The organism is Candidatus Oleimmundimicrobium sp., from assembly GCF_030651595.1.
Taxonomy (GTDB): Bacteria; Actinomycetota; Aquicultoria; order UBA3085; family Oleimmundimicrobiaceae; genus JAUSCH01.
Window position 1 is genome coordinate 1 of sequence record NZ_JAUSCH010000084.1, and the last position, 57,671, is coordinate 57,671.

Genomic DNA, 57,671 nt, shown 5'->3' on the forward strand with positions numbered 1-57,671 from the left:
AGAATTCGCCTAATTGATTTCAACGACAAAAAGCATTTTAATCAAAATATTAGAAAAGATATTAAAGATTTTTATAAAACACAAAACTGTGTAATGTTGGGTGTAAATGGTAATTCCGAAAATACAAAAATCGAAATTGATCATAAAGATGGAAGGAAAGAAGATCATAGAATTTCTAATCCTCAAAATCAACAATTGTCAGATTTTCAACCTCTTACAAAAGCAGCAAATGATATTAAAAGACAAATTTGTAAAAGGTGTAAAGAAACAAATAAAAGATGGCGTGCTAAAAATATAAAAGGAAATCCATATGATTTTTATGTTGGAGACGAAAACTATTCCGAAGAATTAGGGTGTAAAGGATGTTATCAATATGATCCTGTTGAATACAGAAAAGTGGTAGTTAAAAAAATTAGCGAATTATCGGCAAAAGAAGCTGTAGATGTTGTCTTTAAAAAATTATATCCTGAAGATTAGTTATCTTTTAAATTTTAATTGAGGTAAATTATGAATTATATTGGATCAAAAAAATCACTCTTACAATTTCTAGAAGAATCAATTTATCAAATAGTTGGTAAAAATAATTTTACTTTTTTAGATTTATTTGCAGGAACTGGTATTGTCGGACAATATTTTAAAAGCAAGGGACACAAAGTTATTGCCAATGATTTACAATATTATAGCTTTGTTCTTAATAAAAACTATATTGAAAATCATCAAGTTTTAAAATTTATAGGACTAGAGAAGAATTTAAAAGATTTGAAAAATATAGACTTTGAGAAAAGAGCTGATTTTGTCTGTAAATTTTTAGATAATTTAGAACTAAAAGAAGGTTTTATTTATAAAAATTATTGTTTAGGTGGAACAAAAGACAAAGAATTTCAAAGACAATACTTTTCTGATGAAAATGGCAAAAAGGTAGATACAATAAGAGAAAAAATAGAAGACTGGAAAAAAGAAAAGCAAATTAATGATAATGAATACTATTTTTTACTTACTACTCTTCTTGAAAATATAGATAAAGTTGCAAATACTGCTTCAGTTTACGGAGCTTTTTTGAAACAATTAAAAAAATCGGCACAGAAAGAATTTTCTATGCAACCAGCACATTTTGTACTCAATGATAATGAGCATGATGTTTATAATGAAGATATTGAGACTTTAGTAGAAACAGTACAAGGAGATGTTTTATATCTTGATCCACCATATAATCATAGACAATATGCTCCAAATTATCATTTATTAGAGACCATTGCTAAGTACGACAATCCGAAGATAAAAGGAAAAACTGGGCTTAGAGATTATTCAAATCAAAAGTCAAAATTTTCACAAAAAAAAGAAGTACTTAAATCTTTTGAAAATATAATTCAAAAAGCAAATGTAAAATATATTTTTTTAAGCTATAACAATGAAGGTTTAATGACAGAAGAAGAAGTAAAAACAATTATGTCTAAAAGAGGTAAATATGGGATATTCAAAAAGGAATATAGCAGGTTTAAGGCAGATAAAACAGAAAATAGAAACCATACAGCAAATTCAGTAGTTGAGTATTTACATTATGTTGAATGCAAATAAGGAGTTTTGAAAAATGGAATTCACCCCCAGCCCCTCTTCCATTTTTCAAAACAAAAAAATCAAATACAATAATAAAAAGCCCACCAAAAACGGAATAATATGGATAAATTTTTCAAAAATACGCAAGGCACGTTGCACTCTCACTCCGCTATCGCTCCGTTCGGCTCGCCTAACACAGTATATGCGGTTCCGCTACGCTTCACCCAAATTGCTCCGCAACTTAAGATATGCCGATACGTTATCTGAAATTGCGTTTTTTAACAGAAGGGCAAAAATACTTAAATTCAAGACAGTTTTCCTAAATAAAACAAAAGCATCAAGTTCTTAATCTCGATATTTCAAAAGAACGTCAAAAACAAGCCCCGATCCTTTATTCTTTTTCGTATTTTAATAGCTATCGACCGATGTTCGTTTCTTTTTCTTTAACTAGACGGGAGAGTTCTTCGGCCTCGAGTTCTTCCAGCTTTATGTATTCGCCACCACAGGCGTTCGCTAAATCTTTGGCAAGCCCGAGGTTTAGGAAATCGTTTTCAGTGTCGATAACCAAGCTTTTTATTTTTGCTTCGGCGATCCTTTCCGCGATTTCCCTGGCTTCCTCAACGGCATTTTTTTCGTTTATGGAGACGTTTGCTTTCCCGTCGGTTATTAACACCATAAGAGGAAGGGTTTTCTTGTTCTTGGCCAGTTCCTTCTCAAAGGTTTCAAGAGCCAGGGTCAATCCGTGGGCTAAAGGGGTCTTTCCTCCCGTGGGAAGCTTTTTGAGATAATTTTGAGCGTTCTCAACGTTATCCGTTAACGGAAGCAGAAGCTCCGCGCCCTTTCCCCTGAAAGTTATAAGTCCAACCTTATCTCGTCTTTGGTAGGCATCAACGAGGAGCGAAAGGACGGCTCCTTTCGCAGCCACCATTCTCTCTTTTGCGCCCATGGAGCCGCTGGCATCGGTCACAAAGAGCATGGCTGAACCAACTTTCTTTTCCCGCACCTTCTGGCGCAAATCCGATTTCTCTATTTTTAAACCGGCTTCCCCGTTTTTCTTTCCACCATTTCTGATGGCGGCAGCTCGTATCGTTGCATCGAAGGCGATGTCGGTTGTTTTGTCTTTTGGGATGACGCTTCGAACATATCTCCCCGATTTTGACTCCGTGACGCTTTTTGCTCTTCTTCCTCCGGTTGCGCGGGGGATCTTATCTTTTGGAATTTTGATTTCCTTCGTTTTAAAAGGGGCGCCAACGTCAAAAGTTTTTGAAGATGAACCATCCGGAACCCCCTCTTGCTTTTCTTGATTTTCCGACGGTTCTTGCGGTTTTTCTTGCTCTTGCTCGGGCTTGCTTTGGTTTTCCTTATGCTTTTCGATGGTTTGCTCCAGCTTTTCCTGGTCCAACTTCTGCTCCTCAAAAGGCTTTCTCTTCATCCTGTGAGGCAGGGCGAGCTCAGCGGCTTCTTTCACATCTTTCTCGGTTACTTCCCTTCTTTGATGAAAGGCGGCGATAGTTTTAGCCGTCTTCATCATCACGATGTCGGCTCTGTGTCCGTGCACGCCCATCTCCACGCAGATTTCGGCTATTAAGTGCAGCATATCGTCGGATATCTCTGTCTTAGGCAGGAGTGCTTCGGCGGCCAGGACTTGACGGCGCAAATTTTCTTGAGTGTCTTCCCAGCGATGGCCGAAGGAATGGGGGTCGTTTTCATAGCTCATTCGCCTCTTAATTATCTCCACCCTTTCTTTTGTATCGTTTATGCCCTCGACTTCGACACAGAGGGCGAACCTGTCCAAAAGTTGTGGCCTTAAGTCTCCTTCTTCGGGGTTCATCGTTCCCACCAGTATAAAGTGGGCAGGGTGGGAGAATGAGACACTTTCCCTCTCGACGGTGTTGACTCCCATTGCGGCGGAGTCCAGCAGGATGTCAACTATGTGGTCATCGAGCAGGTTCACCTCGTCAACATAAAGGAAGCCGCGGTGGGAGTCCGCCAGAATCCCCGGCTCAAAACGTTTTTCGCCATGTTTTATCGCATGCTCTATATCAAGAGTTCCTACTACTCTATCCTCCGTGGCATTGATGGGGAGGGTAACCACCTTCATTTTCCGGTTGGAGAGGGGCAGTTTGTCTTCAATTAGCTTTTTTTCAAGACAGTGGGGGCACATTTCTGCTTCAGTGTGAGGGTTACAGCCAAAGGGGCAGCCCTCGACCACTTCTATTTCGGGCAAAAGGTCGGCAAGAGCGCGAACGGCGGTTGATTTGGCAGTTCCTTTTTGGCCCTTGATGAGTACCCCGCCGAGCTTGGGGTTAATGACATTTAAAATCAGGGCCTTTTTCATCTTATCCTGTCCCACAATTGCGGTGAAGGAATATACTTTACCAGCTAAACAACTCATTTATTGTCCTCCTCGTTTATTTACTCAAAACCTTTTTCAAAGGTGCGCATACATAAGATTATCATACTCAAGGCAAATGATATCAGAATCAATAAGATCAAACCGCAGCCCGATATGTTCCCGGTGAGCATTATTTTTCTTGAGATGTCGATGATGTAAGTGACCGGATTTATTGATGCCACACATCGCAACCATGCCGGCATCTTGTCCAAAGGCATCAGGGCCGAACTGGCCAAGAAAAGCGGCAAGCTAACTAAGCTTATAATTGCACCGAAACCGTGCAAATCGGCCACCTTGAAGGCGATAAATATTGAAAGGGCCGAGAGGCCCATGGCAAAGAAGAGGGCGCATCCAAATACCAGTAGAAGACCGGCAAGACCACCTTCCATTCTCGCGCCGAGAATCCACGCGGTGGCAAGGACGGCCGAGAGATGAATCATTCCCTTGCTCATGGCCGCCGTAATTTTGCCCATGGCTATCACCGGCCGCGGAGTGGGGGTTGCGAATATCTTCTTTAAGTAACCGTAGATTTTGTCGGCCGAGGTGAGCAAGCCGCTTTGAAGTGAGGGCATCATGACGGACATCACCATTATGCCGGGAGTTACATAATCCAAATACCTTCCTGAATTTGTTGACATGGGCAAAGAGCCGAGCACCGCCAACCAGGCGACGGGGCCGACTATTGAGGCAATTAAGTTTATTTTGAGTCTAAATAATATCTTGATATCGCGTTTACAGATTTTTATGAAGGCATTAAACAACAACATCACCCTCTCATTAGCTTTCTTATAATTTTTTTGTGTTTTCTGGCCTCTTTGGGGCTTGGGCTCTCTTCGGTATCACCCGTGTATTTGATGAACACCTCGTCCAAGCCGGCTTGCTTCATCAAAACCGAGTTGATGGTGATTTCCTTTGAAGTCAAAACTTGCATGACCTCAGGCAAGAACTTGTCGCCCTCTTCCACTATTAGCTCCATTTCCGTTTCAACGCATTTTTTGCTTTTAATTTTTTCCATTCCTTCCAGCGCTTCAGAAGCTTTCTCCACGTCCTCTTTCTCTATACGTATTCTAATTACATCTCCTCCAATTTGATTGGACAACGTGCTTGGGGAGCCCGAGCAAACGATTTTTCCCTTGGTGATTATGGCTACCCTGTCGCAAAGCGCCGCTGCTTCGTCCATGTAATGGGTGGTGATAAAGAAGGTAACCTTTTTTTCTTCTTTCAACCTGAGGATGAATTCCCATATCTTATGGCGGGCGGTGACGTCCAGGCCGATGGTGGGCTCATCCAGGAAGACGACTTCCGGTTGATGGATGAGAGCTTGAGCTAACTCCAGCTTTCTCTTCATTCCGCCGGAGTAAGTGGCTGCGGGATTATCCGCGACCTTAGAAAGTTCGAAGAATTTGAGGAAGTAATCCATCCTCTGCTTTCGTTTGGCGGGAGGTATGCCGTAAAGGGAGCCGAAGAGATCCAAGCTTTCCCGCGCCGTGAGAGCATCATCCACAGCCAATCCTTGAGGCACGTAACTTATGTGTTTTCTTACCTTGCGAGCCTCTTTTGCTATATCGAATCCACAAACCGATGCCTTTCCCCCGCTTTGTTTGAGCAGGGTGGTGAGCATGAGCACCGTGGTGGTCTTTCCCGCGCCATTGGGTCCGAGCAAACCAAAAGCTTCACCTCTTGGGATTTCGAGGTCGACATCATCTACCGCCAGGTTGCCGTCATAGTATTTGGTTAGTTCCCTTGCTTCAATTATTTTATCCAATTGAGCTTATCCTCCACCATGCAATTTTTTCTTTAACCTCTTCATTTTTTCTCCCCAGTCTTCGACCTCATCCATCGTAATTACGTCCACCGCTCCTCCTTGAAATTCGCCCTGGACGTCGCCGATTTTATCCTCCATCCAGCCCTCAATTTCCAGGTAAGTCTGTTTAAGTTGTTGCAGGACTTCGGGGTCGGCTTCCCATAGGTCCCTTTGTTCGGCCTCCAGAAGTCTTCGACCCACCTCCTCCAGGGCCCAGGGATTGTTTTCTTCAAAAAATTTCCGGTTTTCTTCATTCAATACGAATGTCTTGGCGATGTCATCGAATATCCAATCGTCGACCTGTTCGGTGGTCGCTTCCCATCCGTAGACCCTACCTATTCTTTTGGAGATATCACCGGCTCCTTTGTAGCCATGACGCTTCATTCCCTCGATCCATTTTGGGTTGAGAAGCTTTGTCCGCACTACGCGCCTAATTTCATCGGCCAAATCCCTTACTTCGATCTTGGCAGGGTTTCTTGTGTCGCCATAGTAGGTTTTTACCTCTTTCCCCGAGGCATTTTTAGCCGCTGCCGTCAGTCCTCCTTGATAAGAGAAATAGCAACAGCAGCCAAACAAGTCATATTCGTCGGTGACCGTCTTATTATAGGTCAAATCAACCGACTTGAGCTGTTTGAAGAAGGTTTCATGGGATTCTTTTCCAAACATCTCCTTGCCGTAGGCGTAGCCGCTCCAATAGGTAAAGATATCTGCCAGGTCCTCTTCCTCTTTCCACGCGCTGGCGTAGACGGCAAGATTTACGCCGGAGCCGTAGGTTCCCGGTCGGCTGCCGAAGATGCGGGAGGTAGCCTCCCTCCATGCCTGGGGGTCGGAGGGAGGAGAGCCGTCGAGTTGCTCGAGGGCGTGTTTGCGGACGAAGTTGAGCTCCAATGGTTCATCCAGCGAGGCAACCGCCGTTATTGCCTCGTCCAGATACTCCATGATATTGGGAAAGCAATCCCGGGTTATGCCTCCGATGCGGATGGTCACGTCTATTCTGGGTCGGCCGAGCTCTTCCAAGGGAATTATCCGAAAACCCTTCACCCGGCCGTTGCTCAGCCACTTCGGCTCCACGCCCAAAAGATAGAGAATCTGTGATACTTCTTCGCCGTCTGACCACATAATGTCGGTGCAGAAGAGTATCATGCCGCAGTTTTCGGGCATATTCCCCGTGTCCGCCACGTATTTTTCGATTAAACTGTTTGCAAGGCTTCTGCCCACTTTCCAGGCGGCCTTGGTAGGTATCTTGTATGGGTCGAGGGAGTAAAAGTTTCTTCCGGTGGGAAGAATGTCTGCTCTCCCTCGGGTGATAAGTCCCGAGGGCCCGCTTTCAATGTAGCCGCCGGAAAATCCGTGAAGAAGACTTTCAATTTCTTTTGAGGCGTCTATTCTGGCTGAGATGTCCAAAACTTTCGACTTTAGAACCGAGAGTTTTTCGAGTGCTTCGGGATTGACAAACCTGTCGCCCAGGATGCACCCGGCAAGGTTTTTTAATTCCCTTAACTCTTGCGGGCTTAATTTTGTTTCCATTTAGCTCACCTTTCCTTCGTGTGCAAGAAACTCCCCAATGAACTTCTTTGAGTGTCCCTGAGTCTCTTCGAGTATTTCACCATAAGTTTTGCCGAAACCTTCGTGGTATTCAGCCGGATTATTTATTGCAAAGCTATAGTCTAAACCCATGAGCTCGAAGATTGTCTTTCGCATGGAGAATTCCTCATCTGAGTCATAACGGAGGATGGAATTTATGAATTCCACTCGGGCGTTGCTTTGAGGGAATTCTCCGAAGACGTGCATGCCGTCTTGAATTTGGGTCTCTCTTAAGCGAGTTAAAACTTCGTGAGCCTGTTTGACGATTTCATCGAAGGACCCTTCTCCATGAATACCTTTTTCCTCGATCCCTATCTCTTTCTCCAATTTGGACGCCTTTATTTTGTCCACGATGAGGTGCTCCAGGGCATGAGCGCGAGCCGGATCGGTGATTTTAGCCTGGTTGTATTCGGCCAAATATCCTTCCAACTCCTTTAAGCTTTCGTAGAGACCGCTTTCGGTCATCACCGTCTGCATGTGGTCGATCAGCGTGGCGTAACTTCTTCGCTTGGCGATGGTCCCCTCCGGCGGATTGTCGGCATTGTATATGTAGAGATGGGGAAGAGTACCGATTCCTATATCGGGATAACAGGAATCGGAAAGCCCTACCGCCTTTCCGGGCAAAAACTCCAAATTACCGTGGGTTCCCACGTGCACCACCACATCCGCTTCCCAGATCTCTTCCAGGTATCTGTAGGTGGCCAGATATTGATGGGTGGGAGGGCATTCGGGGTCGTGAAGTATCTTGCAGACCTGTCCGTCGCAGCGCGCCCCATAACACCCTCGTTTGGGTTGGACACAGACCATAACATTTCCGTATTCTACCCCCGTGAGCACGATTTTTCCTTCATAAACCATGCCTTCACCGGGCGGCTCTCCCCAGGTGGAGGTCATTTTCTCTCTCACTTCTTCCGGCAACTTGTTCCACCACACCAGATATTTATCCAAGGAGAGGAGGGTGTGCGCCCCGCCCTTTGCAACTATCTCCTCTATGGGAGTCCATCTGAATTCGGAGATGGCTTTTCTCTCCATGATGGTCTCGATTAACTCTTTCCCGTTAGGGGGGTTTTTTTCGACCTTGTATCCTTGCTCTTTCATCTTTTGCATGATTTTAGCCACGCTTTCCAGAGTGTCCAAGTGTGCCCCACTGCCCACTGTGGCCTCCACGCTGGCGCAAGGGTTATTGTGCAGAACGAAGACCACCTTCCGTTCTTGAGGCGGTTTTCTTCGGAGGCGCATCCATTTCTTGGCCCGCTCGACAATGTGATTGACCCGCTCCGGGATGGGCATATATTGTTCGAGAGTAACCCCGGTTTCCTCGTCGCTTGCTCTTGTTTGAACCCCGATTACCAGCGGCTCAATTATTCCATCAAATTCGGGCATGGCCACCGACCAGACTATGTTTTCGGCAAGACCTTGAGCATCGGCTCTCCACTCCTCTTCGGTTTTGCGGTAAGAAACCAGGGGGTCAATGACCGGGACATCCAGTTTTTTAAGCAGTTCTACGCCTGCCTCCGCGCGGCCGATATCGGAACCTTCCGGCAGGGTTACCAGAAAGAAAGATTGCAAGTTGAGCAAGATATCGACGACCGATTTATCATCTTTTGTCAGAAAAGCGGGAATTACCACATCATTTCCTTTGGCTCCCAGCTCATTTTCCTTAAAACCGTGAGAAAAGACAGGTATGATGTTGACATTCCTGTTTTCAAATTCACGAATAAGGGCATTCTCCACTTCGAGGTTTCCGTTTATCCAGTAAGAGCGATAAAAGAGGATACCCGCGGTGGGGTAGGAGGGGTCGAATTTCTTGTACCACTTAAGATAACTCTCAAGGTTGTCAAAGTGCGATGAGGCGTCGGGATGATAAATTCCCTGCCATGGCGTTTCTTGGAGCGGCTTAACCTCCACCTCGATATCGAGAACCTCGCGGGCGATATAGGATAACAGGCTTTTCATGTTTTCCAGACCGTCGGTTACCAGATATTTATAGGCCGTGGCCACTATCTCGGTGTTCACGGTGGAAAGACCCCAAAGAGACGGGTCGTGACCGAAAGAGACGGTGGGGGCGACCTTTCTAATTTTTTCGATTTCGGGGAGCATCTCGCTCCAGACTTCGTTTGTGGTTGGATAAAGGAGGAGAACATCCGCCTCTTGTCGCAAATACTCCAGAAACTCTTCTCTTACCGGTTCATCCTCCAAGTCGCGCATGGAGCGGAGCTCAAGCTGTACGAAATCGAGCTCCTTGCTTGCTTGAACGAGTGTGGAAACGTGGCTTCCCCACATGATGGAGCCCACTTTTATCATTTTCTCATTCTCCTTTCAAATTATTTTTTACAGGACCTTTCCTGCCAGCTGATATATCTGTCTTAAAGAAGACGAATAAAATATCTCGTTTATATAAAGCAAATACATTATTTTAACCGCGGCTACCGCCAAACTTCCCGAGATTGCTCCTCCCGTAATTAGAAAATCGCTGAATTTATATCGGAGGTCTCTTAAGTGGCTTCGGGGAGCCGTTGGGTTAAACGCTCTACTCTCTATGGATAGTGCCAGGGTGCTTGCCCGGCGGACGGAGTTTGCCAAGATGGGGCGCAAGGTGGAGATGGCCGTTTTAAGTGAAGAGAATATTCCCACCTTGGTGGGTTTAAAACCTTTCAGTCTTTCCACAGCAATCACCGTCTTGGTCTCGGTAAGCACCGTAGGTATGAACCTTAAAGCGGTTATCGTCATGAAAGCGAAATTGTAAGGGATTTTTAACTTCACCAACCCCGTGAGCAAATCACGGGGCTCGGTGGTCCAGCATGTGAGCAACCCCAGGCAAATCATCGAAGAGAAGCGCAGCGCTTGAACGGCGCCATGGATGAAACCCTCCCGGTAGATGTAAAGCCCATCGGTTATGGCTCCCAAAATGGGCGTCTTTGAGGAGATGAGGACGAAAATTATTGTTCTGGGATGCCCCGCGTAGAACAGGGCCTGGCTGAACATCGCTCCCCACATTCCCAAAATCACGAAGATGGCCAACAGCCTTACCTTGTCCCAGGGCAGTTTGGCGAATATGCAAGATGAAATGGCGACCACAAATAGGATAAAGAGCGATTTCGGTTTGTCGAGACTAACCGCAAGAATCGACGCGCAGAGCAAGAAAATTATCTTTGCCCGGGGGTCGATTCGATGGATGAACGTTTTTTTTATGGATGGTTGGATCAGTGAGGCGGTATTAAACATTTGAGCGCATCCTCCAGTTCTTCTACCATAAAGATTGACTCAAGGCCCAGTTTTTTGGCGATGTGGTAAGAGTCGGGGGCGCTTAAGTTTGCTCGGCGCAAGATGTCTTCCTGTTCAAAAACACTTTCCGGCGAACCTTGAGCTATAATTTCTCCCTTATCCATAACCAAGATGGTATCGGCGTATCGTATCGCTGTTTGGACATCGTGGGTGCAAAAGACGACGGTCTTTCCCCCGTCCTTTGGGATCAAGTAGGCCATCATCTCTTCAATGTGGATTCTATCTTGTCCTGTGGTGGGTTCGTCTAAGAGAATTAACTTCGGTTGCATCGAAATGATGGAAGCCACGGCAGTCCGAAGCCTTTGGCCTCGGCTTAAAGCAAGGGGACAGTCGGCCATTAATTTCCCGATGGACATTGCCTCCAAAGATTGCCTGGCTAGCTCATCTGCCTTTTCCAAATGGAGATTCTGGGGACCAAACATCGCTTCACCCCAAACGGTATCAGAAAGAAGCATAAGGTCTGGATTTTGGAATACCACTCCCACCTGGTTTGCTAAAGAGTAGGGGTTAATTTTGCAAGTGTCCGCGTTAAACACCCCAATCCTTCCCGAAGACGGCTTAAGTATGGCTGCCAAGTGAAGAAGAAGGGTGGTTTTGCCGGAGCCGTTGCTTCCCATGAGGGCTACTACTTCACCTTCCCTGATGCTTAGGTCGATATTTTTGAGAACACACTCTCCCTTCTTCGAATAAGAGAAAGAAACATCTTTTGCTGAGACGACCTCATTCCCCAGCCTCCGGGGAGGCCGATCGCGGCTAACGCTCGTTACTTTTTTAAGGAAGTCGTTTTCGATTCTACCTCGCACCGTCTCTATCGCTTGTTTGCTTGTCAACGGTCTTTCCGGGAAACCGAGAGCGAAGAAGAGTTTAATGGGCTCAGGGACCCTCAGGCCCAGATTTTCGAATATCTCGAGCTTGGCAAAAGCTTTCCCGGTGGGCTCATCGAGAACCAATTCCCCTTCATCCATCACGAGGATGCGGGAGGCCATATGCGCTATCTCGTGAATTCTGTGCTCGACCAAAATCACCGTGATGTTTTGCTCCACGTTGAGCCGCTTTATGATGTCTAAAACTTCTTTGGCTCCCACGGGGTCCAATTGGCTTAGAGGTTCATCCAAAGCGAGGATGCGGGGCTCCATGGCCAGAACCGATGCTATGGCCACCCTTTGCTTTTGTCCTCCCGAAAGAGTGCCTATCTGAGCTTGACGCAGGTTTTTCATACCCACTTTCCGAAGAGCCAAGTCGATGCCTCTATCTATTTCGTTTTTACCAAGGCACAGATTTTCCAGGCCGAAGGCCACTTCGTCCTCGATGACGGTTGAAAAGAGCTGGTCGTCTGGACTTTGGAAAACCATGCCTACTTGTTTGCAAATGTCTTGCATCTCGGCGGTATTGGTATCCAAGCCGTTTACTTTAACGGTTCCCTCCATCTTCCCTCCCGATTGATGAGGGATGATGCCGTTTAAGGTTTTAAGCAAAGTGCTCTTGCCACAACCCGTGGGGCCCGTAAGCAGCACAAACTCCCCTGGCTGAACGCTCAAGTTAATTCCTTTAATAGTCAGTTTTTCTCTGCCCGCGTATGTGAATTTTAAATTGTCAATGGATAAAGAACCTCTCATTTAAAACACCTATTCCATAATTTTTCTTAAACTGAATCCCAATCTTGTTCCCACCAAGGCACCCACCAAAGTGTATAAGAAGCCATCGATTACCGCGTAGGCATGAACGTACCAGGTCGTATAGTAAAGTCTGTATAAAAATATCGTGGTGCCGAAATTTATGTAAACGGAAAGGGTATCGGCCAACGCACAGGCAATTCCCACCGTGGCGAGAACACGCCATCTCTTTTCCGCGCCGATATCCGTCAGAATGCCGTTTTTCCTGGTCACGCCAAAGAGATATAGGGTGGTCTCGAGCAAAAAAATCAGAGATGCTTTCCACATGAGGGTGACGGGGCTAAAATTGCCGAGCACCACTCCCCCTAAAAGAAAACTTACACCCAAAGCGAGGGTCACCACTCCCGGCCTGGGAATGAGGACCACAAGAGACATGATGAGAGCGTAAAGAATAATTTCATAAAAGATTCCTGTGATTAAGAAGCTAAAGGGGCCCAGGATGGCATGGAGGAAGTCCCAAAGGAGGGTGCCGGGCACATTGACCGTAATGAAAGTGGCCGTGCCAAAAAGAGCTATTATTACCAGCCATTTGGTCTTAAATCTTTTAAAAAATGCCTTTTGACAAATCATAAGATACCCAAGTCCCATCACTGTGATTAAAAAAGCTGCGAGAGTGATGAGCCCTGGGACCGGGTTTCTGGTGATGACATCGATCTCTTTTTGTTTTTTAGAGATGGCCTTGTCTGTCCCGAATATTTTAATTTCGCTCTCCAAAATATATTTACCCCCTAAGACCTCGGCCACATCGACATAGATGGGAAAGGTTACTTTTTCTTCCGATTTCCCGGTCACCGAAACCACGGCGTAACTTACTCCCGTGCCGCCGCTTTTGGTGGAGGGAACCCGAAAAGCCCGGGCTATCTTTTTTGTCTTGGGGTCCAGTACTTTGGATGTTACAAGAAAGACCACGTTATCTTGATTTTCATTTCTGACCGTGGTGGTGGCAAAAGCAAGAGGATGCTCGAGATAATCAATCTCTTTATCATCAGTTTTAAGTATTCTTTTTAAGAAATTGTTACCATCCACGCTTAAGGCCAGAGTATTTTCCTTCTTACGAGAATCAAAATCTCCCTCGTCATCGGTGGGTACTTTGATTCCAGCTATATGAGCCAGGCCTTCAGCCTCTTTTAAAGAGATTACGCGCAGTTCTTTTTCTTTTTGGAACCGCGTGATTTTGTACTCGCCGTTTATCGTTTCCGCGACGGTGGCTTCTCCCCCGATTTTGTAAATGCCTGCAGCGAGAGTGGACGGCACTTCAAATTCCAGCAATTCGTTGAAGTTATCAAATTCTGTTACCAGCTTGCACTCGGCCGTGAGGATGTGACCTTCTTTTGTCTCTTTTGTCTCAAAAATTGAGGGTGTTCGAATCGGCTTGAACTCTTTAGGTAGAGTCAATTTAACGCTTGCTTGCAGGGGGTTGCCGGAGTAACTTTCTAAAAAAACGGTGGCCGTGACCATGCTTCCTTTGACAACAAGGCTTCTCTCGTCGCTTTCCCCCGTCCCATAGGGGGCCTGAATAGAGAATTTAGCAACGGAGGTCGGCTTGGCTGGAGATTTTAACTCCTTTTCTATCATATCTCCGTTCTTGAGATTGATTTGGAATAAGTAAGACCGAGCCTCCTCCCAATCAAGAAAGAGGATGACTTGTTTTGAGACTTCCGAATCGATGGTGGCCATGGTTATGAGCGAGCCATCCTGGTCAAAGACGCTCACCGAGGATATTGGGGTTTCCCTCGAAAGCTCAATTACGGCCCTATGGTGTCCAAACTCAATGGTTTTTATTTTTAAATCTTTCTCCTCTTTACCCCGGCAACCCGAAACCAAAAAGACAACCAGAGCTAAAATGAGGATTGTTTTGAGTTTTCTCACAAGCCTCCAACCTCTTCATGTTAAAAGAAATTGAGAGAAGAGGAAATGGATATGATGGTTCCTCTTCTCTCAAAATGGGTCGCGCTACCTAACGAAATGGATTTTGTGATTTCCGCTTATGCTCTTATCTTCCATTTGAATCGGTGCCTCAATTGCGGCAATACTCTCTCCGTTGTTTGAAATTGTGGCAATGGCGCAGATGCCCTCCATGGGATAGAACCAGCACAATTTGTTGCTAGCGTTGCCTTCCTTTGTTAAGTCGAAGCACTGCACGCCGGCCATGTCTTTGTTTTGACTTACCCAGTCATGAGCTACCCCAACCACCATGTATCGATTATCTTGAGAGAATAGCGGACAACCGATTTTTCCCTCGGCCTTCCATTTCCACTGAAGTTTCCCTTCGTTGGAATAGGCAAATATGGTTGTGGCGTCCGGATGAACCGCGGGCGGTGTACCGGAACATTTTGTCTTATCCGCGGAGTAAGTGACGCTGGTGGCAAAGATGGCGTTGCCCTCATTGTCCACGTGAGTGCCGTTGCCATAGGCATAAATGGGAACCCCGCTTACCTCCTGAATCTTGGAAATTTCCTTCATCCACACGAGCTTGAGCTCGCCGGTCTCTTTTGCTTTAGTTAAGTCGAAGAGAAATCCTCTTCCATCTCCTGCCATGGCCGTGAAATGATTGCCGTCTGGAGAGATGCAGATACCATCCCAAATTCCCACGAATTTAAAGTACGGCTCCAGGGCATCGACCTTGTAGACGGCCATTTCCTTTCCGGTTTCTCCATTTAAGAGACGGACTGTGCCATCGGGATATTTTTCCTGAACCATGCCGTAGTTCCAGCTCTGATTGACGAACATCACCTTGTTTCCATCCGGGGTGGCTACCACCTTCGGTACGCCTGTATCCATGGGTTCGTCTTCTGGGAACCGCCACTTTGTTTTGCCGGACTCCACATCAAACGCGTAGATGAAGCACTTGGTTTTGTAAACGGTTACCTCTTTGTCTTCCACCATCTTATTTTCTTTTTGTTTCAGTTGTCCCGCGGCGAAAGCCGTATCTCCTGAAACGGTCAGACTATAAATCATGGGGCGGTAGTACCAGTAGCTGTCGGTGCTCGTTCCCACGTCCTCTGATACTTTATATTTCCAAAGCTCTTCACCGGTTTTGGTGTTGAAAGCATAAAGATAACCATCGGCGCTTGCTTCGCCAGCGAGAAGTATCTCGCCGTTGCTAGAGAAAGCAACCTTTTTGCCGACTCCGTCGGGAACCTGGTAGTCCCAGAGCTTCTTTCCGGCGTTGTCGAAGACGTAGAACTTCCCGTCGAAACCCGCTATCGCGATATATTTTCCATCCGGCGAGACAATTGTTTCCTCAGAAGGGACGCCTTGCCAATCTCCTATCTGAGGAAGTTCTTCCAGGGAACCAAGTTTTGCTTCCCCGAGTTTATAGGCGGAAGGTTTCTTTGGAGACTCGGTTTCTTGGGTTATCACGCCTTCCTCTGATTTTATTGTGATGGCGCATTTCTCATTTGGTTCCCATTCGAAGGAGGCCAGTATGGTCTTTGTGTTTGGCTGAGTGAAATCAACCTTTTTGTCGGCTACTTTAACTTCTGAGACATCGCGCGCTTCGCTTAAAACAAGAACTGCTCCCATTCTGGTAAACAGGGCCGACTCTAATTTTGCGACATCCTTCTTTCCCGAACAGCCGCTTAGAAGGGGCATGATGAAGGCCACAGAAAGTATAATGCCGATTATTTTTGCCAATCTTTTTTTATATTTCACGCAGATTGCGCTCCTTTCAAGTTTTTATTTACATTAACAACATTGCAAGCTTAAGTCCGAATTTAGCTTTTTGATTTTCACCTCCTTGGTAAACAAAACAGTTTTCGATAATTGTTGCCAAATAAAAAGACCACAAAAATCTCATCCAGCTTTTGAGCCGGGTAAGACCTTCGTGGCCTAATTTCGGAAAAAGTTCTAATTTACAAAGCTGCAACCTTCGGGTTGCTCTATAATAAGTTAGACAAATTAATAGCATAATTTTAAAAAGATTACAATGTTTTATTCAACGATACTGCTTCGTCAGAATTTTTTAAATGCGTGATTGGGGAGTTGAAGTGGAGAACAAAGGAAGAGATTTTTTGATTCCCGGGATAAAAAAGAACGTCTTCGTTTTAGGGTTAGTGAGCTTATTTACCGATATAAGCAGCGAGATGATATATCCTCTCGTGCCAATTTTTCTAACCAGTGTTTTGGGAGCGCCGGTTGCTGTCGTTGGTTTAATTGAGGGCGTTGCGGAGAGCACCGCGAGCATTTTGAAGACCTTCTCCGGCTGGCTTTCGGATAAATACGAGAAAAGAAAACCGTTTGTTCTGGGAGGGTATTCTCTTTCCGCTCTTGGAAAACTTCTTTTAAGCGTGGCTTTCGTCTGGCCCACGGTTTTAACGGCTCGCTTTGTGGACCGCTTGGGCAAAGGAGTTAGAACCTCAGCGAGGGATGCTCTTATTGCTGATGAAACTGATTCTATTAATCGGGGCAGAGCCTTTGGTTTTCATCGGGCGATGGATACAACCGGCGCGGTTATCGGGCCACTAATTGTCTTAATCTTAATGGCTGTTTTAAAAGAACAATATCGATTGATTTTTTTGCTTTCTTTCTTTCCGGCTGTCTTAGGTGTTGCTCTTCTCTTTTTCTTTGTGAAAGAGAAAAAAAGACAAACTTTTAGCTCAAAAGAAGCTCCTCGTTTAAGCTTGGCCGGCTTTGACAAGAATTTTAAAATGCTTCTTTTAATCGTGGTTGTTTTTGGGCTTGGCAACTCCAGCGATGTTTTTCTGATTTTAAGAGCAAAAAATCTAGGCCTTTCGGCTACCTTGGTTGTTTTAGCCTACGTTCTTTACAATGTAGTTTACGCATCTTTTTCGATGCCGGCCGGCATTCTTTCTGATAGGGTGGGAAGAAAAAAGCTAATGGTTGGCGGTTTTCTAATATTTTCCGGAGTTTATTTTGTCCTCGCGTTTATATCTAAATCCGTTTATATTTGGCCGCTTTTTGCCATATATGGTTTGTATATTGCAGCCACAGAGGGTGTGAGCAGGGCTTTGGTAACTGACATGGCAGGGCCGGAGAATAAGGGTACGGCACTAGGGCTTTATCATACAGCGGTGGGGTTGGTAACATTTGCGGCCAGCTTGATTGCCGGCTTGCTCTGGACATACATTAATCCGTCGGCGCCTTTTATCTACGGCGGTTTAACATCATTATTAGCCGCAATTTTATTTATTCTTTTTATGCCACTTGAGTAATTTTTTCATGTCGGGGCAGGTGAATTTTTGTTTTGTTTGTGCTATCTTTTTGTTAAAGTATCCTCTTTTGGGTGGTGTAAAAATCTAGGTGGCTTATATTTCTCTTTATAGAAAATATCGACCTCAAACACTTGAAGAAGTGGTTGGCCAAAAACATATAACCCACACGCTTTCCAATGCGGTTAAGCATAATAAAATATCTCATGCTTATTTATTTTGCGGTCCAAGGGGAACGGGGAAAACGAGTGTAGCTAAAATCTTGGCTAAGATGCTCAATTGTAAAAATGGTCCCACCCCCACCCCTTGCAATAAATGCGAAGCTTGTAATCAGATTAACAATGGGAGCTTCCTTGATGTTTTTGAAATAGATGCTGCTTCAAATCGGGGAATTGATGAGATCCGCGATCTTAAAGGAAAGATTAACTTTTCACCCACCGAAGGCTATATGAAGGTCTACATAATTGATGAAGTGCACATGCTCACCCCTGAAGCGTTCAACGCGCTTCTTAAAACATTAGAAGAACCTCCTTCTCATGTAATTTTTGTTCTAGCCACAACGGAGCCACACAAAGTTTTATCTACAATTTTATCTCGCTGTCAGCGTTTTGATTTTAGGCGAATTCTTACATCTGATATGGTGGCAAGATTGTTATTTGTGGCTGAAGCTGAAGGGATTAACGCGGAAGAAACCGCGCTAACCTTAATCGCGAAACATGCTCAGGGTAGTTTACGAGATGCTCTGGGTACGTTAGACCAGCTATCTTCCTTTATTGGGAAAAATATAAAAACTTGTGATGTAACTACTTTATTGGGGATGTTTGATACGGAACTCCTTTTTGATGTTGTAGAAACATTGTATAAAAGAGATACGGCCTCTACTTTTGAATATGTTGAAAAACTGATTGCAAGCGGCAGGGACCCTAAGCAGTTTACTAAGGATTTAATTGAATATATTCGGGCACTTTTTATAATTAAAAACACCGAAACAGCAAACGAAATAATCAATGTAACGCCCGAAGTTTTTGCTAAGATGGAAAACCAGGCTGTTCGTTTTCAGAACACTGAGCTTATGCGATTTTTAGATGTTTTAAGCACATCTCACAGTCAAATGCGTTGGAATCCCGATGTGAAGCTGGTTTTGGAGATGACCTTGGTGAAACTTACAAGGCCGGAAACAAATTCATCTATTGATGGGTTGCTTTGCCGGGTTGAGAAGCTTGAAAGATTAATTGAAGGGCAAAAGATTGGAGTTGCCAAAGAGAAAAAAGAGAGCTTGAATATAGAAAAAGGTGTGGAATCTGCTTCAACTGAAGAAAAGAAAAAAATTGAGCATGTATGCGTTAAAAGTCAAAATGAACACGAGAAATTGGAGAAGGCGGAGGAGAAAAGGAGTAAAAAACCGGATGATACCGGTTTAAAGTCAGAAAGTGTAAAAGAGAAGAAAGAAGATAAAGAAGCCAAGTGCCAGAAATCTAATGTGGCCGGTAGTTCTAGAGATACTGATAAAGCAAAACGTGCCTGGCCGGTTGTTTTAGATAAAGTTAAAAAGAAAAAGATATCTACCTATGCCTTATTGCTTGAATGTCAGCCGGCTGAACTTGAGAATTCAAAATTAACTCTTAAATTTAATCGAAACGCGGGTTTTCATAAGAGCGAAATTGAAAGGCCTCAAAACTTTAGACTGGTGCGAGAATCTTTGGAAGAAGTTTTGGGTTTTAAGATTAAGATGAATTGTGTTTTGGATGTGGGCGGAGAATCAATTAAAGCAGAAGCAAAAAAGGAAGATGAGATGTTGGATAGAGAAAATATCGTTGATTTGTTGCAGCGAGATTTTGACGCGGAGATAACCGAGGAAAATGTTGTTGATGAAAAAGGGGATATTAAATAAAATTAGCAGTTAAAACATTATTCTTAAAGGAGAGATAACATTTATGGACATTGGTAAATTAATGAAGCAAGCTAAAAAAATGCAGCAGGAAATGGTCAAAATTCAAGAAAAATTGGCTGACGAACGGATTGAGGCGAGCGCCGGAGGTGGAGCTGTTAAGGTTGTTGTAAACGGGAAGCAGGAATTGCTTGATATAAAAATTGACCCCAGCGTTGTGGACCCTGATGATATAGAGATGCTTCAAGATTTAGTGCTTGCCGCTGCCAACGAAGCTCTTCAGCAAAGCAGGGATTTGGCCGCGCAAAGAGTTAATAGTGTTACGGGTGGCATGGGCATACCGGGCTTGACATAATATGGCAAATGCCTGCCCGCCTCCCCGCCTGCCTACGCCTATGATGCCGTTAGGCATTGGCGGGCAGGTGGCGGGGCAGATGGCTGATGGCAGATGGCATATAGAAAAAGAAGGGTAAAGGAAAAGTCAAAAGTCAACAAAGCTGGTGGCTTATGGCTGATAGCAGATGGCAAACAGGGTATGGAGTGTTGTAATAAGACCAGCAATCTGGCCGACAAACTACTGACTTCCCACCAAGAGACTACCGACTGATTAGTAGAGGATAAAGGGTAAAGGATTAAGCGGTAAGGATTAAGAAGCAAGTTGGAAATGTACAGGAGATTAAGTTGTGATTAGGTAGTAATTAAGTAGAGATTAAGAATAAGACCATTAATTTCAATGAATTACAATAAATTTCAATTAATTTCAAAGCAACTGAAGCCTAGTGTTTGAAGTCTGATTTATGCAAATTGTTAATGGTTAAAGGAGTGATTTTGTGTATTATGCGGCCCCGGTTGCAGTTTTAATTGAAGAGTTAACAAAACTACCGAGCATTGGGCCAAAGTCTGCTCAAAGGCTGGCCTTTTATCTTTTGAAAGTTTCTCCTGAGAGTGCTAAAAATTTGGCTGATGCCATCATAAACGTTAAAGATAAAGTTGGGTTCTGCAAGATTTGTTTCAATATAACCGAAGAGGATACATGCGAAATGTGTCTTGATTTTGAAAGAGATGATTCATTGCTCTGCATAGTTGAAGAACCGCAAGATATCGTTGCTTTGGAAAAAACGTGCAGTTTTAAGGGGCGCTATCATGTTTTAGGAGGAGCCATTTCTCCTATAGATGGGATAGGTCCTGAGGATTTAAAGATACACGAATTACTGAATCGCTTGAAAGACGGAAAGGTTCAAGAGATAGTCGTTGCTACAAATCCTAATATTGAGGGAGAGGCTACAGCGATGTATATCGCCAAACTAGTTAAGCCTTTTGGAATTAGAGTTACTAGAATAGCTAGTGGGTTACCTGTTGGAGGAGATTTGGAATATGCGGACGAGGTTACTTTAAGTAAGGCGTTAGAAGGAAGAAGAGAGATGTGAACCAAAAAAACTAAAAACTAACCGTTGACCGCAACAAATCGACCGCTTATTGAAAATTAGCGGTTTTTATATTTTATTTGAAGTATATTTTTTGGGTATTTTAAAAAACAAAACATGGAAAAGTAAAGAGGTGAAGTAGTGGAAAAATGTACTGAGATTAGATGGCATGCTCGAGGTGGCCAAGGGGCAGTTACGGCTGCTAAGTTTTTAGCAGAAGTGGCACTTGCCAGCGGAAAAAATATCCAGGCTTTTCCAGAATACGGCCCGGAAAGAATGGGGGCTCCTATTCAGGCATTTACTAGAATAGCATCTTCCCCGATTACCCTTTATTGTTCTGTAGAAAATCCTGGCATAGTGGTAGTTTTAGATGAAACTTTATTGGATGTTGTTAAGGTTACCAAGGGTTTATTGGATGATGGCATAATTTTGGTAAATACCAACAATAATCCAGCAGAAGTAAGAAAAAAATTAGGCATAAAAAGTGGGAAAATTTATACAGTTAACGCAACCGCGATAGCAGTAGATACATTAGGCAAACCAATTCCCAATACTCCAATGATTGGCGCGCTCATAAAAGTTACAGATATGGTCCCTCTTGAAGTTATAACTCGTCATTTTGCCGAGTCTTTTAGCAAAAAGTTTAATCAAAAAATTCTCGAAGGGAATATAGAAGCAATTAAGCAAGCTTATGAGAAGGTGAGGGGCGAATGAAAGATTGGCAAGCAAATAAACTTTTACCTGGCGGAATTATTCCTAAAAGCGGTACAGCAAAAGAGTATAAAACTGGGGGTTGGCGCTCGAAAGCTCCTAAATGGAATGAAGAAAAATGCAAGCAGTGTTTAATTTGTTGGATATCGTGTCCTGAGGGTGCAGTATTGGTAAAAGATGGTAAAGTCAGGGGCATAGATATGGATTATTGCAAAGGGTGTGGAATTTGTGCCACGGAGTGTTCTTTTGATGTGATTAAAATGGTGGAGGGGTAGGTGAAGATTATGAGCAAAAAGAGAATTGTGGCTACAACAGGCAACGGGGCTGTAGCTGAAGCGATGAGGCAGATAAATCCAGATGTTCTTAGTATTTATCCCATAACTCCCCAAACTGCCATTGTTGAGGGTTTTTCAAAGTTTGCCGCCAATGGTTTGGTTGATACGGAGTGTGTGACTGTGGAAAGCGAACATTCATCCATGAGCAACTGCATAGGCGCTTCCGCCGCGGGGGCTCGTGTTATGACGGCAACCTCTTCTCAGGGGTTAGCTTTGATGCATGAGATGCTCTATATTGCATCCGGGATGCGGCTTCCAATTGCGATGTTTAATGTCAACAGGGCTTTGAGTGCCCCAATTAACATTCACTGTGACCACAGTGATAGCATGGGGGCAAGAGATACGAGCTGGATACAAATTTATTCCGAGGATGCTCAGGAAGCGTATGATAATACTATTCAAGCAATACGTATTGCTGAAGACAGAAGAGTTTTACTCCCTATAATGGTGAATATGGATGGTTTTATCATAAGCCATGGGATTCAGAAGGCGGAGTTTATTGAAGATAAAGAAGTTAAAAATTTTGTTGGAGAGTATAAACCACTTATGCCTCTTTTAGATATTGATAATCCTGTAACCTACGGGCCATTTGATGGTCTTGGCGGTTTTTTTATGGAACACAAGAAAAATCAAGCCGATGCAATGGAAAGAGCAAAGAGCGTTATTTTAGAAGTGGCTGATGAGTTTGCCAAAGTTTCTGGCAAAAAATACGGTTTTTTTGAAGAATATATGCTTGACGATGCGGAAGTTGCTATTATTACTTTAAATTCTTCGGCTGGGACTACGAAGCACATGGTAAATGAACTTCGAGCTAAAGGGCTTCCGGTGGGATTGCTTAAGCTTAGAGTTTTTAGACCCTTTCCTACAGAAGAGCTTGCCAACGCTTTAAAACATTTAAAAGCGGTGGCTGTTCTGGACAGAGCACTATCTTTTGGGTCAGTCGGTCCACTCTTTAGTGAAGTTAAGGCCACTCTTTTTGATTTAGAGGTTAGACCAAAGGTGATTAACTTTATATACGGTCTGGGAGGAAGAGAGTACACGTTGCATGATGCAAAGAGAGTATTTGATGTACTAATGGATATTGCAAAGACCGGAAAAGTTGAAAAGAATTTTGATTACCTTGGGCTTAAAGAAGTGGAGGTATTAACATGGAGATAAAAGATTTGACGGAAAAGAAAGAAAGACTCACCTCCGGGCATAGGCTCTGTGCCGGTTGCGGGGCACCAATTGTGGTTAGACAAATTCTTATGGGAACAGACGAACCAGTAGTCGTTGCTTGCGCCACCGGGTGTCTTGAGGTGTCAACCACAATATATCCCTCAACTGCATGGGATGTACCATACATTCACTCCGCTTTTGAGAATGCGGGGGCAACAATTGGCGGCGTAGAGGCTGCTTATCGGTCTCTAAAGCGTCAAGGAAAATTGGATAAAGAGATAAAGTTTATCGCCTTTGGCGGCGACGGCGGGACTTACGATATCGGTTTTCAATCCCTTTCAGGGGTGCTGGAGCGTGGTCACAATATAGTTTATGTATGCTATGATAACGGCGCTTACATGAACACAGGCATTCAACGTTCAAGCGCAACCCCAAGAGGGGCCTGGACCACTACTTCTGAGGTAGGAAAGGTTCAACCGGGCAAGAAGCAAAATCGCAAAAATTTGACCGCTTGTGTTGCTGCGCACGATGTTCCTTACGTAGCTCAGGCATCTCCCGCTTTTTGGAAGGATTTAGTAAGAAAATCAACAAAGGCTTTTGAAGCTGATGGTCCCGCATTCTTAAATGTGATTGCCCCTTGTCCGCGCGGATGGCGACATCCTTCCGACCAAACTCTTAGAATAGCAAAACTTGCCGTGGAAACTTGTTTTTGGCCCTTATATGAAGTTGAAAATGGCGAGTGGAAGTTAACCTATAAACCCAAAGAGAAAAAGCCCTTAGTTGAATGGTTTAAAACCCAAGGAAGATTCAAGCATCTCTTTAAACCTGAAAATGAGCACCTTCTTGAGGAACTTCAGGAAAAAGTAGACAAAGATTGGGAGAAACTCCTTAAGCTTTGCGGAGAAGCATAAGATATTGTTACATAAAAATGTTAAACAAAACCCCCGTACTAAATGCCGGGGGTTTTGTTTATTTAAAAGACAAATTTTGTTGGATAATTAAATTATGCTTAAATTGTAAGAGACTTAAGCTCGTTGCCGATTACCACGCTTTTTTCAAACATCCAATTAAGTAATTAAGTAAAGTTGTTTTACCTCTTGCAAGTTGTTAGAATAGGATAAATCTTTAAGTAAGGTAGGTTATCTTTTGGGTATAATTGTTCAGAAATATGGTGGAAGCTCAGTTGCCAATGCCGAGCGAATAAAAAACGTAGCTAAGCGCGTAATTAAAACCAAGAAACAAGGAAACGCCGTAGTAGTAGTAGTCTCTGCTTTGGGAGATACGACTGATACTCTTTTAAAGATGGCTTACGAGATAACTCCCGCGCCGCCTGAGAGGGAACTCGATATGCTTTTGGCCACAGGAGAGCAGGTATCGGTAGCGCTTCTCAGTATGGCGATTTACTCTTTAGGATATCAAACCATCTCTCTTACCGGCCAACAAGTTGGTATTGTTACAGATGCGGTTCACACTAAAGCAAAAATTTTAGATATCCGCTCCGAGCGCATTTTAAAAGCAATTAAAGAGGATAAAATAGTTATTGTTGCTGGTTTTCAAGGGGTTACCGTAGATAATAACATAACTACTTTGGGCCGGGGTGGTTCGGACACCACAGCGGTTGCTCTTGCCGCAAAACTTAAGGCGGATATCTGTGAGATATATACTGATGTTGATGGAGTTTATACTGCTGATCCGCGCATAGTCCCAAACGCTTTTAAAATTTTCAAGTTATCTTTTGATGAGATGTTGGAAATGGCAGCAACTGGAGCGAAGGTTTTGCAGGCGAGATCCGTGGAGTTTGGCCGAAACCACAATGTTAATATTCACGTTCGCTCAAGTTTTTCAGAGGAGCCGGGCACGTTGATTAAGGAGGCAGATGAAACTATGGAAAAAGCCATAATAAGTGGGATTACGCACGACATTGATGAAGCTAAAATTACAATTTTGGGTGTTCCCGATAGACCAGGTATTGCCGCAAAAGTTTTTAGAGTTTTAGCCGATGCTAACGTGAATGTCGATATGATTATTCAAAATGTTAGTGAAAAAGGTTGTACGGATATATCCTTTACTGTCGTAAAAAACGATTTGGCCAAAGCGAAAGATGTAGTTGATAAAGTAGCTGTTGAGCTTAAAGCAAGAGGCACAGCTTGCGATGAGGGAATAGCGAAAATCTCCTTAATTGGAGCCGGCATGAGAACTCATCCGGGGGTTGCCGCCGATATGTTCTCGGTTTTGGCTGAGAACAATGTAAACATTGAGATGATAAGCACGTCTTCAATTAAGATATCATGTGTTATTAATGAGAAAGATATGAATTTGGCTGTGAAGGCTCTACATGACAAGTTTTGTTCGGGTAAATAATAGATAGCCGATAGCGTATGGCTGATGGCTAAAAACCAGTTAGAAGTCAAAAAAACAGATGGCTATTTTTTAGTTTTTTTATTTACTATTAACTGTGGACTAACAACTAAGAACTAAACCGGAGGGAAGAAAGAGTGAAGGAATACAATGTAGCGATAGTTGGAGCCACTGGCGTGGTGGGCGAGGAAATGCGCAAAGTGCTTGAGCAAAGGGAGTTTCCTGTAAAAGAACTCAAGCTGCTTGCCTCTGCCAGATCGGCGGGACATCGTTTAACTTTTAAGAGAGCAGGCATAATTGTTGAGGAGCTGACTAAGGATTCCTTCAAAGGGATTGATATCGCTCTGTTTTCAGCAGGAGGCTCTGTGAGCAAGGAATTTGCTTCTTACGCTGTAAAAGCGGGGGCAGTTGTCATTGATAACAGCAGCGCATTTCGAATGGATAAAGATGTTCCTTTGATAGTTCCGGAAGTAAATCCGGATGATGTGAAAACCCACAAAGGAATTATCGCCAATCCAAATTGTTCCACGATACAGATGGTTGTCGCGCTTAAGCCGCTTTACGATAAATCCAAGATTAAACGAATAGTTGTCTCAACATATCAGGCTGTCTCCGGTACGGGCAAAGAGGCCATCGAGGAACTTTTGAGTCAGTCAAAAAAGATAATTTTGGGAGAAAACGAGATAGAGGCAGATGTCTATCCTCATCAAATAGCTTTTAATCTTCTTCCTCAAATTGATGTCTTTTTGAAAAATGATTACACTAAGGAAGAAATGAAAATGGTCAATGAGACCCAAAAAATTATGGGCGATCCAAACATTGGGATATCGGCAACGTGTGTCAGAGTTCCCATCCTTATATCTCACTCTGAAGCGGTAAATATTGAAACCGAGAAAAAGATTTCTTCTTCGGAAGCTAAGGAAATTTTAAAGAATGCTCCCGGGGTTGAAGTTATTGATGAACCCAAAAATTGTGTTTATCCCATGCCCATTTTTGCTGTGGGCAAGGATGCTTGTTATGTTGGGCGCATTCGTGAGGATGAATCAATTAAAAATGGCCTCAACCTTTGGATTGTATCCGACAATTTGCGTAAGGGAGCTGCTTTAAATGCTGTCCAGATTGCGGAAATTTTGGTAAAGCGCAAACTTCTTTAATCTCTCTTTAAGGCTTGGTTGATATGCAACATGAAGATAGGTTTATTTTAGCTGGAAGAGCTGCTCGCTTAGGCATTTATGGCAACTTGGGGCTGGCCTTTATAAAGTTGTTTGCCGGTATTGTTGGTAGAAGCCAGGCCGTTATAGCGGATGCGGTTAATACGCTTTCAGATATTATTACGGATGTTGTGACCATTTTGAGTTTGAAGATTGCGAAGAAGCCAATTGACACCAAACACCCATATGGCCACGGTAAAGTGGAAGCAATTTCCGCGTTTCTCGTTGGGTTATTTATTATAGTAACTGGTGTTTTTATTCTTTTCTCCGCAGCTCGTTCAGTCTTCACCCACTCATATGTAAAACCTGAATTGATAGCGTTACTTGCTGCTTTTTTGACTGTTTTAGCCAAAGAGAGAATGTTCCGTTATGTTTACAAGATAGGCAGAGAGATAAACAGTCCCGCGGTGATGGCTAAAGCGCGAGACCATCGCTCAGATGTTTTAGCCTCTTTTTCGGTTATAGTTGGTGTAACTGCCGCAAGGTTGGGTTATCCTATTTTTGATCCCATTGCTGCTGGTCTTGTCTCCTTTTTTATAATTAGAATTGGTTATTTTGCATTATTAAATGCTTCTCGTCAGCTCATGGATACCTTACCCGAGGAATCAACTTTAAGAGAGATTACTTTAATTTCTGAGGAAATCAAAGGGGTTGAGCATGTGCATGAGGTTAAAGCGCGTTATGCCGGCCAATTTTTACTTGTGGACATAAAAGTTGAAGCTGACCCAAAAATTACTGTGGCCAAAGGGCATGATATCGCGGTCGAAGTAAGACGAAGAATAATGAAAAAAATGGACAATGTTGATGATGTGTTGGTACACATTAATCCATACAGAAAACATTTACCGCACAATCACCCGGGGACCACTGATTAGTTATTTATTAAACGTTAAAGAAGACAAGAGAGGGTTTTTAAAATGTACATTGGGGTTATTGGCTCAGGCCAATGTGATAATAAAACGGCCAAGATTGCTTATGAGATTGGGAGAAATATAGCCAAAAAAGGCGGCATTTTAATTTGTGGAGGGCTGGGTGGCGTAATGGAAGCTGCTTGTAAAGGAGCTAAAGATGCGAGAGGTTTATCGGTTGGGATTTTACCTTCTAAAACCAGGAAACACGCAAACCCTTTTATTGACATTGCCATTCCCACCGGTATGTCGGAGGCGCGTAACGCGCTTGTGGTTAGGGCTTCGGACGCGGTTATAGCTGTGGGAGAAGAGTTTGGCACTCTTTCAGAGATAGGGCTTGCCCTAAAAATGAATAAGCCCGTTGTGGGGATAGGTACTTGGGAATTGAGCAAAGAAGGAAAGCCAATTGAGTCAATTATTCTTGTTAAAGGTCCCTTTGAGGCGGTTGAAGAGGTTTTTCGCCTTGTTCGCTAAAGATCGGTTGTTCTTTTTACTTTGGTTTACTGTGAATTATTTTCAGACCATTTCTCCGATGGTATAATAAGGCTGGGTTTTGAAGGGCATCTTTGTGGTTGGAAGGAAATATATGAGAACAAGTGTAGATGTTCACAATGTTCTTAGCGAGAAGAATATTCCTTACGAAATCATTCCTATTTCTTGCTCAATATCATCTGCCGGGAGGATGGCGGAGGTTTTAAACCTTTCTCCCTTCGAAGTTGTTAAGTCCATTCTTTTTATGACCGATGGTGAGCCAATATTGGCAATTTTATCTAGCGAAAAAAAGATTTCTTACAAGAAACTGAAAAAGGCCACTCTTATTTCAAACTTACGGCTTGCTACTCTTCAAGAACTTATAGATATTACAGGTTACATGCCTGGCGCGACTCCACCTGTTGCTCACAAAGTCTCGATACGCACGGTTATAGATGATGATTTAAAAACGCAAAATGTCATTTATACTAGCGCGGGCGAACTGAACGCTGTTCTTAAAATGAAGGTTTTTGATTTAAAAAAAATAACATGTGCCAAGGTTTATGATTTAACAAAAGATTAGGGTTTTGGAAGTTTCAAGGGAACTAATATTTTTTTGAACTCGTCATAGCAATATGATGTTATGGTTTATGTAGAAAGCAAAAACATTGAGGATATATTATGGAACCCATAAAAATTATAGAGAGCTATCCTGACAAATGTAAAGAGTGTTATAGCTGTATTCGCTCATGTCCCGTTAAGAGTATAAAGATAAGCAATGGTTGCGTTGAGGTTCTGGACGAAACATGTATATATTGTGGTGAATGCGTAATAGTTTGTTCTCAAGGAGCGTTGGTATATAAAGACAGTATTCAACGCGCATATCGTATTGCCAACAAAAAAAAGAAAGCTGTTGCAATTTTATCTCCCGAATGCCTGGCCGCTTTCCCCTCAATTGGTTCAACTGAAATTGCTGCCGGGCTCATAAAACTTGGCTTTGATGCCATTGAAGGGACTATCTTGGGGGAAGAACTTGTGGCCGCGGAATATAAGAAGATTTTGAGTCAAGCTGAAGATTTTCCAATGATTCGCTCCACGTGTCCTGTTGTTACAAACTTAATAGAAAAATATTTTCCTAATCTTATCCCATATCTTGCCCCTGTTGTGTCGCCAATGATTGCCCAAGGCCGTCTTTGTAAAGAGTTATATGAAGGGGCTTATACAGTCTATGTAACCTCGTGTGTTGCTCAAAAGGCCGAAGCAATGGATGAACCCATCGCAGACGCTATTGATACAGTGATAACATTCTCCGAGCTCAAGAAGATGTTTGAAGATGCGGAGATTGATCTTAAATTATTATCCGAGGCGAAATTGGAGCCGGTTGAGCGCGTTTTGCGGGTGGATTCCTTGCCAGGGGGATTGCCTCGACAATTTATGGCTAAAATGAGCACAATCAACCGTAACCTTAAGACAGCAAGGGGTGTGCAGGAAACGCATGCTTTAGCGGAGGCTTTAAACGAGGGTGAGATTCGAGCAAATTTTGTGGATGTTTTAAATTGTAAGGGTTGTATTGATGGGCCGGTGATGAGGAATGGTTTAGCTAACGGGAGAAGCTTATATCTTTTAAAGAATCAAATACAGCAAAGTTATAGAAGAGAGAGAAAAAAGATGGGGTGGGTTAACCCATCTGAGATACTCCCTAATTTACCAAAAATAAATTTGAGGAGAACTTTTACCGATAAAACAATTCCCTTGGTTTCTCCCGCAAAAGAAGAACTGAAAAAATTACTGGCGGAGGCGGATATTTTTACTCCTGAAGATGAGCTTAACTGTGGTGCTTGTGGATACAAAACATGTGTTAAAAATGCAAGCGCCATATATCAAGGGGTCACTAACTGGAGCACATGTTTCCCGTATCAAAAAAAACTCATGGTTCAAATAAAAGAAAACGCGGAAAAAATATCCATGGTTGACGCAGTTACCGGGTTGCTCAATCATTATGGATTTACTCGTACTCTTAAAAAAGAAGCAAAAAGAGCTCATCGGTATGGCTCGGCACTTTCAATCATAGTTCTTGACATCGATCGGTTTAAATTAATAAACGATACCTATGGTCATGTAAGAGGAGATGAGGTTCTAAAATCTGTAGCAAAAATATTATGTAGCAATTTGCGTGAAACGGATTTTGTTGCTCGTCAAGGAGGAGATGAATTTACAGTAATTTTGCCACAGATTGAAAAAACGGAAGCTTTCGCGGTTGCGGAAAAGCTACGTTGCAAAACCGAAAATTTTAATTTTATATTTGAGAAAAAACGCATTCCTATAACCTTAAGTCTCGGAGTTGCTTCTCTTCCCCAAGGGGAAAAAGATCCCTTGTTTTTATTTGATATGGCGGATAAAGCCATGTACCAAGCTAAAAAAACCGGACGCAACAAAACATGTATCGCTAAAGATATTTAGTGATAGTGGGTGGCATATGGCTGATAGCAGATGGCGAATAGCATATGGCTGATGCTTGCCCGCCGCTGGTGGGGCTCTAATGGCAGATGGCAAATAGGTAAATGAAACTCTCCACTCCCGACTAACAGAATTAAACTGGAAGGGTGGATTTTTTGAAAACTGAGATTGTTGTATCTTCCGGTGGTGTAATTTTTAGAAAAATTAATAGTAGAGTAGAAATTGCAATTACCTCAAGAAGTGATAAAGAGGGAGATGTTTGGTGTTTGCCCAAGGGTTTGGTTGAAAAAGGCGAAAAGTTTACAGATACTGCTATTCGGGAAATTAAAGAAGAAACGGGCCTAATGGGTAAAGTTATCGCGAAGCTCGGCGAAATAGAGTATTGGTTTTATTGGGGGGCGCCTAAGACGAGGTATCATAAGTTTGTTCATTTTTATCTGATGGAATACGTTAACGGAGATATTTGTGAGCATGATTTTGAGGTTAAAGAAGTTAAATGGGCTTCAATAAAAGATGCAATTTCAATGTTGTCTTACAAGAGCGAAATTGAGATAATCAAAAAGGCCGAGATTATTTTAACTAAAAAAAGGAATGCTAAGAACATTTTTTCTTAGGGGTAGACCACACATTTTTTTAGTACATCAAAAGAGAAATAGCGAGATTATGCAGCTTACAAAAACAACATAGATGGGTTCTACGTCGAAACAAGCCAAAGCTATAAGCGAACCGCCAAAAATGCTCCCCGTTTTAATATCGACCAAGTTTATTTTGCTAAAATTCAGGGCAATTGCAGCCAGCATTCCTATTACCGACGCGACTACTCCTCCAAAGAAGGCCTGCAACGATTTCAAGTTTTTGACCCGCTTGTGTTGTTTGGCGAGGATGATTATTAAAAAAGCGGACGGCAAAAGCATTGAAATAGTTGCAAAAAATGCCCCCGGAATTCCCGCAACCAGAAATCCCACAAAAGTGGCCAAGATTATCACTGGCCCCGGAGTTACCTGTGCGAAAATGATAGCTGCCGCAAATTGTGCCGGGGTGAGCCAGTTGTATCCCTCAACCACTTCTTTTTGTATGAATGGTATGATGGTGTAGCCGTTTCCAAAGGCTATGGTCCCAATTTTTAGGAACGTAAAATTTAATTTAGCTAACAAGGGTGCAGAGAATCCTAAAACGATGAGAACTAAACTGATAGCAGTCGCCATAATTTTTAACTTTTTTCTCAACTTTTGTTTGCCGGTGGGCATGGCTTTTCCTCCAACACGTAAAATATCAAACCCAACATTCCCGCCAGGAATATAAGCAAAAACAAATTGGTTTTTAGAAAATAAAGGGCAAAGAAGGTGAACAAGGCGATAACTGCTTCCCTTTTTCTTTTTATTGTGGATTTTGATAAATTTACCAAGGCATCTATGATTAGGGCTACAACTACAGCGTTCAGCCCCCTTAAAATTGAGCTTATGAAGGAAACTTCTTGGAAGTGAAGGTATCCTATCGCGAGGAATATCATAAGGGTGAAAGCTGGCAAGATGAAAGCCGATATAGCAATAATTGCCCCGGACAATCCCCCTAAATTGTATCCTATGTAGACAACCAAAGATGTACTCGTTGACCCGGGCACAATTTGTGCTAAAGCAAGACCCTCGTTAAATTGATTTCTCGATATCATCTTTTTCTTTTTTACAAGTGTTTCTTCAATGTGCGCGATGGCAACCATTCCGCCAAAAGCACCGAGACCGATTTTGAAGAATGATTTGAAAATATCCTTTAGCTTAATATCCAAGATTTGCCTCCGAGCAAATAGATACGAAATATTGTATAATAATACAACTTATAATTCGAGGATAAAGCATGATTGTTAAACACATAAAACACTTTGAAACAAATAAATTAAAACATCAGGTTGTGGCGATAAGTATATTTGTAGGCTTTGTTGTCATGTCTTTTTGTTGGGGGCTATCTTATTTCGAGGGAGTATTTGAGAAATGGAGCCCGATTATACTAGGGTCTTTTGTGGCATTTATGACATCGGTGATTTTAAAGGTTTGGGCGGTAAAAGGAGAATTTGAGCATTCCAAGGCCGTATATTCACATCAGATTTTTGAGATAGCAAGCGCTACTTTGCCATATCTTCGAACTGGCCTAAATGAAAAATCAGCTGGTGAAGTTGCAAGAATATTGATAAAAAATATCGACGCAATGGCGGTCGCTCTTACAAATTTAACAACAATATTGGCTTTCTCCGGGGCAGGAGAGGATCACCATCAGGCAGGTGGATTAATTTTAACAGAGGCAACTAAAGAGGTTTTGAAATACAACGAAGCGAGGGTGTTAAAGAGCAAAAAAGAAATAGGCTGTCCTGTTTCCAATTGCCCGTTAAGCGCGGCCATAGCTGTCCCTTTGGAATTGAGAAATAAAGTAGCCGGTGCTTTAAAATTCTATTATTCTGATAAAGAAGAATTAACTGAAAGTAGAATAACGTTTACCGAAGGTTTAGCTAAATTGTTGAGCACTCAACTGGAACTCTCAGAAATTGACAGACAAGAAGGGCTTGCTTGTAAAGCTGAACTCAAAGCATTGCAAGCTCAAATAAACCCTCATTTTCTTTTTAATACCTTAAATACTATTGCCAGCTTGTGTAGAACTGACTCAAAAAAGGCCAGAAAGCTCATAATCCAATTTGCTGATTTTTTTAGAAAATCGCTTGAACGAGATTCGGATTTAGTTACTTTGGAGGAGGAAATAGACTATCTCAACACATACTTGCTCTTAGAAGAAGCTCGGTTTGGAAAGAATCTCCAAATATTAGAAGATGTAGATAAAGAAGTTTTAGGAATTAAAATACCATTTCTAATTATTCAACCTCTGGTTGAAAACGCAATTAAGCATGGAGGGACATTATGGGGACATATTAAAGTAAAAATAGCCGCAAAAATTTACAATTCAGAAGTAATAATTCAAGTGTGCGATAATGGAAAAGGTATTAGTGAGAAAAACCTGAGCAAAATTTTATCTCCGGGGTTTGGTAAAGGAACAGGGATAGGTTTAAGTAATGTAAATGAAAGGTTAAAAAGTCTTTATGGCGAAGAATATGCATTGGAAGTAACGAGTACAAAAAACAAAGAGACCAAGGTTGTAATACATATTCCTATAACAGGAGAGAACGATGAAGATTAAAGCATTAATAGTTGACGATGAAGCTCCAGCTCGCTCAGAACTTAGATATATGTTGCAGGAAACAAGCGATGTCGAAGTGGTTGGCGAAGCGGCAAATGCTGATGAGGCAATTAAACTTATAAAAGCCCTAAATTATGACGTAGTTTTTGTGGATATTCAGATGCAGGGATTAACCGGTCTGCAATTGGCTGAAATTACTAAGGAGCTTTCATTACCACCGGCAGTTGTCTTTGTTACCGCTTATGGAGAATATGCGGTAAAAGCATTTGAGCTTAATGCTCTCGATTATTTGGTTAAACCATTTGAGGAAAAACGCCTTGTCCAAACTATAGAGAAAGTCTCTCGATATAAAGCAAGCCTCGAAGGACTCGAGCATAAAAAGAAAATCAAAAGCGGGAAGGCAGAATTAGATCTCTTGCCTGTGCAAGAGAATGATAAAACAATTTTGATTTCGATTGATAATATAGTTTATATCCATGCCCAAAACGAGCGAATCTTTGTTCATGCGACAGGCGGTGTTTATTCTACTTCTTTTAATTTAAAAGAGTTGGAATCTCGTTTTTCAAACAGAGGATTTTTTAGAACTCATCGAAGTTACCTTGTTAACATCTATAAAGCTAAAGAAATTATACCGATGTTTCATGGAAGTTTTATCTTGCGCCTTTCGGGAGAAATTAAAGTTCCGGTTAGTCGAAGAAAAGCTTCGGAGTTAAAATCAATTTTAGGTATGTAAGCTTAAAATCCATACCGGTAAATGCATTATTTTGGCCACTTACCTTCAAATTTGTATCGTTGAGGGCAAAGTGGTTGTTATTTTTAAGAGGTCAAACTAAAATAATCTAATCTATAGTTGCTTTTGTTTACTAATTAAAGGGGGACATTATTGTGAAGACCGATTTGGAAATTGCACAAGAAGCAAAGCTTAGGCCAATCGAGGAAATTGCTAGAAGCCTTGGTTTAACAGAAGACGAAATTGAACTATATGGTAAATACAAAGCTAAAACAGATCTGGGTGTTTTAAGCAGATTAAAAGATAAGCCCAACGGCAAATATATTGATGTTACCGCTATTACGCCAACTCCACTGGGAGAAGGCAAGACAGTAACAACAATCGGGCTCTCCCTTGGATTAAATGCAATCGGCAAGAAAGTAATGACATGTATAAGGCAACCCTCTCTGGGCCCTGTCTTTGGCATCAAAGGCGGAGCAGCCGGTGGTGGCTATTCTCAAGTTTTGCCTATGGAAGATTTCAATTTGCATTTCACGGGCGATGTTCATGCTGTAAGTCTTGCGACAAATTTGCTAGCAGCCTTTATCGATAATCATATTCTTAAAGGGAACAAGCTAAATATCGATCCGCACACCATTAGTTGGAACAGAGTCGTTGATATAAGCGACAGAGCTTTACGCAATATAGTTATTGGATTGGGCGGTAAAGTTAACGGTATTCCAAGAGAGGCCGGTTTCGATATATCCGTTGCCTCAGAAGCTATGGCAATCCTTGCTCTGGCTAGTGATTTAAAAGATTTGCGCGAGCGTCTTGGTCGAATAGTTTTTGCTTTTACTTATGATGGAAAACCAGTGACGGCTGAGGAGTTAAAGTGTGCCGGTGCAATGGCTGTTCTAATGAAAGATGCAATAAAACCAACCCTTATTCAAACGACAGAAAATACTCCATGTCTTGTGCATGCCGGGCCTTTTGCCAACATTGCGCATGGCAATAACTCAATAATTGCTGATAAAATTGCTTTAAAACTGGCAGATTACGTGGTCACGGAAAGCGGTTTCGGGGCTGATTGCGGAGCCGAAAAATTTATGGATATTAAGTGTCGGGTAAGTGGCTTAAAGCCAGACTGCGTGGTCGTTGTTGCCACAGTTCGGGCACTGAAGATGCACAGTGGTAAATTTGAAGTTGTTGCCGGAAGGCCGCTTGATCCGGCTCTAACCAGAGAAGATTTGGATTCTCTCTCCAAGGGTATTGAGAATTTAGAAGCGCACATCGAGAGTTTGAAGAATTTTGGGGTGCCAATAGTCGTTGCTGTCAACAAATTTGCAACTGATACCGAGAAAGAAATAAATTTTATACGCGAGCGAGCAATAGCTGCCGGAGCCGAGGACGCTATTAAAAGTGAAGTTTGGGCTAAAGGTGGAGAAGGTGGAAAAGAGCTTGCGGAAGCGGTTGCAAAAGCTTGTGAAAAGCCATCGAATTTTAAATTTCTTTATCCTGACGATGTCTCAATTAAAGAGAAAATTGAAACTATTGCAACTAAAATATATGGTGCGGCCGGAGTCGACTTTTCACCTATCGCAGAAAAGAAAATCAAATTATATGCTGAATATGGATGGGACAAGTTCCCAATTTGTATGGCTAAAACACACCTTTCGCTATCTCATGATCCCATGTTAAAAGGAAGACCGCGCAACTTCCGGTTGCCAATTAGAGATATTCGCCCATCAGTTGGTGCCGGTTTCTTGTATCCGTTGTGTGGTGATATGAGGACAATGCCGGGACTTCCCTCTGTCCCTGCGGGAACAAAAATTGATATTGACGAAAATGGCAAGATAGTTGGTTTATTTTAAAAAGAAAAGAGTATTTAAATGAAATATAAGGTGATCTTCTATCCGGATAATATCCAGATTAAGGTGGAAGAAGGAGAAAACCTTCTCCGCGCCGCTATGATTGCTGGAGTTTGTCTAAATGCTTCCTGTGGGGGAGACGGAACTTGTGGAAAATGTCGGGTGATTATCGAAAAAGGTATTGTTGAACAACAATCAACCGGCAGATTAACAACAAAAGAAATTGAACAGGGTTATGTGCTGGCCTGTCTTTCTAAGGTTGGAAGTGATTTAGAGGTGAGAATTCCTTCCGAATCTCGCTTGGGGAAATTTATTGAAAGAAAAGCCCCCTCTGCTTCGCACATGCTGATTGCGCGGGGTTGGGAGGAGTATCTCTCAAGTTGGAAGATGTCCCCCCCGGTTCAAAAGTTTTATATTGAGATGTCCCCACCCAGCTTAGACGATAACACGGACGATTTGCGAAGAATAAAGCGCACTTTAAGCAAAACTCATGGTTTAAAAGAGGAAGTGGACATCGATCTTTCAATCTTAAAATATATGGTCCGGATTCTTAGGGAGGCAAATTGGCGAGTTACGGTAACTTTAGTTGAATTTGATTCTCATACTAAGATTATCAAAATTGAAGCCGGGGATACTACCGGGAAGAACTATGCCGTAGCTGTAGATATCGGGACAACCACCATTGGCGCCCGTTTAATAAATTTAAGTAAGCAAGTGGCTGGGGCTCAGGGTTCCAAATATAATGCTCAAGCTAGTTGTGGAGCAGATGTAATTTCAAGGATGATTTTTTCTTGTAAAAAAGACGGGCTTGTTAAATTGCAGTCGTTAGTTGTGGATACAATAAGCGAGCTTATAGCGGAATTAGTGAGTAAAGCAGGAATCGAATTTTCCGATATTTCTTGTTTAATTCTAGCCGGCAATACAATTATGACTCACCTGTTTTTTGGGTTAAGTCCCAAATATATAAGAGAAGCTCCTTATATTCCTACTGCGACGAATTTTCCCTGGATTAAAGCGAAAGACTTTGGGATGAATATCTTTGAAGAAGTCTATGCTTATTGTTTCCCCTGTGTTGCCAGTTATGTTGGCGGGGACGTGGTGGCCGGCGTTATTGCTTCGGGGATGTCTCGTTCAAATAAGTTAACGTTATTTATAGATGTTGGGACTAACGGGGAGATTGTTTTAGGGAATGCCGATTGGTTGCTTGCTTGTTCTTGTTCAGCTGGTCCTGCTTTTGAGGGAGGCGGCGTCAAACATGGCATGAGAGCGATCAAGGGGGCTATCGAGCAAATTCGCATCGACAGAAATACTTATGAACCAATGATTTTAACTATTGGGCAAACAAAGCCCGTTGGTATTTGTGGGTCTGGTCTCATTGATGCTTTAGCTGAGATGTTTTTAAGCAAAATAGTGGACCAAAGAGGCAAAATAAATGTGAACATTGACTGTCCGAGAGTTAGAGAAGGGGAGCATCGCCCCGAGTATGTTTTAGTGTGGGCGAATGAAACCGCTAACGGTAAGGATATAGTAGTTACAGAAGTAGATATTGATAACTTAATAAGGGCAAAAGCGGCCATTTTCGCCGGGATAAGTGTTTTATTGGAGAGTGCCAACGTAAATGCATCAGATATTGAAGAGATTTTTATTGCCGGTGCTTTTGGCAACTATCTTGAAATTGAGCGGGTTCAAGTAATAGGTCTTTTGCCTGAATGTCCGTTTGAGAAGGTGAAGTTTGTAGGTAATGGTTCTCTTGCCGGGGCAAGCCTCGGTTCGCTGTCGAAAGAAATTTTATTGGAGGCAAAAGAGGTGGCTGAGAAGATGGCTTATGTGGAGTTAAGCGCTGATGCTAAGTTTATGGATAAATATATTTCAGCTTTATTTTTGCCTCACACGAATATAGAATTATTTCCGACAGTGATGAAAGAGTTAAAAAATAAGTAATAAGTGGTGAGCTTGATGGCTTTTACGATAGCAGTTGCGGGCAAAGGCGGCACAGGAAAGACGACGATAAGTGCTTTGATAATTAAATATTTACTTGAAAAGAAAATGACTCCGATTTTAGCGGTGGACGCTGATGCTAATTCCAATTTGAATGAAGTTTTGGGTGTTAAAGTGATAAATTCCATCGGTGAGGTAAGGGAAGAGATAACTAAAAATGTTAACTCAATTCCAACCGGGATGTCTAAAGATGCTTATCTGGAACTAAAAATTCAAGAAATTTTAGTTGAGGCATCGGGATTTGATTTGTTGGCCATGGGCCGACCCGAAGGCCCTGGTTGCTACTGTTACGTAAATAATATTTTACGGCGATACATGGATATACTGGCGAAAAATTATAGTTACGTAGTTATGGATAATGAAGCCGGAATGGAGCATTTAAGCAGACGAACAACCTATGAAGTGGATCATCTTTTGTTGATTTCGGATACAAGCCCTCGAGCAATTCGGGCGGCGGCTAAAATTAGAGATTTAGTCAAAGAACTTGAGCTTAAAGTTGAAGAAACACATTTGATAATAAATCGTGTCCCTAAAGAGGGGCTGAGTCCCATTTTAAAGGAGGAGATAGATAAGTTGAACCTTAATCTTTTAGGAACTCTTCCATTAGATGAGCAGATTTTAGAGATGGATTTAAAGAAAAGGCCGATTTTGGAATTGCCCGGTGGTTCTTGTGCTTTTCGAGCAATTTCCGGGCTTATTGAGAAGCTTAATTTTTAAAACTGAAAGGGGAGCACTAAATGTCAGCAAAAATTATTGATGGTAAGGCCATCGCCGCCTCAATACGACAAGATATGGTAGACGAAGTAGCCCAATTGAAAAAGGAGGGTATTACGCCGGGGTTAGCTGTTGTCATTGTTGGAGATGATCCCGCTTCTAAGGTTTATGTTGGTCAAAAGGAAAAGGGTTGCGCCCAAGTTGGCATTTATTCAGAAAAATATGCTTTGCCGGCAGATACTTCTGAGGAAGAATTACTGGCTTTAGTTAGTAAATTAAACATAGATGACAAGATAAATGGAATATTAGTTCAGCTTCCATTACCCAAACAAATTGATGAAAAAAAGATTCTTTACGCCATTAGTCCGGTAAAAGATGTGGATGGTTTTCATCCGGAAAATATTGGGAAGCTGGTTATAGGAGAAGATGCTTTTCTTCCCTGTACTCCACACGGAATAATGGTCTTGCTTAAACACGCCGGAATAGATTTGAGGGGAAAAGAAGCGGTGGTTGTTGGGAGGAGCAACATTGTTGGAAAGCCGATTTCACTTATGTTGTTATCGAAAAGCGCGACAGTTACTATCTGTCATTCAAAGACAAAAGATTTGAGTTTTCATACTAAGAGGGCAGATGTGCTTGTGGCCGCAGTGGGCAAACCGGAGATGATAAAGGGCGAAATGGTTAAAGATGGGGTTATCGTTATAGATGTTGGGGTAAATCGATTAGAGAGCGGAAAGCTTGTTGGTGATGTGGAGTTTGAAAGTGTGAGCAAAAAAGCTTTAGTCATTACTCCGGTTCCGGGTGGAGTTGGACCAATGACGATAACGATGCTTTTAAAGAACACAATTAAAGCAGCGAAAATGCAGGCATAAAGCTGTAGAAAAATTTAAAAAATTTAATTTTGAATTTTGAAAGGAGATATAAGATGGTATTTCAAGCACCGGTAGATACGTATCAAGGGAAGGTTCGTGAAGTTACTGTGGGCAAGGAAGGCAGTCAGGTAGTGGTTGGTGGAGAGACCACGCTCCCATTTTATTTTTTTGAGGGAGAGATGCCAAGACGGCCGGTTATAGCCATGGAGATTTATGACGCGGCTCCAAATAATTGGCCAAGTGCTGTCGTTGAGCCATTTAAAGATGTATTAAATGACCCCATTGCTTGGGCCAAAAAGTGTCAGGATGAGTATGGGGCGGATATGATTTGTTTACGACTTGTTAGCACTGACCCAAATGGTGAAAATCGAGATCCTGCAAATGCCGCAGAAACCGTTAAAGCTATCTTGGGAGCGATTTCCATTCCTTTATGTGTTTATGGAAGTGGTAATGCTGAGAAAGACGGAGAGGTTTTAAAGAAAGTTGCTGAGGTTGCTGAGGGGAACAGAGTAATACTTGGTCCTTCACAAGAAGATAACTACAAATCGATAACGGCTGCGGCTATTGGTTATAAGCATAATGTTTCAGGACTTTCTCCAATAGATGTGAATATGGCCAAGCAATTAAATATATTGATGACCCAACTAGGTTTAGACGCGGGCAGATTAGTGATGGACCCAAGCGGCGCGGCTTTGGGCTACGGGCTGGAGTATGTCTACTCGATTACTGAGAGATTGAGACTTGCAGCTTTACAACAAAATGATGGAATGACCCAAATGCCGACATTATGTGATTTTGGCAGAGAAGTTTGGAAGGCCAAGGAAGCAAAAACGGAAGATGAGCCAAGCTGGGGAGACCCGGAAAAGAGAGGGATTCTCTGGGAGTTTATGACAGCAGCCAGTATGTTGATTGCCGGAGGAGACATCTTGATTATGAGGCACCCCGAAGCGGTTAAATTAACAAAGAAATTCATTGATGAATTGATGAGCTAACTGGAGGAATATAATGTCTAATTGCGTTTGCGGGGCCAAAAAAGAAGAGAAAAAAATTCAAGTAAACGTAAATGACGTTCGTAAATTATTGAAAAAATATGAAGAGAAAAAGGGAGTGCTTGTGCATGCCCTTCAAGACGTTCAAAAAGAATTTGGTTTTTTGCCTGAGGAAGCGCTCAAAGTCATTGCTGAAGTAATGGACTTATCTTTGGCTCACGTTTATGGAGTTGCCTCGTTTTACGCGCATTTTTATTTTACTCCGCGAGGCAAAAATATAATTAAAGTTTGCACGGGCACGGCCTGTCATGTTCGCGGTTCGAAGGTGATTCTTGAGGGATTAGAAGAAGAACTTGGCATAAAAGCTGGCGAGACGACCGATGACTTTGAGTTCACGCTTGAAACAGTAAGTTGTGTGGGCTGTTGCGCGCTTGCTCCCGTTGTGGTGGTAAATGAAGAAGTTTCAAGAGAGAAAAATTCGAAGAAGATAATCGCAATTCTTAAAAATAAAAAGGAAGAGAATGATGAGTAAGTTTAAAAGCTCTAAAGAGCTAAGTGTTTTGCGAAAAAAAATATGTGACGAAAGAGCAAAACAAAAAAAGACAATAGTTCGAGTTTGCAACGGGACTGGTTGTCGTGCTTCTGGCGCGCAGAAGGTTGTTGAAGCTTTTAAAAAAGAGGCTACCAAGCAAGGCGTTGATTTTGAGATAAGGCCAACGGGCTGCCAGGGTTTATGTGAAAAAGGCCCTCTTGTAATTGTAGAGCCCTTAGATGTTTTTTATCAAAAGGTTGATCCGTTTGATGCGGCAAAGATAATTGATCTTACTATAAATCGCGGCAAAGTTATTGATCGGCTGCAAGTGGTTGATCCTGTTACGGGAGAGCTTGCTGTTAAAGAAGAGGAAATTTCCTTCTATGGCAAACAGCAACGCGTAGTTTTAAGAAATTGTGGCCACATTGATCCCACTAACATAGAGGATTATATAGCAATTGGGGGCTATGAGGCGTTGGTGAAAATTTTAAATGATATGACGCCGGAAGAAGTGATAGAAGAGGTTAAGAAATCTAATTTAAGAGGTCGAGGTGGGGCAGGTTTTCCTACGGGAAGAAAGTGGGAAGGCGGTCGAAGAACAAAGAGTGACGTGAAATATATTGTTTGCAATGGTGACGAAGGGGACCCGGGAGCCTTTATGGATAGAAGTGTTTTAGAGGGTGACCCCCACTCTGTTATTGAAGGCATGATAATAGGGGCTTATGCTCTGGGCAATTGTAAAGAGGGATTTATATATGTAAGACAAGAATACCCTTTGGCGGTCGAGAACTTAACAGTGGCGATTAATCAAGCGAGGGAGCTTGGTCTTTTGGGCGAGAATATACTTGGGAGCGGTTTTGATTTTGATTTGGAAATAAAACGTGGAGCAGGAGCTTTTATTTGTGGAGAGTCGACAGCACTTATGTTTTCTATTGAGGGCAAAAGAGGGATGCCTCGAACTACTCCTCCTCGTTCTGTGGGAAAAGGACTATGGGATAAGCCCACAGTGTTAAATAATGTTGAAACCTTCGCTAATATTCCTCCAATAATAATTAAGGGAGCAGACTGGTTTCCCTCTATAGGCACAAAGGGCTCTCCGGGAACCAAAATATTTGCTCTGACCGGAAAAGTGAAAAACACTGGTCTTATTGAGGTTCCTATGGGAATAACTATTCGGGAAATTGTCTATGATATAGGTGGCGGTATTTTAGGCGACAAAGAGTTTAAAGCTGTTCAGACAGGAGGACCGAGTGGCGGTTGTCTTCCAAAAGAATATCTGGATTTACCCGTTGATTTTGATTCATTAACAGAAGTTGGAGCCATGATGGGCTCCGGCGGGCTTGTTGTGATGGATGAGTCCAATTGCATGGTGGAAATTGCAAGGTATTTTCTCTCTTTTACTCAGGTGGAATCTTGCGGGAAGTGCCCGCCTTGCAGAATTGGAACATATGAGATGCTTGAGATTTTAAACAGAATCGTTGAAGGGAAAGGCGAAGAGGGTGACATAGAGCGTTTGGAAAGCATCGGCAAACATATTCAGAAAACTGCTCTATGTGGTCTAGGTAAGAGCGCGCCCAATCCTGTGCTTTCAACCATTAAATATTTTAGGGATGAGTATGAAGCCCACATAAGGGATAAATATTGTCCGGCTGGGCAATGTACAGCACTTGGCCATTATCAAATAAACGAGGAGGATTGTCTCCTTTGCGGTCTATGTAAAGAGGTGTGTGCTTATGACGCGATTACAGAAGAGCGAAACAGGTTCTATATCGATTTATCATACTGTCAAAAGTGCGGAGCTTGTATAGGGGTTTGTCCGACCGGTTGTGTTGTGAGACAGTTTGAACGAAAATCCACTCCTACTGGTAAGCAGGAGGTGGCTACATGAGCAGTGATGGTTGCCCGGTCTTGATAGTACTTGAATTTCTAAAGGGATTTGCCCGAGATAAGATGTGTGGCAAGTGTCTGCCCTGCATGTTTGGAACAGCGCAGATGGTCGATGTTTTAGAGAGGATTACAAATGGAAAAGGAGAAGAAGAAGATATGGCTCTGCTTGATGAAATATCTTCTTCTATCGTGGATACTGCTCGATGCAAACTGGGTAAGGACGCGGCTACTTTTGTAAAGGACTCATTGTCCGCATCTAAAAGTGAGTATGAAGAGCATATAAAGGACAAGTATTGCGCTCATAAATCTTGTGAGATTATTGTGAACTACCAGATAAACCCAGAGAAGTGTACGATGTGTGGAGCTTGCAAAGAGGTTTGCTCCAAAGATGCAATCATCGGTGAGAAGATGGTTTCTTATCTTTCGGACAACAAACCTTATTATATTAAAAATAAAAAGTGCACCAAATGTGACGAGTGTTTGGCCGTATGTGAAGCCGGTGCTATAGAAATTGTTTAACTAAAGGAGGAGAAAAATTGAGTGAGCAAGTCACTGTAACGATAAATGGAAAAGAAGTAAAGGTTCCCGAAGGAGTTTTCATCATTCAGGCGGCCAAGATGGCGGGGATAGATATACCCCATCTCTGTTATTGTGAATGCCTGCCCAGCACGGGGTCGTGCAGAGTTTGTTTGGTTGAAGTTGAGGGGATAAAGGGGTTGGTTGCCTCATGTGCTCGAAAAGTTAAGGATGGAATGGTGATTGCCACTGATACAGAAAAGATCCGGGAAGCCAGACGTTTTGTTCTTGAATTAATACTTTCAAATCATCCCGGCGATTGCATGAGTTGCGATAAAAACGGTGCTTGTGAGCTTCAGAAATACGCATACGAGCTTGGCATTGAGAAAACAAGTTTCTTGATGAAAGATCCCGGTTACGAGATAGATAAAAGCAATCCTTTTATAGAGAGGAATTACAATCTCTGTATTTTGTGCGGACGGTGTGTGGGAATCTGCAAAACGCAGGGGGCAGATATCATAGATTTTATAAAGCGAGGCATGATTACCAAGGTGGCAACCCCGTTGGATAAGCCCTTGCAGGAATCGGGCTGTGATTTTTGTGGAAGCTGTCTCGCGGTTTGTCCTGTTGGCGCGTTACTCGAGGTCGACAGGCGTTTTCGTGGGCGAGAATGGGAAATGAAAGAGACAAGAACAGTCTGCTCTTATTGTGGCTGTGGTTGTGACCTTGTATTTGGCATCGTGGATGGGCAGATTATGAGAGCAACCGGCGAGGGCCTGGGAGATTTTCTCTGCGCGAGAGGCAGATTTGGATGGGATTTTGTAGAAAGCCCTAAGCGAATTACAAAACCTTTGATTAAAAAAGACGGGGTTTTAACCGAAAGCACCTACGAAGAGGCCTTTGGGTTTGTAGCAGAACGTCTTCTTGATATAAAGAAAGCCCATGGGGCAGATAGCGTTGGCGGCTTTATCGGCGCGGGGAACACAAACGAGGTTGCTTACTTATTCCAAAAGTTTTTAAGGGCCGGTATCGGGACGAACAACATCGATAGCTCCGCCAGACTTCTCGGTTTCCCCGCCTTAGTTGATTTATATGAAGCGTTGGGAGACGGAGCTGTTGTCTCAATGAAAGATGTTGAGGAAGCCGATGCTCTCTTGCTCGTAAACGCGGATGTTACGGTGGCCTATCCTCGTGTGGGTGTAGCCGTAAAGAGAGCGCTTTCAAGCGGAGCGAAGTTGGTAACCATAGATGCCAGAAGAACGAAAATTTCCGAGAAAGCCGATATATATATTCAGTCAAAGGTCGGCTCCGACGAGTTTGTCTTAAGTGGGCTTTTGAAAGAGTTACTTGACGGTAAAATTTACGATGAAGAATTCGCCAAGAAGTGCGAGAAATTTGAAGACTTAAAGAAATCTCTTGGCAAATTGAAGATGGAAACGGTAGAAAGAGAGTCGGGAATTTCTAAAGATGTTTTGAAGGAAGCCGCAAAACTTTATAGCGAAGGGAAGAAGGCGGTCATAATCTTTGGGGCCGAAACGGCAAGCCCTCAAACCATGGAATTGATTGCCGATATCTCACTTCTAACAGGTAGAACTAGAGCGAGCGTTCTCCCGTGCCTCCTCTCTTCTAATCTGCGAGGCACGGTTTACATGGGAGCTTTGGCCGAATTTTATCCGGGTGTAAGAAAAATAGATGAAGCCAGGAACGATTTTGAGAAGACTTGGGGAGTTAAACTTCCTAAAAAGGCCGGGCTTTCTATTAAGGAAATGTTAGACGGAATGGGCTCATCTATTCTTGGGATGTATATAGTTGGAGCGGATCCGGTTACTCAATTTCCTAACTCTTCCAGTGTGGCCAAGTCGCTCTCATCCTTAGACTTCCTGGTGGTCCAAGATACTTTTTTGACGGAAACCGCAAAGTTGGCCGATGTTGTGTTGCCAGGGATAACTTTAGCCGAGAGCAATGGAACCATTGTTAATATGGAATATCGAACGAAAGAGGTTAGGGCAGTTATTGAACCTTTGGCCGAAACTGATTGGAAGACGGTAACCGCTTTGTCTAAAAGAATGAATTATACTATGGGCTACTCTTCTGAAAAGGAGATTGCCAAAGAAATAAAGTCTCTGGTTTTCGTTCCAAAGAAAATCGAAAGAGATACATATAGCTTTATCTTAGTGGAACCCAAGGTTTCTGGTGAAGAGCCCGATAAAAAATATCCTTATACTTTAATTGTTGGAGAAACAACATTTGGGTTTTATGATGGAGTTAGAACAAAAATTTCCAAACTATCTGAACTTGAGCCAAATATGGGAGATTATGTTATTTTTAACTCAGACGATGCTGCGTTTTTGGGGCTTGAGGATGGTTGCAAGGTCACGGTTAAATCGAGACGGGGCAAGGTTACAACCTCGGCAAGGATACTTGATTTCTTACCCAAGGGGATGTTTTTTATGCCTAGTTGTCACCATAAACAAGGCGTTCTAGCGAGCGATAGCATAGATTTAAAATTAAAGAGCCCGCAAGATCAGTTAATTGCTGTAAGTGTTTCAAAAGAAGGAGTCGCCAAATGAAAAAGCAAAGCAAAAACGAAGAAAGCAAGTTTTACCCTGCGGCAAGCACGCAAACCAGCTGCACGGCAAGCGCCAAAATGATAGATAAAGCTAAAAAGGACGGAGTAGAGACCGCTTTTGAAAGGGTTGCTTCTCTTAAGTCATGTTCATTTGGGGCGGGTGGGACGTGTTGCAGAATATGCTCAATGGGCCCTTGTAGAGTGACCGAGACGAGAACCGGAGTTTGTGGGGCCACCGCTTCTACGGTTGCGGCCAGAAATTTTGCTCGAATGATAGCCGCCGGCGCGGCCGCGCACTCAGATCATGCCAGAGAGGTTATTTTCACTTTTATTGCTGCGGCGAAGGGTGAAGCGCCCGGTTATGAGATAAAAAATGAGACGAAGTTGCATGCTTTGGCTAAAATTTTTGATATCAATATAGAGGGTAAGGATAAAAACCGGATAGCTTTGGAGTTGGGCGAGAAAGCTCTTGCTGAGATGGGGAAACAGCAAGGTGAGATAACTCTTGTAAAGCAGGCTCCGAAGAAAAGGCAGGAGCGTTGGAGAAAAGAAGGCATATCTCCTCGCGGGGTGGACCGCGAGATAGTGGAAACAATGCATCGAACTCACATGGGGGTCGATCAAGATTATAAAAACATCTTGCTTCATGGTTGCCGAACTTCTTTGGCCGATGGTTGGGGTGGCTCTATGATAGCAACAGAATTACAGGATGTCCTCTTTGGCACCCCTGTTCCAGTCAGGTCAAAGGTAAATTTAGGAGTCCTTAAAGAGAATCAAGTTAACGTAATAATTCACGGTCATGAGCCGTTGCTTTCTGAGATGATTGTCACGGCGGCAAGGGACCCTGAGCTGATTGAGGAGGCCAAAAAGGCGGGCGCTAAGGGCATAAATATTGCCGGCATATGTTGTACGGCAAATGAGCTTTTGATGCGCAAAGGTGTTCCGGTAGCCGGTAACTTTCTCCAACAAGAGCTGGCTATCTGTACCGGCGCAGTCGATGCCATGGTTGTTGATGTTCAATGTATCATGCAGTCGTTACCCACCGTGGCTAAATGTTATCACACTGAGGTAATTACTACTTCGGCGAAGGGAAAAATTTTGGGTGCCACCCATATGGAATTTGATCATCACAAAGCGCCGGAGGTAGCAAAAGATATCGTCAGGCGGGCAATTAAAAATTATCCCAAGAGAGGCAAGGTTGATATTCCCAAGGAAGAGATCGAGCTCATTGCGGGTTTTTCTCACGAGACCATAAAGTATTTGCTTGGCGGGCGGTTCCGCGCCTCTTATGGTCCGTTAAACGATAATATAATCAACGGCAGGATAAAAGGGGTTGTGGGTGTCGTGGGATGCAACAACCCTCGGGTTAAACACGATTATGTACATACCACGGTGGTTAAAGAGCTCATCGCAAACAACGTGCTCGTTCTGGTTACCGGGTGCGCCGCGATAAGCTGCGCGAAAGAAGGACTGCTCATTCCCGAAGCCGCTGAGCTTGCGGGCGCCGGTTTGCGGGAGGTTTGCGAGGCAGTAGGTATTCCTCCCGTGCTTCATTGCGGTTCATGCGTGGACAACAGCCGAATTCTCATGGCCGCTTCGGAAATAGTTAAAGAGGGCGGTCTCGGCGAAGACTTAGATGAAATTCCGGCCGCGGGTTGCGCCCCCGAGTGGATGAGTGAGAAAGCCGTAGCCATCGGCCAGTATTTTGTTTCAAGTGGAGTTCCGGTTGGTTTTGGTGTTTCTTTTCCGACGACCAATAGCGAGGTGTTATCCAATTATCTTTTTAAAGAGATTGAGGAGACAACGGGCGGCAAGTGGTTTTACGAGCCCGATCCCGTTGAGATGGCTAAGATATTAATTAAAAATATAGATAAAAAGAGAAAAGCTTTGGGGATAGATCGTGAGAAAGAGAGGGTGCTTTACGATATGGAAATGAGGAGGGATCTGGAAATTGTCTAAGATTATCGCTTCGGCTGCCATAAGGGGCGCCCACAAGATAGCCAAGAGGGCGGAAGAAAATCTTAAGGGAGCTTTAGAGAAATATGGACCCGACAAAAAGGTGGAGTTTCCAAACACGGGGTATTATCTGCCCGTGATTTATGGAATTACCGGGATGGCGGTTTCCACCCTTGGAGACATGGAGAAGGTTTTGGCATATTCCAAAAGCTTGCTTCCGCCTGTTCCGTCAGAGAAAGTCTGGCTACCGTATCTGGCTCCCGCTTTGGATGCGGGAATGGCGACACTTTTTATGGATGAAATTATTGAGGCAATTAAGTATGTGGAGTCTCCTCCTTATACTGTGTCATCTAAACCAACGGATAGCAATCTTTGGTTGGGTGCGGCCGATGATGTGATAATGAGAGAAAGAGGAGTTGAATTTGTTGATGGTTCAGCACCGGGTTTTGCCGCGTGTGTTGGAGCAGCACCTACAAATGAAATAGCGGTAAAAATAGCACGAGAACTTCAAGAAAAAAATATCTATGTCTTTATGTCAGCTTCAACTGATGGAAAAAACATGGCTGAGCAACTTAAAGAAGAAGGCGTTCAGATGGGATGGGAAACCCGTCTGGTTCCCTTTGGTAAAGATGTTACCGCGACCGTCTTTTCCGCGGGGTTTGCAACTCGCGCCGCGCTTTCTTTTGGCGGAGTTAAACCCGGAGATTTTAGGAAAGTGTTACTCTACAACAAAAATAGGATTTTTGCCTTTGTTCTGGCTTTAGGAGAGGTCGATGATGAAAAATATGCTCAAGCGGTGGGAGCTGTAAATTTTGGTTTTCCAACTATTGCTGATACTAATATTCCTCAAATTCTCCCAACAGGAGTTTGTACTTACGAGCATGTTGTGTCAAATGTTCCCCACGATAAATTAGTAGAAAGAGCAATTGAAGTAAGAGGGCTTAAGGTTCAGGTTACCAAGATTGATATTCCCGTTTCTTTTGGCTCTGCTTTTGAGGGAGAAAGAATTAGAGGGGAAGATACCTACGTAGAATTTGGTGGAACAAAGACACGTGCCTTTGAATTCTTGAGGATGAAAGAGATGGATGAGGTGGAAAATGGCAAAATCGAGGTAGTTGGCAAAGATATAGACGAAATCAAGGAGGGCGAACGGCTTCCTCTTAGTATAGTAATAGATGTTGCTGGTAGAAAAATGCAGGAAGATTTCGAATCAGTTTTAGAAAGACAAGTTCACCATATGATTAATGGTGCTGAAGGTATATTTCATATGGGGCAGCGCGATATCATCTGGGTAAGGGTTAGTAAGAAAGCTAAAAATGTTGGCTTTAAATTTCATCATTTTGGGAAGATACTTATCGCGAAGCTTGCCGCGGATTACCCCGCAATTGTGGATAAGGCTCAAGTTACAATCTACACCGATCTTGAAAAGGTTGACCAGATGTTGGAGGAAGCTCGAAAAGCATACCATCACAGGGATGAAAGGGTGCGGGGGATGACCGATGAGAGCGTTGATACTTTTTATTCCTGTACCTTATGTCAGAGTTTTGCTCCAAACCACGTCTGCATAATTACTCCCGAGAGATTAGGGCTTTGTGGGGCGTATAACTGGCTTGATGGCAAGGCAGCCTATGAGATTAATCCGACGGGGCCTAACCAGCCGGTTAAAAAAGGTGAAACGATAGATGCAGTTAAAGGTCAATGGAAAAATGTCAATGAGTTTGTCTTTACGAAATCTAATCAGTCTCTTGAGCATTTCAACGCCTATTCTATGATGGAGGATCCAATGACTTCGTGTGGTTGTTTCGAGTGCGTGGTGGCGGTTCTCCCAACGACTAACGGGATCATGATAGTAAATAGGGAGTTTCCCGGAATGACGCCCTGCGGAATGAAATTTTCAACCTTAGCTGGGACCGTAGGTGGTGGTGTCCAGCTTCCCGGGTTTATCGGGATAGGCCGTCAATATATAATGAGCAAGAAATTTATTTCTGCCGATGGGGGTTTAAAGAGGATTGTCTGGATGCCTAAGGAGTTGAAGGATACTCTTCGTTCGGAATTTCAAAAACGTGCAGAAGAAGAAGGTGACCCTAATTTCATCGATAAGATTGCCGATGAAACAGTGGGAACTACTGAGGAAGAAGTTCTGGCGCATATGCAGAAAGTTGGACATCCGGCCTTAGAGATGTCCCCAATGTTCTAATCAGCCCCCAGCATCCAGCCACCAGGGGCCAGAAGTATTACGTATTGCCTGGAAGCTGACGACTGATAGCTGGTAGCTAAAATCGACTAAAAGGAGATTTATGTATGGCTTTAACTGGACTTGATATTTATAAAAAATTACCTCAAAAAAATTGTGGTGAATGTGGGATACCTACTTGTCTCGCTTTTGCTATGAAACTTGCGGTGGGGCAGACACAGTTGGATGCGTGTCCATATGTTTCCGAGGAGACTAAAACTGAATTATCCGAAGCTTCGGCTCCCCCCATACGTCTTATCACAGTGGGCACGGGCGACAAAGCTTTAAAGATTGGGGAGGAAGCTGTGCTCTTCCGTCACGAGAAGACTTTTTATCACCAACCGGGTCTGGCAATTCTTGTTGACGATGGAATGGATGAAGCAGTGATTGATGAAAAACTTGCGCAGTTAAAAAGCTCTCAATTTGAGAGAGTAGGCCAGTTTCTTCGAGCTGATTTGGTGGCCGTTAAATCATCTTCAAATGATTCGGCTAAATTTGTGACGCTTGTTAAAAAAGCTATGGGAACCGAGTTCCCACTGGTATTAATTAGTGAAAACTCTGAAATAATGAAGGCCGCTCTTTCAGTTTGTGTTCAAACTAAACCTCTTCTTTATGCGGCAAATGAAAACAATTTTGAGCAGATGGCCGCTCTTGCTAAAGAGAGCAATTGTCCGTTGGTGGTTGCGGCTAAAGATCTTGGGGCTCTTTCTGACTTAGTAGAAAAAGTAACAGCTAAAGGAGTTAAAGATATAATTCTTGATCCTGGCTCAAGAACAATAAAAGATAGTTTGAAGGATGCAGTATTTATAAGGCGAGCAGCCTTAAAGAAAAAATTTAAACCTCTTGGCTACCCAATTATTACTTTTCCTTGTGAAATGTATGACGACCCTTATATGGAAGCAGTGGCTGCCGGGGTTGGGATAATGAAATATGCGGGAGTTATCGTGGTTAGCGATCTTGAATCCTGGAAGGCACTTCCTTTGTATGTTTTGCGCCAAAACATCTACACCGATCCTCAAAAACCCATGCAAATTGACGAGGGGATTTATCCTATTGGAGAGCCAGATGAAAATTCGCCCGTGCTTCTTACCACAAATTTTTCCTTAACTTATTTTACTGTTTCGGGTGAGGTGGAGGCCAGTAAGGTTTCATCCTGGATTTGCATAATGGACGTAGAAGGATTATCTGTTTTAACTGCTTGGGCTGCCGGTAAGTTTATACCTGAAAATATTGGTCCGTTTATGAAGCGTTGCGGAATTACCGACAAAGTTAAACATCGCAAGATAGTAATCCCGGGATATGTGGCTCAGATAAGTGGGGAGTTGGAGGAAGAGCTTCCTGATTGGGAAATACAAGTTGGACCGCGAGAAGCCGGGGATATACCATCCTATCTTAAAAACTGGAGCGCTTAGCCTCAACAAATCTAAAAGGAATGGGCGATATGAGCTTAAAAGATGTGGCCATTATTGGTGGAGGTGTTGCCGGCATAAGTGCGTCCTTGGTCTTAGCCGATATTGGTTTTGCGGTTCACATAATTGAAAGGGACGTTCAACTGGGTGGGCATGCGGTAAATTTTGCCTGTAAAGCTACGGATAAATGCAGTAAGTGTCTGGTCTGTTTAGCTGACGAGCTTGTCCTAAAAGCATTTCAACATCCTAAAATAAAAGTTTTAACTGGCTCTGAGGTGACGTCTTTTTCGGGCAAATCTGGGAATTTTGAGCTGCAAATTTCTCAAGCTATCGGAGAAGAGTCGCTTTTTAAAGAACTGATATTAAAAGTTGGAGCCGTTGTTATTGCCACGGGTTTTATGCCTTTTAATGCGGAAGAGAAAAAGGAATACGGGTATGGCAAATATAAAAATGTAATTACTGCTCTGGAACTTGAGAAAGACTTGCGTCTAACCGGAAAAGTTTTGAGGCCCACCGATGGAGCAATCCCAAAGAAAATTGCTTTTTTCCAGTGCGTCGGGAGCAGAGATGAGAGTATAGGCCGGGGCTATTGTTCTAAAGTGTGTTGTCCGTATGCGCTTAGACTTTCAAAGCTCATTAAATCGGAAATTCCTGAATCGGATGTTACGATTTTTTATATGGATGTTCAACCAGCGGGCAAATGTTTTAATAAATTTCGCCAGGAGTGCGAGGAGCTTGGGATACATTTTGTGAGAAATCTGCCCTCAAAAGTTTACGGTTATGTTGATTCGGATTTTCTGCGGGTTAAAAGCTTAAGTGGTGATAAGGGCGAGGTTGTTCAAAATGAATTTGATCTCGTAGTTTTGTCTGTTGGGATGTCTCCCCAGAGCGATGCAAGGTTTTTGGCCGATACTTTTGGGGTCAGTCTCGATAGATACGGATTTTTTGAGGGACAGGGATTTCGGGTTAACCTTTCGAATGTTCCCGGAATTTTTCTTGCCGGAGCGTGTCAGGGACCGAAAGACATCGAAGAGTCAATAGTTCACGGAAAAGCAGCAGCAGTAGAAGTTGCCAGGATGTTGAGGGTGTAATGGAAAAGGAAGTTTCCAAAATAGGCATATTTATTTATGACTGTGAAAGTAAGCTTAAGAACATTTTAAGCACCGATGAAGCATGCTCAAAACTTGAGGGTTTAGGATTTGTTTGTTTTAAAAGTCTTACTCCGCGTTTTACCGAAGTAATGTGTGATTTTGAAAAATATTTAAAGGATAACGAGGTTTCTAAGATAGTAGTTGCCGGTTGCAACCCTCGCCCCAAAAAACAAATTTTTAAAAACTCTTTAAAAAAAATGGGCCTGAATCCTTATTTGGTGAACTTTGTCAATCTTAATGAAGTAATTGGTTATAAAGAGAAAAAGAGAGCCACAGAAAAAGCCGTTAATTTAGTAGTTCGGGCAGCGAAATGGATTAAGATGCAGGAACCTATTGGGACTCAAAAAGTTTTGTTAAATCAAAAAGTTCTTGTTCTCGGAAGTGGAATTGCCGGGATTGAAACAGCTCTTATTTTAGCCGAAGGGGGTTTGGACACGATTTTAATAGAAGAAACCTCTCATCTCGGTGGGGGAGCGGTTGCGATTGAAAACCTAAAAAGTCTTGTCGAGAGCAAAATCGAGGCGCTAACTAACGAAAAAAAAGTAAGGATTATTAATTCCTCATATTTAGTTGATTTGAATGGCCACGCAGGAAAATTTATTGCAAGAGTTGATGGTAAGCAAAAATTGACGGTTGAAGTTGGAGCAATTGTTGTCGCAACTGGGTATAAACCGATTTTGCCTGTTCAAGAGCTTGGTGAAAATCCTGACTCTTTGATTATCGGGCAGAAAGATATGGGGAATAGATTGTCCTTAGGTAAAAATATACCTCAGCGTGTCTGTTTTTTAATCGATTTAGTCGATGAAGATTTAAAGATATCGACTCAGGCTCTTTTGAAGCAAGCTTTAACTGTTAAAGAAAAGTTTGGTTCTGACGTAATTTGTTTTTGCAGAGATTTAAAAGTTTCGTTTGATGGTGGGGAGGAGTTGTATAAGAAAGCTCGGGAAGCCGGCGTATTGTTTTTTAAGTATGCTGAAAAACCAGAAATTAAGCTTTCATACAACACTGTTGAAGTTCATTTAATAAACGAAGATTACCCTTACGAAAAATTGATTTTTGAAAGCGATTTATTAGTTGTGGGCGAGAAGGCAGTACCTGGTAAAAAATTTGAAGAGTTAGCTAAATTGCTCTCGGTTAATCTTGATTCAAAGGGATTCTTTCAAGAGGAAAACGTGAAACTGTTGCCTACATTTTCCTCTAAGCGTGGGGTATTTTTTGTCGGTGGATGTCGTTTTCCACAAAATATAGAAGAGACGTTTTCCGAAGCAAGGGGCACGGCGGGAGAGGTTCTCTCGTTTCTATCAAAAGGAGAAATTGAACTGGATTTAACATCCGCGAAAATAAATCCGGATAAGTGTGTTCTTTGTCTTACTTGTATTAGAACTTGCCCTCATGGAGCGATAGTTGTTGATTATGAAGAAGAAACGGCAAAAGTGATTCCGCTGGCCTGCCAATCGTGTGGGATATGCGCGAGTGAATGTCCCGTTATGGCCATAGAGCTTCCTCTTTATACCAATGCTCAAATTATCGGGCAGTTAAGTGATGTGGTAGGTGAAGCGGGTTGACGAAGAGAGATTTTAAGCCAAAAATAACCGTTTTTTGTTGTGAGCACTCTGGATTACTATCGGCTGATATGGCAATTGAGTCTGGGTTTGTTTATCCGGAGAGAGTGCGCGTGATAAAGGTTCCATGCTCAGGAAAGATTGAAATCATTCACATCATGAGGGCATTGGAAGAAGGCGATGGTGTTGTGATTTATGCTTGTCACAAAGAAGCCTGTCAATTTTTGAGGGGAAACTTAAGAGCTGAAGCAAGGTTAGCTTATATAAAAAATATTTTGAAAGAAATTGGTATTGAAGAAGAAAGGGTACAGATGCATTACTTGGCCCCTTCCAATGGGGCTAAGTTTACACAAACACTGTCTACTTTTTATGAAGATTTAAAAAGTTTGGGGCTCAATACCGGGAGGGCGGAAGAATGATTGTTGGAGAAAGAAAGCCGATACAAGAAATTCTTAATATGATTGCTGAACATAACAAAATTCTTATTGCCGGATGCGGTACCTGTGCTGCTATCTGTATGGCAGGTGGCGATAAAGAGGTAAGCATTCTTGCGTCAACCATAAAAATGGCGAGAAATAAGGAAGGAAAGCCAATTGAAATATTGGAACACATACCTCTTCGCCAGTGTGAGTGGGAATTTGTCGACGAGTTAAAAGATAAAATTGAATCTTGTGATGCTGTTCTCTCGATGGCTTGTGGAATTGGCGTCCAGACTATTGTAGAACGTTTTCCAAAAGCTATTGTGTATCCTGCTGTTAATACTACCTTTTTAGGTTTACCCGAGGAACAAGGGGTTTGGTCTGAACGGTGTGGGGCTTGTGGTAATTGCGTACTCGATAAAACCGGTGGAATTTGCCCCATCGTTAGATGTTCAAAAAGCTTATTAAATGGTCCCTGTGGTGGCTCTAAGGACGGAAAATGTGAAATTGACCCCGAGGTAGACTGTGCTTGGCAGCTTATTTACGATAGGTTGAAAACGCTTGGGAAACTCGATAATTTAGCTGAGATATTGCCGCCAAAAGATTGGTCAACCGGTCGAGATGGCGGACCAAGAAAGATTATAAGGGAGGATATGAAGCTGTGAAATCGGGAAGTAATCTTGAGAAAATTTTAAGTGCTGGAAATTTTGCGGTGACCGCCGAGCTTGGGCCTCCCAAAAGCGCTGATGCTGAAGTTGTTTACAAGAAAGCTGATAGTTTAAAAGGTTGTGCCGACGCGGTAAATATAACCGATTGCCAGACGGCGATAGTTCGAATGTCATCAATTGCTGTCGGAAGCATGTTAGTATCGAGGGGTATCGAACCAATAGTCCAAATGACCTGCCGGGACAGGAACCGCATTGCGATACAGAGCGACATTTTGGGCGCTTCGGCTTTAGGGGTAAAGAATCTTCTCTGTCTCACCGGGGACCATCAAAAATTTGGCAATCATCCCCAGTCAAAAAATGTCTTTGATTTAGATTCTATTCAACTTATTAAGATGGTTAAGGATATGAGGGACGAAAAGAAATTTCAATGCGGGGAAGAGTTGAAAGTGGAGCCTCGTTTCTTTATAGGGGCGGCCGAGAATCCATTTTCCGATCCCTTTGAATTTAGAGCGCTACGTCTTGCAAAGAAAGTCGACGCCGGAATCGACTTTGTTCAGACGCAAATTGTTTATAACGTTGAAAAGTTTTCAAAGTGGATGGAAATGGTTCGGGAGCTTGGCCTCCACGAGAAAGTTTTTATACTTGCCGGAGTGGCTCCTTTGAAATCTGCAGGTATGGCTAAATATATGAAGAACAATGTGCCGGGGATGGATGTTCCCGACAAAATTGTTGAGCGGATGACCGCTGCCGGAAAAGAAAAAGCTAAAGAAGAAGGCGTAAACATTTGCGTAGATATTATCAATCAAGTTAAAGAGATAAAAGGTGTGGCGGGCGTACACATTATGGCTATTGAGTGGGAAGAGATTGTGCCGGAGATAGTTGCGAAGGCGGGGTTTTTGCCAAGGCCTTAAATAAAAGGGGTCAGTCCCAGTCCTCAGCTGCCAGGAAAAATATAAGAGCAGAGAGCAGAAAATAAGGTAACGGATAAAAGGGGAAAGTCAAAAAGGGACAACTCTAAGCCGTCATTGCGAGGAGCAAGGCGACGAAGCAATCTCATAAATAGCGGATGGTTGAAAGTTAAAAGAGCATAGAATATAGCAAAAACTAGCAAACAAACCATCTAATTAACTATTAAATATCGGCTACAAACTTAGAAATGGAGTTTCTCAATGAGAGAAATAGCAAAAATAGATACAACATTTGCAGAACAAATAAAAAATGAGTGTGGCGAGAATGTTTATTCTTGTTATCAATGCAAGAAATGTACGCTTGGGTGTCCTACAGCTTATGCTATGAGATATAAACCACATCAGCTAATTGAGGCTATCCAATTGGGACAGAAGGATTTGGTCTTGAAGGACCAGTCGATATGGCTTTGTCTTTCGTGTCAAACGTGCATGGCGCGCTGTCCTCAAAATCTTGATTTTGTTAAGGTGGCCGATGCTGCAAGGATAATAGCGCAACGTGAAGGATTTAAGATACCGGTACCTGAAATAGCTGCTTTTAACAGTTCTTTCCTTTCTCTCGTGGAGCGGTTTGGGCGTATTTATGAAATTGGTTTGGTAATGTTAATTAAGTTAAAAACTAAACAGATTATGAAAGATATGGCAATGGGGTTGCCTCTATTTTTTAAGGGTAAGTTTAGCTTTTTACCTCACAAGGTCGAAAATATAAGTGCAGTACGAAGAATTTTTAGAAATACGAAAGAATTGGAGCAGAAATGAAATATGGTTTATATCCCGGTTGTTCATATAGGGGGACGGCTAGGGAGTTTGGAGAATCGATAGATGCCACTTGCAGCGCGCTTAATCTCGATGTGAAAGAACTCGAGGATTGGGTTTGCTGTGGGGCGTCTTCCGCTCACAATACTTCACACCTGCTGGCGACGGTTTTACCTTTACACACTTTAATTTCTGCTCGCGAAGCTGGCTTCGAGAAATTATTGGCGCCGTGTATTGCTTGCGCCTGGCGACTTAAGACTGCCATCAAAGAGATTGAAACGGATGAAAAGTTGAGAATGAAAGCTGAAAAAGTTATTGGCAAGAAATATGAAGG

Annotated in this window: 47 protein-coding genes and 1 pseudogene (1 of these 48 running past the window's edge); 38 read left to right on the top strand and 10 right to left on the bottom strand. The window is 42.8% G+C overall.

Translation table 11 applies throughout. From position 1 onward, the window contains the following. Both Q7U95_RS04915 and Q7U95_RS04920 read left to right on the top strand, forming a co-directional pair. Window positions 1-477, top strand: a 477-nt coding sequence (locus tag Q7U95_RS04915; protein WP_308752362.1) for a hypothetical protein, incomplete at its 5' end; no start/stop codon positions are given. 30 nt (window positions 478-507) lie between these two features. Next, window positions 508-1,575 (top strand): DNA adenine methylase, encoded by a 1,068-nt coding sequence (locus Q7U95_RS04920; RefSeq protein ID WP_308752364.1) that lies wholly within the window; start codon window positions 508-510, stop codon window positions 1,573-1,575. A gap of 394 nt (window positions 1,576-1,969) precedes the next feature. On the opposite strand, the gene Q7U95_RS04925 is transcribed toward Q7U95_RS04920, so the two are convergent. The 8 genes and pseudogenes from Q7U95_RS04925 to Q7U95_RS04960 all read right to left on the bottom strand — a co-directional run bounded on the left by Q7U95_RS04925 (window position 1,970) and on the right by Q7U95_RS04960 (window position 15,949). Next, window positions 1,970-3,949 (bottom strand): putative cobaltochelatase, encoded by a 1,980-nt coding sequence (locus Q7U95_RS04925; RefSeq protein ID WP_308752366.1) that lies wholly within the window; start codon window positions 3,947-3,949, stop codon window positions 1,970-1,972. 20 nt (window positions 3,950-3,969) lie between these two features. Next, window positions 3,970-4,716, bottom strand: coding sequence for an ABC transporter permease (locus Q7U95_RS04930; RefSeq protein ID WP_308752368.1), 747 nt, complete (start codon window positions 4,714-4,716; stop codon window positions 3,970-3,972). Then, window positions 4,716-5,714, bottom strand: a complete 999-nt coding sequence (locus tag Q7U95_RS04935; protein ID WP_308752369.1) for an ATP-binding cassette domain-containing protein — start codon at window positions 5,712-5,714, stop codon at window positions 4,716-4,718. The genes Q7U95_RS04930 and Q7U95_RS04935 overlap by 1 nt, the downstream gene beginning before the upstream one ends. 6 nt (window positions 5,715-5,720) lie before the next feature. Beyond that, window positions 5,721-9,641, bottom strand: a pseudogene (cobN, locus tag Q7U95_RS04940) (cobaltochelatase subunit CobN). 27 nt (window positions 9,642-9,668) lie between these two features. Then, window positions 9,669-10,562 carry an energy-coupling factor transporter transmembrane component T gene (locus Q7U95_RS04945; protein ID WP_308752371.1) on the bottom strand — a complete coding sequence of 298 codons (894 nt, stop codon included), beginning with the start codon at window positions 10,560-10,562 and terminating at the stop codon, window positions 9,669-9,671. Continuing rightward, window positions 10,541-12,238, bottom strand: coding sequence for an energy-coupling factor transporter ATPase (locus Q7U95_RS04950; protein ID WP_308752373.1), 1,698 nt, complete (start codon window positions 12,236-12,238; stop codon window positions 10,541-10,543). The genes Q7U95_RS04945 and Q7U95_RS04950 overlap by 22 nt, the downstream gene beginning before the upstream one ends. A 9-nt stretch (window positions 12,239-12,247) precedes the next feature. Beyond that, window positions 12,248-14,164, bottom strand: a complete 1,917-nt coding sequence (locus tag Q7U95_RS04955) for a hypothetical protein (RefSeq protein ID WP_308752375.1) — start codon at window positions 14,162-14,164, stop codon at window positions 12,248-12,250. An 84-nt stretch (window positions 14,165-14,248) separates the two neighbouring features. After that, window positions 14,249-15,949 carry a PQQ-binding-like beta-propeller repeat protein gene (locus Q7U95_RS04960; RefSeq protein WP_308752377.1) on the bottom strand — a complete coding sequence of 567 codons (1,701 nt, stop codon included), beginning with the start codon at window positions 15,947-15,949 and terminating at the stop codon, window positions 14,249-14,251. Window positions 15,950-16,284: 335 nt separating this feature from the next. Between Q7U95_RS04960 and Q7U95_RS04965 the strand changes: the two genes are divergently transcribed. From Q7U95_RS04965 to Q7U95_RS05035, 15 genes are all read left to right on the top strand, one after another. After that, window positions 16,285-17,469 carry an MFS transporter gene (locus tag Q7U95_RS04965; protein ID WP_308752379.1) on the top strand — a complete coding sequence of 395 codons (1,185 nt, stop codon included), beginning with the start codon at window positions 16,285-16,287 and terminating at the stop codon, window positions 17,467-17,469. A gap of 88 nt (window positions 17,470-17,557) precedes the next feature. Beyond that, the gene (dnaX, locus tag Q7U95_RS04970; RefSeq protein WP_308752381.1) at window positions 17,558-19,357 is read left to right on the top strand and encodes a DNA polymerase III subunit gamma/tau; all 1,800 of its coding nucleotides are present in this window, start codon (window positions 17,558-17,560) and stop codon (window positions 19,355-19,357) included. 19 nt (window positions 19,358-19,376) lie between these two features. Then, window positions 19,377-19,709, top strand: coding sequence for a YbaB/EbfC family nucleoid-associated protein (locus Q7U95_RS04975; RefSeq protein WP_320415575.1), 333 nt, complete (start codon window positions 19,377-19,379; stop codon window positions 19,707-19,709). A gap of 475 nt (window positions 19,710-20,184) precedes the next feature. Then, on the top strand, window positions 20,185-20,781 hold the full coding sequence (gene recR / locus Q7U95_RS04980; RefSeq protein WP_308752385.1) for a recombination mediator RecR: 597 nt from the start codon (window positions 20,185-20,187) through the stop codon (window positions 20,779-20,781). Between the two features lie 138 nt (window positions 20,782-20,919). Continuing rightward, window positions 20,920-21,492: a 2-oxoacid:acceptor oxidoreductase family protein gene (locus Q7U95_RS04985; RefSeq protein ID WP_308752387.1), complete on the top strand. Its 573-nt coding sequence runs from the start codon at window positions 20,920-20,922 to the stop codon at window positions 21,490-21,492. Next, the gene (locus tag Q7U95_RS04990; RefSeq protein ID WP_308752389.1) at window positions 21,489-21,764 is read left to right on the top strand and encodes a 4Fe-4S binding protein; all 276 of its coding nucleotides are present in this window, start codon (window positions 21,489-21,491) and stop codon (window positions 21,762-21,764) included. The genes Q7U95_RS04985 and Q7U95_RS04990 overlap by 4 nt, the downstream gene beginning before the upstream one ends. Before the next feature lie 9 nt (window positions 21,765-21,773). Next, window positions 21,774-22,982: a hypothetical protein gene (locus Q7U95_RS04995; RefSeq protein WP_308752391.1), complete on the top strand. Its 1,209-nt coding sequence runs from the start codon at window positions 21,774-21,776 to the stop codon at window positions 22,980-22,982. Continuing rightward, a complete protein-coding gene (locus tag Q7U95_RS05000; protein WP_308752393.1) occupies window positions 22,973-23,893 on the top strand; it encodes a thiamine pyrophosphate-dependent enzyme in 921 nt (306 codons plus the stop codon). Before Q7U95_RS04995 ends, Q7U95_RS05000 begins: the two co-directional genes overlap by 10 nt. A gap of 235 nt (window positions 23,894-24,128) precedes the next feature. Beyond that, window positions 24,129-25,343, top strand: a complete 1,215-nt coding sequence (locus Q7U95_RS05005; RefSeq protein WP_308752395.1) for an aspartate kinase — start codon at window positions 24,129-24,131, stop codon at window positions 25,341-25,343. 134 nt (window positions 25,344-25,477) lie between these two features. Continuing rightward, window positions 25,478-26,494: an aspartate-semialdehyde dehydrogenase gene (locus Q7U95_RS05010; RefSeq protein ID WP_308752397.1), complete on the top strand. Its 1,017-nt coding sequence runs from the start codon at window positions 25,478-25,480 to the stop codon at window positions 26,492-26,494. Between the two features lie 23 nt (window positions 26,495-26,517). Continuing rightward, the gene (locus Q7U95_RS05015; protein WP_308752399.1) at window positions 26,518-27,426 is read left to right on the top strand and encodes a cation diffusion facilitator family transporter; all 909 of its coding nucleotides are present in this window, start codon (window positions 26,518-26,520) and stop codon (window positions 27,424-27,426) included. A 42-nt stretch (window positions 27,427-27,468) separates the two neighbouring features. Beyond that, the gene (locus Q7U95_RS05020; protein WP_308752401.1) at window positions 27,469-27,933 is read left to right on the top strand and encodes a TIGR00725 family protein; all 465 of its coding nucleotides are present in this window, start codon (window positions 27,469-27,471) and stop codon (window positions 27,931-27,933) included. Window positions 27,934-28,045: 112 nt separating this feature from the next. Further along, entirely contained in the window at window positions 28,046-28,513 is a 468-nt protein-coding gene (locus tag Q7U95_RS05025; protein WP_308752403.1) for a YbaK/EbsC family protein, read from the top strand. 98 nt (window positions 28,514-28,611) lie between these two features. Then, window positions 28,612-30,390: a diguanylate cyclase gene (locus Q7U95_RS05030; protein ID WP_308752405.1), complete on the top strand. Its 1,779-nt coding sequence runs from the start codon at window positions 28,612-28,614 to the stop codon at window positions 30,388-30,390. 152 nt (window positions 30,391-30,542) lie between these two features. Next, window positions 30,543-31,001 (top strand): NUDIX hydrolase, encoded by a 459-nt coding sequence (locus Q7U95_RS05035; RefSeq protein ID WP_308752407.1) that lies wholly within the window; start codon window positions 30,543-30,545, stop codon window positions 30,999-31,001. A 27-nt stretch (window positions 31,002-31,028) separates the two neighbouring features. Here the strand turns inward: Q7U95_RS05035 and Q7U95_RS05040 are convergent, their stop codons facing one another. Both Q7U95_RS05040 and Q7U95_RS05045 read right to left on the bottom strand, forming a co-directional pair. Beyond that, window positions 31,029-31,634, bottom strand: coding sequence for a chromate transporter (locus Q7U95_RS05040; RefSeq protein WP_308752409.1), 606 nt, complete (start codon window positions 31,632-31,634; stop codon window positions 31,029-31,031). Further along, window positions 31,610-32,170, bottom strand: coding sequence for a chromate transporter (locus Q7U95_RS05045; protein WP_308752411.1), 561 nt, complete (start codon window positions 32,168-32,170; stop codon window positions 31,610-31,612). Before Q7U95_RS05045 ends, Q7U95_RS05040 begins: the two co-directional genes overlap by 25 nt. A 68-nt stretch (window positions 32,171-32,238) precedes the next feature. Between Q7U95_RS05045 and Q7U95_RS05050 the strand changes: the two genes are divergently transcribed. The 21 genes from Q7U95_RS05050 to Q7U95_RS05150 all read left to right on the top strand — a co-directional run. Next, on the top strand, window positions 32,239-33,564 hold the full coding sequence (locus tag Q7U95_RS05050) for a histidine kinase (RefSeq protein WP_308752413.1): 1,326 nt from the start codon (window positions 32,239-32,241) through the stop codon (window positions 33,562-33,564). Continuing rightward, window positions 33,554-34,297 (top strand): LytTR family transcriptional regulator DNA-binding domain-containing protein, encoded by a 744-nt coding sequence (locus Q7U95_RS05055; RefSeq protein WP_308752415.1) that lies wholly within the window; start codon window positions 33,554-33,556, stop codon window positions 34,295-34,297. The genes Q7U95_RS05050 and Q7U95_RS05055 overlap by 11 nt, the downstream gene beginning before the upstream one ends. 152 nt (window positions 34,298-34,449) lie before the next feature. Continuing rightward, on the top strand, window positions 34,450-36,144 hold the full coding sequence (locus Q7U95_RS05060) for a formate--tetrahydrofolate ligase (protein ID WP_308752417.1): 1,695 nt from the start codon (window positions 34,450-34,452) through the stop codon (window positions 36,142-36,144). An 18-nt stretch (window positions 36,145-36,162) separates the two neighbouring features. Then, window positions 36,163-38,082 (top strand): ASKHA domain-containing protein, encoded by a 1,920-nt coding sequence (locus tag Q7U95_RS05065; protein WP_308752420.1) that lies wholly within the window; start codon window positions 36,163-36,165, stop codon window positions 38,080-38,082. A 15-nt stretch (window positions 38,083-38,097) separates the two neighbouring features. Next, window positions 38,098-38,856 carry an AAA family ATPase gene (locus Q7U95_RS05070; RefSeq protein WP_308752422.1) on the top strand — a complete coding sequence of 253 codons (759 nt, stop codon included), beginning with the start codon at window positions 38,098-38,100 and terminating at the stop codon, window positions 38,854-38,856. 20 nt (window positions 38,857-38,876) lie between these two features. Beyond that, on the top strand, window positions 38,877-39,725 hold the full coding sequence (folD, locus tag Q7U95_RS05075) for a bifunctional methylenetetrahydrofolate dehydrogenase/methenyltetrahydrofolate cyclohydrolase FolD (protein WP_308752424.1): 849 nt from the start codon (window positions 38,877-38,879) through the stop codon (window positions 39,723-39,725). Window positions 39,726-39,778: 53 nt separating this feature from the next. Further along, entirely contained in the window at window positions 39,779-40,717 is a 939-nt protein-coding gene (gene cdhD, locus Q7U95_RS05080; RefSeq protein WP_308752426.1) for a CO dehydrogenase/acetyl-CoA synthase subunit delta, read from the top strand. Window positions 40,718-40,730: 13 nt separating this feature from the next. Beyond that, on the top strand, window positions 40,731-41,246 hold the full coding sequence (nuoE, locus tag Q7U95_RS05085) for an NADH-quinone oxidoreductase subunit NuoE (RefSeq protein ID WP_308752428.1): 516 nt from the start codon (window positions 40,731-40,733) through the stop codon (window positions 41,244-41,246). After that, window positions 41,239-43,134, top strand: a complete 1,896-nt coding sequence (locus Q7U95_RS05090; RefSeq protein ID WP_308752430.1) for an NADH-quinone oxidoreductase subunit NuoF — start codon at window positions 41,239-41,241, stop codon at window positions 43,132-43,134. Before nuoE ends, Q7U95_RS05090 begins: the two co-directional genes overlap by 8 nt. Beyond that, window positions 43,131-43,652 (top strand): NADH-ubiquinone oxidoreductase-F iron-sulfur binding region domain-containing protein, encoded by a 522-nt coding sequence (locus Q7U95_RS05095; RefSeq protein WP_308752432.1) that lies wholly within the window; start codon window positions 43,131-43,133, stop codon window positions 43,650-43,652. Before Q7U95_RS05090 ends, Q7U95_RS05095 begins: the two co-directional genes overlap by 4 nt. Window positions 43,653-43,669: 17 nt before the next feature. Further along, window positions 43,670-46,219 carry a molybdopterin-dependent oxidoreductase gene (locus Q7U95_RS05100; protein WP_308752434.1) on the top strand — a complete coding sequence of 850 codons (2,550 nt, stop codon included), beginning with the start codon at window positions 43,670-43,672 and terminating at the stop codon, window positions 46,217-46,219. Then, window positions 46,216-48,177, top strand: coding sequence for an anaerobic carbon-monoxide dehydrogenase catalytic subunit (gene cooS / locus Q7U95_RS05105; RefSeq protein ID WP_308752436.1), 1,962 nt, complete (start codon window positions 46,216-46,218; stop codon window positions 48,175-48,177). Before Q7U95_RS05100 ends, cooS begins: the two co-directional genes overlap by 4 nt. Beyond that, window positions 48,170-50,371 carry an acetyl-CoA decarbonylase/synthase complex subunit alpha/beta gene (gene acsB, locus Q7U95_RS05110; RefSeq protein ID WP_308752438.1) on the top strand — a complete coding sequence of 734 codons (2,202 nt, stop codon included), beginning with the start codon at window positions 48,170-48,172 and terminating at the stop codon, window positions 50,369-50,371. Before cooS ends, acsB begins: the two co-directional genes overlap by 8 nt. Window positions 50,372-50,475: 104 nt before the next feature. Next, window positions 50,476-51,819, top strand: coding sequence for an acetyl-CoA decarbonylase/synthase complex subunit gamma (gene acsC, locus Q7U95_RS05115; RefSeq protein WP_308752439.1), 1,344 nt, complete (start codon window positions 50,476-50,478; stop codon window positions 51,817-51,819). A 29-nt stretch (window positions 51,820-51,848) separates the two neighbouring features. Then, window positions 51,849-52,907 carry an FAD-dependent oxidoreductase gene (locus tag Q7U95_RS05120; RefSeq protein WP_308752440.1) on the top strand — a complete coding sequence of 353 codons (1,059 nt, stop codon included), beginning with the start codon at window positions 51,849-51,851 and terminating at the stop codon, window positions 52,905-52,907. Continuing rightward, window positions 52,907-54,532: a 4Fe-4S binding protein gene (locus tag Q7U95_RS05125; protein ID WP_308752442.1), complete on the top strand. Its 1,626-nt coding sequence runs from the start codon at window positions 52,907-52,909 to the stop codon at window positions 54,530-54,532. The genes Q7U95_RS05120 and Q7U95_RS05125 overlap by 1 nt, the downstream gene beginning before the upstream one ends. After that, window positions 54,529-54,948, top strand: a complete 420-nt coding sequence (locus tag Q7U95_RS05130; protein WP_308752444.1) for a hydrogenase iron-sulfur subunit — start codon at window positions 54,529-54,531, stop codon at window positions 54,946-54,948. The genes Q7U95_RS05125 and Q7U95_RS05130 overlap by 4 nt, the downstream gene beginning before the upstream one ends. Continuing rightward, window positions 54,945-55,613, top strand: a complete 669-nt coding sequence (locus Q7U95_RS05135; protein WP_308752446.1) for a methylenetetrahydrofolate reductase C-terminal domain-containing protein — start codon at window positions 54,945-54,947, stop codon at window positions 55,611-55,613. Before Q7U95_RS05130 ends, Q7U95_RS05135 begins: the two co-directional genes overlap by 4 nt. Beyond that, window positions 55,610-56,527: a methylenetetrahydrofolate reductase gene (locus tag Q7U95_RS05140; RefSeq protein WP_308752448.1), complete on the top strand. Its 918-nt coding sequence runs from the start codon at window positions 55,610-55,612 to the stop codon at window positions 56,525-56,527. Before Q7U95_RS05135 ends, Q7U95_RS05140 begins: the two co-directional genes overlap by 4 nt. A gap of 258 nt (window positions 56,528-56,785) precedes the next feature. Next, window positions 56,786-57,340: a 4Fe-4S dicluster domain-containing protein gene (locus Q7U95_RS05145; RefSeq protein WP_308752450.1), complete on the top strand. Its 555-nt coding sequence runs from the start codon at window positions 56,786-56,788 to the stop codon at window positions 57,338-57,340. Continuing rightward, on the top strand, window positions 57,337-57,671 hold the 5' end (the start) of the coding sequence (locus tag Q7U95_RS05150; protein ID WP_308752452.1) for a CoB--CoM heterodisulfide reductase iron-sulfur subunit B family protein. The gene runs 538 nt beyond the window's last position; only the first 335 of its 873 coding nucleotides appear in the window; its start codon is at window positions 57,337-57,339; its stop codon lies beyond the right edge, outside the window. The genes Q7U95_RS05145 and Q7U95_RS05150 overlap by 4 nt, the downstream gene beginning before the upstream one ends.

What these genes read in the sequence shown, in the direction of transcription:
- nuoE (WP_308752428.1), top strand. Translation starts at nt 40,731, where the DNA reads ATGTCTAATTGCGTTTGCGGGGCCAAAAAAGAAGAGAAAAAAATTCAA.
- Q7U95_RS04920 (WP_308752364.1), top strand. Translation starts at nt 508, where the DNA reads ATGAATTATATTGGATCAAAAAAATCACTCTTACAATTTCTAGAAGAA.
- Q7U95_RS04945 (WP_308752371.1), bottom strand. Translation starts at nt 10,562, where the DNA reads ATGTTTAATACCGCCTCACTGATCCAACCATCCATAAAAAAAACGTTC.
- Q7U95_RS05120 (WP_308752440.1), top strand. Translation starts at nt 51,849, where the DNA reads ATGAGCTTAAAAGATGTGGCCATTATTGGTGGAGGTGTTGCCGGCATA.
- Q7U95_RS04995 (WP_308752391.1), top strand. Translation starts at nt 21,774, where the DNA reads ATGAGCAAAAAGAGAATTGTGGCTACAACAGGCAACGGGGCTGTAGCT.
- Q7U95_RS05065 (WP_308752420.1), top strand. Translation starts at nt 36,163, where the DNA reads ATGAAATATAAGGTGATCTTCTATCCGGATAATATCCAGATTAAGGTG.
- Q7U95_RS05145 (WP_308752450.1), top strand. Translation starts at nt 56,786, where the DNA reads ATGAGAGAAATAGCAAAAATAGATACAACATTTGCAGAACAAATAAAA.
- Q7U95_RS05055 (WP_308752415.1), top strand. Translation starts at nt 33,554, where the DNA reads ATGAAGATTAAAGCATTAATAGTTGACGATGAAGCTCCAGCTCGCTCA.
- Q7U95_RS05030 (WP_308752405.1), top strand. Translation starts at nt 28,612, where the DNA reads ATGGAACCCATAAAAATTATAGAGAGCTATCCTGACAAATGTAAAGAG.
- Q7U95_RS05025 (WP_308752403.1), top strand. Translation starts at nt 28,046, where the DNA reads ATGAGAACAAGTGTAGATGTTCACAATGTTCTTAGCGAGAAGAATATT.
- Q7U95_RS05070 (WP_308752422.1), top strand. Translation starts at nt 38,098, where the DNA reads ATGGCTTTTACGATAGCAGTTGCGGGCAAAGGCGGCACAGGAAAGACG.
- acsC (WP_308752439.1), top strand. Translation starts at nt 50,476, where the DNA reads ATGGCTTTAACTGGACTTGATATTTATAAAAAATTACCTCAAAAAAAT.
- cooS (WP_308752436.1), top strand. Translation starts at nt 46,216, where the DNA reads ATGAAAAAGCAAAGCAAAAACGAAGAAAGCAAGTTTTACCCTGCGGCA.
- Q7U95_RS05125 (WP_308752442.1), top strand. Translation starts at nt 52,907, where the DNA reads ATGGAAAAGGAAGTTTCCAAAATAGGCATATTTATTTATGACTGTGAA.
- cdhD (WP_308752426.1), top strand. Translation starts at nt 39,779, where the DNA reads ATGGTATTTCAAGCACCGGTAGATACGTATCAAGGGAAGGTTCGTGAA.
- Q7U95_RS04925 (WP_308752366.1), bottom strand. Translation starts at nt 3,949, where the DNA reads ATGAGTTGTTTAGCTGGTAAAGTATATTCCTTCACCGCAATTGTGGGA.
- Q7U95_RS04930 (WP_308752368.1), bottom strand. Translation starts at nt 4,716, where the DNA reads ATGTTGTTGTTTAATGCCTTCATAAAAATCTGTAAACGCGATATCAAG.
- Q7U95_RS05015 (WP_308752399.1), top strand. Translation starts at nt 26,518, where the DNA reads ATGCAACATGAAGATAGGTTTATTTTAGCTGGAAGAGCTGCTCGCTTA.
- Q7U95_RS05020 (WP_308752401.1), top strand. Translation starts at nt 27,469, where the DNA reads ATGTACATTGGGGTTATTGGCTCAGGCCAATGTGATAATAAAACGGCC.
- Q7U95_RS04950 (WP_308752373.1), bottom strand. Translation starts at nt 12,238, where the DNA reads ATGAGAGGTTCTTTATCCATTGACAATTTAAAATTCACATACGCGGGC.
- Q7U95_RS05090 (WP_308752430.1), top strand. Translation starts at nt 41,239, where the DNA reads ATGAGTAAGTTTAAAAGCTCTAAAGAGCTAAGTGTTTTGCGAAAAAAA.
- Q7U95_RS05135 (WP_308752446.1), top strand. Translation starts at nt 54,945, where the DNA reads ATGATTGTTGGAGAAAGAAAGCCGATACAAGAAATTCTTAATATGATT.
- Q7U95_RS05050 (WP_308752413.1), top strand. Translation starts at nt 32,239, where the DNA reads ATGATTGTTAAACACATAAAACACTTTGAAACAAATAAATTAAAACAT.
- Q7U95_RS04990 (WP_308752389.1), top strand. Translation starts at nt 21,489, where the DNA reads ATGAAAGATTGGCAAGCAAATAAACTTTTACCTGGCGGAATTATTCCT.
- Q7U95_RS05095 (WP_308752432.1), top strand. Translation starts at nt 43,131, where the DNA reads ATGAGCAGTGATGGTTGCCCGGTCTTGATAGTACTTGAATTTCTAAAG.
- folD (WP_308752424.1), top strand. Translation starts at nt 38,877, where the DNA reads ATGTCAGCAAAAATTATTGATGGTAAGGCCATCGCCGCCTCAATACGA.
- Q7U95_RS05000 (WP_308752393.1), top strand. Translation starts at nt 22,973, where the DNA reads ATGGAGATAAAAGATTTGACGGAAAAGAAAGAAAGACTCACCTCCGGG.
- Q7U95_RS05040 (WP_308752409.1), bottom strand. Translation starts at nt 31,634, where the DNA reads ATGCCCACCGGCAAACAAAAGTTGAGAAAAAAGTTAAAAATTATGGCG.